The following is a 54,361-nucleotide window of genomic DNA, read 5'->3' on the forward strand; positions in this document are numbered from 1 at the left end:
ATACCGCGCGATCAACTTGTGACCACAGGTTCGGCCAATCCCGAAACGACGACAAAGCGCACTGACATTGCTGCCATCCTGCACCGCAAGACGCACAAACTCCAACTTCCCATCCATCACGCTGGTGTTCCCAAATGGCATCGCGAACCTCCCGGCGCAAAGCACGCCAAACTGTTCGCGATGTCCTCGCACACCTGTTCGCGATGTCTCCGGTCCAAACAGACATCAGGCGAGGCCGAGATCCTTGAGGATCGCGGTGATGCGGGCCGTGTCCTCGGTGAGGAATTTTGCGTAGTCGTCGCCAGTCAAAAGGATGGGCGTCCAGTTGCGGTTTTTGCACTCGGTTGCCCATGCATCGCTCTTGGCCATGGTCTCGATCATTGTGACCATCGCCGCCTTGTCAGCGTCGGAAATGCCCGGCGGTGCGAAGACGCCGCGCCAGTTGAACAGCTCGACATCGATGCCGGCCTCCTTCAGCGTCGGCGCATCGATGCCGTCCTGGCGCTTGTCTGCCGAGATGGCGAGCAGCCGCAGCGCGCCCGCCTTGACCTGCTCGGAGAACTCGCCAAAGCCGGAGATGCCGGCCGCGACCTGGTTGCCGAGCAGCGCCGACAATGCCTCACCGCCGCCGGCGAACGGCACGTAGGACAGGTTTGTAGCCGGCACGCCGACCGTCTTGGCAATCAAGCCGAACAGGATGTGATCCGAACCGCCGGCGGAGCCGCCGGCGACGGGAACTTTTGTCGGATCGGCCTTGAGCGCGGCGACGAAATCAGAGGCCGTCTTGAACGGCGATTCCGCCGGCACGACCAAGGCCTCGAACTCGCCGGTGAGGCGGGCGATCGGGGTGACTTGCGTCAGATTGTTCGCGGCCTTGTTGGCAATGATGGCGCCAACCATGACCATGCCGGCAACCATCAGAGAATTGCCTTTGCCGTTCCACTGGCTGATGAATTGCGGCAGCCCGACAGTGCCGCCGGCGCCGCCGACATTGGTGATCTGCGAACCCGAGATGAGCTTTTCACTGCGCAGCACCTGGTCGATCGTGCGCGCCGTCTGGTCCCAGCCACCACCCGGTGCGGCAGGCACGAAGAGCTGTATCTGGGGCGCGCCTTCGGCGAAAGCGGGAGAAAGATGCGACGTCATCAGCCCGGCACCCACGGCTGCGGTGCTCATCAAAAATCTGCGTCTGTTCAGCATGGGGATTCCTCCAAATCACGACACCTCCTCCGGTGCCCGCCAAAACGCGCCTGCATCCAGACCCGTCATCGATTTCAAGCAGATGTTACGGAGTTCTGTCAACGGAAACGATATTCTACTGGACAGAACGATTTGGCGGCGCGACAGAGTCGCGTGCTCGGCTTTCTTTAAACTGGAACCGCCATGGACTCGCCAAGCAAATCGGCAAATGGGGAAATAGATCGCACCTCGGCGGACGGTGTTGCCGCGCTTGATCGGGCCATTGCCATCCTCGATGCCTTCACCACGGATGACCGGTCGCTCAGCCTGGCCGAAATCGCGGCGCGCACCGGCCTCTACAAGAGCACCATCCTGCGGCTTGCGAATTCCCTTTTGCGCGGACGATTGCTCGAGCGCCTCGACAATGGGCGCTACCGCGTCGGACCCGCGACCTTTCGGCTCGGTGCGCTCTACCAGCGTTCGGTCGTGGCGGTCGATATCCTGCTGCCGATCATGCGCGATCTTTCCGAGCGAAGCTGGGAGAGCGTTGCCTTCTATGTTCGCTCGGGCGATGTCCGCACCTGTCTCTACCGCGTCGAATCCAAGCACCCGATCCGCTACACGATACGCGAAGGCGACGTATTGCCTTTGCTGCTCGGCTCGGGCGGCCGCGTGCTCGCAGCGTTTTCGGGCCAGCAGGGCGAACCCTACGAGACCATCCGCAAGACCTGCAACTGCCTCGCCGTGGGCGACCGGGACCCCGAGACGGGGGGCGTGTCGGCGCCGGTGTTCGGCCCAGGAGGCGTCCTGCTCGGCGCCTTGACCCTGGCTGGGCCCAGCACGCGCGTCGACGCGGCATTTCTGCAGCGCATGAAGCGTCCGCTGCTCGAGGCGGCGGCCCGCGCCACCCGCGCCTTCGGCGAGGACGCCTCCATGCTCGAGCGGGCAAGCCTGGCAGCGGACGCCATGCCGTAGAATGCGTCCCGGTTGGAAGGCTCGCTCAGGTCAATTTGACCAGAACCACAGCGGTTCTTGGCGGGGCCCGCCTCGTCATCATTGCTGGCGACAGGCGCCATCATGCCGGCGCCCGGAGCGGTCAACCGCGCCGCTCAGGTCACCGCGCCAGCAGGATGGTCGGAGCGTCGTGATAGGTGGTCTTCACCACTTCCCGGTAACCGCACTTGGCAGCCACCCTCAGCGAAGCGCCGTTTTCCGGATCGATGATGCAGACGGTCTTCTCGCGCCCGAAAATCACTTCGCCCCACGCCAGGACGCGGGCAACCACCTCGGTGGCGAAGCCCGCCCCGTGCACGGCCGGAACCAGCGCCCACCCGGCCTCGGGAATGCCTTCGATCGATGGTTCCATGTCGCGCTTCAGATCGTGAAACCCGGCCTCGCCGATGAAGCGCCCGGTCGCCTTCTCCTCGATCGCCCAGAAGCCATAGCCGAGCAACGACCACAGGCCGGCGTGACGCAGGAAGCGCATCCAACTCTCTTCGCGCGTGCGCGGCTTGCCCCCGATGAAACGGGTGACCACTGGATCGGTCCACATCGCGGCATAGGCGTCGAAATCGTCCAGCCGGTGTGCCCGCAGGATGGTGCGCTTCGTTTCGATGACAGGGGCGCTGGTCGCTTGTGGATTGTTCATGGGATCTGCCTCGCACGGATCGCCAGCGCTTAGCAAATCGCCGGTGCGGCGCAAGGGGCCAGGGCAACACGGCCCATCATCCAGGCGCCGCTATGGGAATTTTGTGAGACGGTGTTATTTTTCACGGCAGGCTGATTCAACACGTGCCAGCGCGACCTTTTTCAGGCGCGCATTGGCGCCGTCAAACCCGGGGAAAGAGCATGGACACCACCGATCTTGTGCTTGCGATCTTCCATCATCTGCTGGTGTTTTCGCTGGCGGGGATTATCGGCGCCGAATTCGTCCTGATCCGCAGCGATCTGGGTGCTGCGACGCTCAAGAGGCTCGCCGGCATCGACCGCCATTACGGCATCATTGCCACGCTGATCATCGTCGTCGGCATCGGCCGCGTCCTCTATGGCCTCAAGGGCTGGGAATTCTACGTCTACAACTGGGTGTTCTGGGCCAAGATAGCGGCGTTCATCGTGGCCGGCCTGCTGTCGATCATCCCGACCGTCCGCTTCATATCCTGGAACAGGCAGGCGAGCGGCAATGCCTCGTTCCAGGTGCCGGCGACCGAGCTTGCATCCGTGAAGACCTACATCCGAGCCGAAGCTTTCATCTTCCTGCTCATCCCGATCTTCGCGGCGGCGATGGCGCGCGGCTACGGCTACTAGGATAGGGCCGATCAGCAGTTTGCCGTTTGCCTCCGGTTGCAATCTGGTAGCTTGCGCTAGTTGTTGCTTCATCCGCAGGCGGTGCTGAGAGGGACCCCGCAGCGGTTGGAGATTGATACACTGGGAGGAGATCACGATGAGAAGATTTGTCGCCGCTTTGGCTGCTGCCGCGGCCGTCACGCTTTATGGGTTCACTGCCGGCGCGCAGACCTATCCTGAACGCACCATCACCGTTGTGGTGCCGTTTGCGGCCGGCGGCCCGACCGACACGGTCACGCGCCTCGTCGCCGAAGCGATGTCGAAGGATCTCGGCCAGCAGGTCATCGTCGAGAATGTCGGTGGTGCCGGCGGCACGCTGGGTGCCGGCCGCGTCGCCAACGCCGAGCCTGACGGCTATACGCTGCTGCTCCATCATATCGGCATGGCGACAAGTGCGACGCTGTACAGAAAGCTCGCCTACGACACGCTGAGCGCCTTCGAATATGTCGGCCTCGTCACCGAGGTGCCGATGACCATCGTCGGCCGCAAGGACCTGGAGCCGACCGATCTCAAGGGGTTGGTGGAGTACGCCAAGGCCAACAAGGATTCCATAACCGTCGCCAATGCCGGCATCGGTGCGGCCTCGCATCTGTGCGGCATGCTGTTCATGAGCGCCATCAAGACGCCGCTGGTCACCGTACCCTACAAGGGCACCGGCCCGGCCATGACCGATCTCCTCGGCGGCCAGGTCGACATCATGTGCGACCAGACGACCAACACCACCAAACAAATCCAGGGCGGCACCATCAAGGCCTATGCCGTCACCTCGCCGGAGCGCCTCGATGTGCTGAAGGACGTCCCGACGACGGTGGAAGGCGGCCTTCCCGAAGTGCAGGTCGGCATCTGGCACGGTCTCTACGCACCCAAGGGCACGCCGTCCGGGATCACCGAACGCCTGTCGAAATCGCTGCAGGTCGCGCTGAAGGACCAGAACGTCGCGGCCCGCTTCGCCGAACTCGGCACCAAGCCGTCGCCCGAGGCCGATGCGACGCCCGCCGCACTGAAGGCCAAGCTGGAAAGCGAGATCGCGCGCTGGAAGCCGATCATCGAAGCCGCCGGCCAGTACGCCGACTGAGGTTTGAATAGGGGCGCCACCAGCGCCCCTATTCGCTCGGCATCCGCTAGCCACTGCGGGCTTGGGAGAACCATCATGAAACCTTTCGCGATCGACAGGGCCAACGGCCTGTGCGCCACCCTGTTCATCGGTTTCGGCGCATGGTTCGCGCTGCAATCGCTCGGCCTCGAAATCGGCACCGCGTTGCGCATGGGTCCAGGCTATTTTCCGCTGGTCCTGGCGATCGTGCTGATCCTGCTTGGCGCCGTCATTCTCGTCCAGGCCGTACGCGTCGAGGGCGAAGCGATCGGGCATATCGCGTGGCGCGGCATGCTGCTCATCCTGCCTGCTCCGATCTTCTTCGGCCTGACGGTGCGCGGCCTCGGCTTCATCCCGTCGATCTTCCTGACGGCGCTGATCGCGTCGTTTGCCAGCCGCCGCATGAAGCCGTTGACCGCGCTCGTGCTGTCGGCCGGCCTGACATTGTTTGCGTTCCTTGTCTTCAGCTACGCGCTCGGCCTGCCGGTCCGCCGCTTCGGCCCGTGGCTGGCCCCATGGTTGGTATCGTGAGGCGATGAGCATGGATCTGCTCGACAACCTCGCGCTCGGTTTTTCGACGGCGACGTCGCTGACCAACCTCGGTTTCTGCCTGATCGGCGTCCTTCTCGGCACGCTGATCGGCGTCCTGCCCGGCATCGGCGCCACCGCGACCATAGCCATGCTTCTGCCCATCACCTTCCAGATCGGCGACCCGGTCTCCTCCCTCATCATGCTCGCCGGTATCTATTACGGTGCGCAATATGGCGGCTCTACCACCGCCATTCTCATCAACATGCCGGGCGAATCCTCGTCCGCCGTCACCGCGATCGACGGCTACCAGATGGCCAGGAACGGCCGCGCCGGGGCGGCCCTCGCGATCGCGGCCATCGGCTCGTTCTTTGCCGGCACGGTGTCGACGTTCCTCGTCGCCATCTTTGCCCCGCCGCTGACGGCGATCGCGCTGAAATTCGGCGCGGCCGAGTATTTTTCGCTGATGATCGTCGGCTTGGTTTCGTCCGTCGCGCTCGCCCACGGCTCTATCGTCAAGGCGCTGGCCATGGTCGTGCTCGGCCTGCTGCTCGGCATTGTCGGCACCGACATCTACACCGGCACGCCGCGCTTCACGCTTGGAATCCGGGAATATGCCGACGGGTTGAATTTCGTTGCGGTGGCGGTCGGCGTCTTTGGCGTCGCCGAGATCCTGCGCAACCTCGAAAACGAGGATGAGCGTTCCGTGATGATCCGCAAGGTCACCGGCCTTATGCCGACCCGCGAGGACTTTCGGCGCATGGCAGCGCCCATCGTGCGCGGAACGATCATCGGTTCGGCGCTCGGCATCCTGCCGGGAGGCGGCGCGATCCTGGCAGCTTTTGCGTCCTACACGGTCGAAAAACGCGTCTCGAAAAACCCGCAGGAGTTCGGCAAGGGCGCCATCGAAGGCGTCGCCGGACCGGAATCGGCCAACAATGCCGGTGCGCAGACCTCCTTCATCCCGATGCTGACGCTCGGCATTCCAGCCAACCCCGTCATGGCGCTGATGATCGGCGCCATGATCATCCAGGGCATCGTGCCCGGCCCCAATGTCGCGACCGAACAGCCGGCGCTGTTCTGGGGCATCATCGCCTCGATGTGGATCGGCAATCTGATGCTGATCGTCCTCAACCTGCCGCTGATCGGGCTTTGGGTGAAGCTGCTGACGATCCCCTATTACGTGCTTTTCCCGATCATCATGGCGTTCTGCTCGATCGGCGTCTACAGCGTCAACAGCATCGTCTACGACCTCTACGCCGTCGCCTTCTTCGGCTTCCTCGGCTACCTCCTGACCAAGCTGCGCTGCGAACCGGCACCGCTGCTGCTCGGCTTCGTGCTCGGCCCGCTGCTCGAGGAAAACCTGCGCCGCGCCATGATCCTGTCGCGCGGCGACCCAAGCACCTTCTTGACCAGACCGATCAGCGCCGGCCTGCTGCTCATCGCGCTCGCCGTGCTCGTCATCGTCTTCCTGCCGGCGGTCAAGAAAAAGCGCGAACAGGTGTTTGTGGAGGAGAGTTGAACTACGTCGTCGTTCCGCTTCGGTCCTGGATCTCTTCGACAGGATCGAGCGGTGCGATCGGCACCAGCGGTGCCGGCACATCGGTCGTCTTGACCTCGGCCTTGCAGATGTCGGCGATGACGCAGGCCGGGCAATCTGGCTTGCGCGCCTTGCAGACGTAGCGGCCATGCAGGATCAGCCAGTGATGTGCATGGCGCATATATTCGTCCGGAATGATCTTCAACAATCCCTGCTCGACCTGTTCCGGTGTCTTGCCGGGCGCCAGCCCGAGCCGGTTGCCGATGCGCAGAATGTGCGTGTCGACCGCCATCGTGTGCTGGCCGAAGGCCATGTTGAGCACGACATTGGCGGTCTTGCGCCCGACCCCGGGCAGCTTGACCAATTCATCGCGACTGTCGGGTACCTCGCCGCCATGGTCGCGGATCAGCGCCTGCGACAGCGCAATCACATTCTTCGCCTTGTTGCGCCACAGCCCGATGGTGCGGATGTACTCGCCGACCTTGGCTTCGCCCAGCGCCAGCATCGTCTGCGGCGTATCGGCAACTTTGAACAGCGCCCGCGTCGCCTTGTTGACGCCGACATCGGTCGCTTGCGCCGACAGCACCACCGCCACCAGCAGCGTGAAGGCGTTGACATGTTCGAGCTCGCCCTTCGGCTCGGGCCGCTGGACGGAAAAGCGCCGGAATATCTCGTGCACTTCGGCCGGGCTGTAGCGCGACGAGCTCCGCACCGGCCGCGGGCGTGGCTTGACGTTCGACCCATCGCGCCGTCCGGGCAACAGCTCTTTTTTGGACATGGAAGAATCTTTGGACTTGGGGCTCGCCATTTCCCTCCTATAATATCCCCTCATGAGCGACACAAACGCCTCGTTTCAGGCCGACGAGCCATTCTTTCAGGCGCTACTGACCCCGCACCGGTCGCTGGGTCGGACAGGCTTCTTCATCCTGATGGGCGCGCTGCTGTTCGGCTGGCTGGTGACAGGCGCGTTTTTCCTGTCGCGCGGCGCCTGGCCGGTGTTCGGCTTCTTCGGCCTCGACGTGGCCGCCGTCTACATCGCCTTTCGCATCAACTATCGTGCCGCTCGTGCCCGCGAAGAAGTCTCGGTCTCGCGCACCAGCCTCGACATCCGCAAGACAGCCCCCTCGGGGAAATCGGAAGCCCATCGCTTCAATCCGTTCTGGGCGCGGTTTTCGGTGGCCCGTCACGCCGAGATCGGCATCACAGGGATGATGGTGGAAGGCGAAGGCCGGAACGTGCCGATCGGATCGTTCCTGGACCCCGATTCCCGCGAGAGTTTTGCCACCGCCTTTTCGCGGGCGCTGGCGACCGCCAAGGCACGCTGAGCCAGCCACGAGCGACTCCAGGGCTCGAATCCCGTGTCCATCTGGGTATGCGCCGCAAGAAGGCAAGTTTCGGGTGGCGATCGACGCCCCGAGGGGCGATATTCCGGCTCAAGGAGACAGTTCCATGAGCACACACACCGCGGTCCTCAAGAAGGACATCACGCCTGACGGCAGCGACTACGAAATCGTGCGCCGTGCCATCGAGAAGATCAGTCTCGACTATCGTGATCAGCCTTCCCTTGAAGAGCTGGCCGAGGAGGTTGGCGAGACGCCGACCGGCTTGCAAAAACTCTTCACCCGCTGGGCCGGCCTGTCGCCCAAGGCCTTCCTGCAGGCGGTGACGCTGGACCATGCGCGCAGGTTGCTCGATTCCGGCATGCCGCTGCTCGAGACCTCGTTCGAACTGGGCATGTCCGGCCCGGGCCGGCTGCATGACCTGTTCGTCACCCATGAGGCCATGTCGCCGGGCGACTACAAGACACGCGGCGCCGGGCTCACCATCCGCTACGGCTTCCATTCCTCGCCGTTCGGCACCGCCCTGATCATGGCCACCGAGCGCGGACTCGCCGGCCTCGCCTTCAGCGACCCCGGCGAGGAACGCGCCGCCTTCGCCGACATGTCCAGCCGCTGGCCGAACGCCATCTATGTCGAGGACATGACTGCTACCGGCCCCTATGCCGCCCGTATCTTCGACCCGACGCTGTGGCGCCCCGACCAGCCGCTGCATGTCGTCATGATCGGCACCGACTTCCAGGTTCGCGTCTGGGAGGCGCTGCTCGAGATCCCGATGGGTAAGGCCCGCACCTATTCCTCGATTGCGGCCAGCATCGGCGCACCATCCGCCAGCCGTGCAGTCGGTGCGGCCAACGGCGCCAATCCGCTCTCTTTCGTGGTGCCTTGTCACCGCGCCATCGGTAAATCAGGCGACCTCACCGGCTATCACTGGGGCCTGACCCGCAAGCGCGCCATTCTGGGCTGGGAAGCCGGGCAGGTATCGTAATATCGATTTTTCTCGGTATTACGAAGAAAACCATGGGTATGTCGGCGTTATTAAGTATAAGCGCGATTTCCACTGTGGTTTTCGCCTTTGCAACCGAGGGCAACCTCCGGTTCTGTAATAGTTATTTTGAACCTTTATTTTAGGTAACTCTAAATTAACCACGATAAAGTGATGATGCCCTCATATTAATCCGGACGATCCGGCTTGATAGGAGGTCCCGATGACATTGTTTCGCGTCGCCTGCGGCGCAGCTCTGCTGGTTGCCAGCATCGACGAGGCCGCGTTGGCCGCGACGCAGAATGTCATCTTCAATGGCACGATCGCGCCCACCTGCACGCTTGTCGTTGCCACCAACGGTACGATGACGGCCAGTCCCGATCTCCAGTCCCTCAGTTCCCACAACAGCGGCGGCTCGGCTGGAACCGTGACGTTGACGACGACCGGAGGTGTGTCGCTGAGTGTCGACCCGGTCACCACCATGACGGTGCCATCCGCCGACAGCACGTCGACGACTTGGACGCCCACCTACTCCGCCGCCGGCGCGCATTCCATCGTCGAGACCGGCTCGGCAACCAGCATCACCACACCCGGCGCCGATCTCGTCTCGGTTCACCTCGCCGGAACCAAAGGCGGCAGCAATCGCTTCGCCAACGGCAATTATCAGGCAACGGTAACGCTGCGCTGCGAATGACGGGTAGCGAAGGAGAGGGTCGTTGAAACACGTTCGAATCCTGGCGACGGCATTGGCCGTCGGATTGGCGCCCATTGCCGCCAAGGCCCAGTCGATGTCGCCGATGCGTGGCGAGATCAACAGCTTCACCGAAGTCTTCGCGGTTCGCGTCTTCCCGGCCAATCCCTACGACCGGAAGATCCGGGTCGAAATCCATGTCTACGATCAGGATTTTCAGCCCGTAGATGCCAGAATCTCACCAGATGTCTTCCAGCTGGCTTCCCAGGCCTCCCGGTCTGTCCTTGTGGTTGTGCCTTTCGACGGCGCTGCCGAGCGTAAAGTGCGTATCTGCACCGAAAGCATCCCCTTTCCCAATCAACAGACGCAGATAAGGGCACAGATATGCGGAAAGTTTTTTGGGCGCCGCAAGTCCTGACACTGACGCTCGCGGCTGCTTGGGCGGGTGCGTCGCCGGCCGGGGCCGAGGACGTCTACAATCTCAACCAGAATGAGAGCGGCTTCAACCTGCCCGGCGTCACCTTACCCCAGGGCCAGGACGAGGTCCATGCCGCCGACGGTACCACTTGCCGTTCCGCCGTCTCCGGTTCCGGCGCCTATGTCGATCTCGGCGTCATCAGAGGCAACAGCCAGTCCGACAATGATGTCGCCACTTACGGCCGCGTGGTGATCCCGATCGGGCGCACGCCGAAGCGCGTCGATTGCAGCCGTCTCTATGAGCTTGAGGTCGAGCGCCTGCAGTTGGAACTGAAGCTCCTCAAAATGGGCCTCGGCGCCGACGGCCAGACGGCGAGCGTGGCTGCCAGCACTTCCACGGCCGCGTCACCGGGGTGGGCCAACGAAGGCTGGAGCATCAGGACCGGAAGTGGCGATGGCAAGAAAAAGAAGAAGCAGTAGTCGCGCGCTGCTTGCGATGGCAGCACTTGCCGGTTCCTGCCTTCCGGTGCAGGCGGCGATCATCGGCACCTGCACCATCATGGTCGGGGCGTCCGGAACGATGAAGGCCAATCCCGCCATCAGCATACTGGGCTCCAAACAGGCAGGCGGATCGAGCGCCAGCGCCACCGTGGTGGCAAGCTCCCTGTTGTGCTCGATACTTAATTTGCTTGACTGCTATTCGGTTTCGGCGCCGGGGCCTGCCGCATTCTCGTCCGCGCCGAGCGGCGGCGGCACCAACGTGACCTTCGCTTCCGTCTTCCGCCTCGATGGCTCGGGGGCCGATGTCAACGGAAGTGTGCCGCAGAGGGTTGCCAACGGCACCCACACGATGCAGGTCGACCTCACCGCCACCAGGTCGAGCGGTATCTTTCCCGCCGGCAACTATCAGGGCACGGTCACCGTGCGCTGCGAATAAGGCCACGACACCCCAAATTGAACTGGACCATGCGCGTGGTCTGGCAAGCCGCGGCCTTACAGGTTAGCTTCCGCGCAATCGGAACGACCTCGTTCGCCCGGACGCACAAGGATGCTCCGACATTTGAATTTGCGTTGCCAGGAGGCCTTGCTTGATTATCGTCATCGGTTCGATCAACCTCGACCTTATCGCCAAGGTCGACCGCTTGCCTAGCCCCGGCGAGACGGTAGGCGGCTCGGCCTTCACCACCGCGCCTGGGGGCAAGGGCGCCAACCAGGCACTGGCCGCCGCACGCGCCGGCGCCTCGGTGCGCATGGTTGGCGCGGTCGGCAGGGACAGCTTCGCAGCCGAGGCACTGGCATTGCTGCGCGACGGCAAGGTCGACCTGTCCGGCGTTGCCGAGACTCACGCCTCGACCGGCACGGCACTGATCATGGTCGCCGACGACGGCGAGAACATCATCGCCGTGGTGCCGGGCGCCAACGCTTCCGTGGTGCCCGGCGATCTCTCCAAGGCCTTTCTGAAAAAAGGCGACGTCGTGCTGCTGCAAAATGAGATTCCGCTGGCCACCGTCGATGCCGCCCTCGACCAGGCAAGGGCGGCCGGCGCCATCACCGTGCTCAACACCGCCCCTTTCCAGGGCCAGGCAGCCGGCTTTCTCGACAAGGCCGACTATGTCGTCGCCAACGAAACCGAGTTCGACCTCTACGGCGAAGCGCTGTCGCTGCAAGGCCGCGACCGGGCGGCCCGCATGCGCGACTTTGCCGGAAAGACCAGCCGCACCATCGTCGTCACGCTCGGCGGCGACGGCGTGCTGGCGGCGACACCGACCGAGTTCCTGGCCGTTGCTGCGCGCAAGATAATGCCTGTCGACACGGTCGGCGCCGGCGACACGTTCTGCGGCTATTTCGCCGCCAGCCTGTCGTCAGGCCTCACGCTCGAACAGGCGCTGGCGCGCGCCGGCGCGGCCGGCTCGCTGGCCTGCCTGAAGCCTGGCGCCCAACCGGCGATCCCGCTCGCCAAAGACGTCGATCAGGCGCTGCAGGAAACCCGTTAAAATGCTGCGTCCTCAAACGAAGCATGCCGTGCCTCCGGCAAGCGACATCTGCCGCCTGTCCGCGGTCGAACTCGCCGGCGCGATCCGGGAGAGAGAGCTTTCCGTGCGTGAGGTGGTGGCGGCATTCCTCGATCGCATCGAGGCGGTCAATCCGCTGGTCAACGCCATCGTCTCCTTGCGCGATCGCGGCGACATCCTGCGCGAAGCCGATGCGGCCGATGCCAGTCCGGCGCGAGCCGAAGCCGGCCCGCTGTTCGGCCTGCCGATGGCCATCAAGGACCTCGCCTCGACCACCGGCCTCAGGACCTCCTTCGGCTCGCCGATCTTCGCCGATTTCGTGCCGCAGGAAGACGATTTCTTCGTCGAGCGCATCCGCGATGCCGGCGCCATCATCATCGGCAAGACCAACGTCCCGGAATTCGGGCTTGGTTCCAACACCTACAATGCCGTGTTCGGGCCGACGCTGAACGCCTTCGATCCGGCCCTGACCGCCGGCGGCTCGAGCGGCGGCGCGGCGGTGGCCCTGGCGCTCGACATGGTGCCCGTCGCCGATGGCAGCGACTTCGGCGGCTCGCTGCGCAACCCGGCCGCCTGGAACAATGTTTTTGGCTTCCGCCCGTCGCAAGGACTTGTTCCCGGCGGACCCGAGTTTGAAGTCTTCCATGCGCAGATGGGCGTCGACGGGCCGATGGGCCGCAACGTCCGTGACATGGCACTGCTGCTCGATGTGCAGGCCGGTTACCACCCGCACGCGCCATTGTCCTACGAGAAACCCGGCTCGTTCCTCGAAGGGCTTGGAATACCGGCAACTGGTGGCCGCATCGCCTGGCTCGGTGACCTCCGCGGTCATCTGCCGGTTGAAACAGGCATTCTCGGCCTGTGCGAGGCGGCACTTGGCCGCTTTGCGGAAGCGTCCTTCACGACCGAACCCCTGCTGCCGGATTTCGATTTCGAAGCGCTGTGGCAGGCCTTCGTGACGCTGCGCCAGGCCAGCAGCGGCTGTGCGCTCAAAACCCACTATGACGATCCCGCGAAGCGCGGCCTGCTCAAGCCGGAAGCCATCTGGGAAGTGGAGAACGCAATGCGGCTGACGGCGCCGCAGATCCGCGCCGCCTCCGTGACCCGTACATCCTGGCATCGCATGCTGCTGTCGATCTTCGACCGCTATGACCTGATTGCGCTGCCGACGGCGCAGGTCTTCCCCTTCGACATGGGCACACATTGGCCGCGTGAGGTCGCCGGACGCGCAATGGACAGCTACCACCGCTGGATGCAGGTTTCCGCCTTCGCGACCTTGGGCGGCTGCCCGACGGTCAACGTGCCGGTCGGCTTCGACGACAAGGGTAGGCCGATGGGCATGCAACTGATCGGGCGGCCACGCGGCGACCTCGCCGTGCTGAAGGCGGCGGCGGCCTATGAGGCGACGCTGCCCTGGCAGGCCGGCGCCTGAGCCGGCTGGACTGCGTATCGCGGCGCTTCGCGCACCGGCTTGCACCGACTGCGCTGCCATGCATTGATTATCCTCAGCCGCGCCGCATCGGCGGAATGAGCATGATCCCGAAAAGTGGGAACCGGTTTTCTCAGACAAACGGTTTCCGTTTGTCCAGAGATCATGCTCCAACAAAGAGGGAAAAATCATGTCGCTCGAACTCTACGTCGCCTATGTCCTCGCTTGCATCGTCATCATCCTGGTGCCCGGTCCGACGGTCACGCTGATCATCGCCAACAGCATCCGCCATGGCACCCGCGCCGGTCTCGCCAATGTCGCCGGCACGCAGGCCGGGCTTGCCGTGATGATCGCCATCGTCGGCATCGGCCTCAACACGCTGATTTCGGGCATGGGCCATTGGTTCGAATGGGTGCGGCTGATCGGCGCCGCCTATCTGATCTGGATGGGCGTCCAGATGTTCCGCTCAAAGGGCAAGTTGAACGCTGACGGGACCGCCAGGAAGCCGCGCGGGGGCTTCTTCCTGCAGGGCCTGCTGGTGGCGCTCAGCAACCCCAAGACGTTGATCTTCTTTGGCGCCTTCTTTCCGCAGTTCATTTCGCCGCAAGGCAACTACTCGCTGCAGATCGCCATCATGGGCCTGACCGCCATGATCTTCGCCGCCTTCTCGGATTCGACCTATGCGCTGGCCGCCGGCCGCGCCGGGCGCCTGTTGTCGGCCGGCCGCATAAAACTTTTGTCGAGGATCAGCGGCAGCTTCATGGTCGGCGGCGGCCTGTGGTTGGCGTTTTCAAAGGCGAAGTAATGTCCACGAACAGCCGGCCCCGACCGCTGTATGAGCCGGGGACATGAGGGCCGATTGAAAGTCACCCCCCCACGCTACCACATGAATCCGCACTGGGGATTCATATCGATGTCATGGACTTATGCGGATTTGAAAAGGAACGCACCCGGCGTGACCTTGATCGTTGCCGTGTTTGCGGTGATGGTTTCCTCGACCCTTAACAGATGGGCCAATGACGTCAGCCCGATCGGATCGGTCGACACATTCGACGCAAACGTCGAAAGTGTCCAGTTGGACCATGGCCGCGGCATATACCTGGTCTCTATCGAGAACGGTTCGTCTGTCCTTATCGATGACGATCGCCCGCATCTGATCGGCTCGCGCACAAGCATTGAGCGCGTCACGCGCGACAATGGCTTCGTCTTCTACCGATTCGTGAATTGAACGATGGCGACAGCATTTTCTCTCAAAACCGCCTGCTTCTGTTTCAGGCAGAATACCGCGACGCGGTTATTGGTGTCACTTTCTTCTGCACACTGCCTCTGGCGGCGCTGATCCCAATTGCGATGAATCAGGACAATCCGGTGGTGGCAACTCAGCATGTGATGGGCACCGTCGAGTATGTTAGGTTAATGCCCATCAACCCGAAGATGGCTGCCGGGCGTGGGCTGTATTACACATACGACGTCCGCCTTGATGACAACAACGCGGTGACATCCATTGACGACGAAGTGGGGATGCCGCACCTCGTCGGTTCGGTCATCCCCATCGAGCGGCAACATCATAAGCGCGGCGGAGACACCTATCGGTTTCTCAATCGGTGAAGACGCGTGCTCACAAGTTCAGTTCTGTTCTGACGATCAGTTAAGCCGCCCCAACCTCTCCACCAGCAACGCGAAAAAGCCATCATGGTCGATGTCGCGCATCACCATGGCGTTCTTCGGCCGTTTGGTGACGCCCCACCAGTCGATCACGGTCATCCCCATGGTCAGTTCCGAGGCGGTTTCCACGCTGACGTTGCAGTTGCGGCCCTTGAACAGGTCCGGCTTCAACAGATAGGCGATGACGCAAGGGTCGTGCAGCGGGCCGCCGTCGGTGCCGTATTTCTCCTCGTCGAAGCGCTCGAAGAACTCCAGCATCTCGGCGGTGGCGGTGCCGGCCTTGGTGCCGAGCGTGCGGAAGGTTTGCGTGCGCTTGGCAGTGGTCAGCGCCTTATGGGTGACATCGAGGGGCATCATCACGATCGGGATGCCGGATTTGAGCACGACATCGGCGGCCTGCGGATCGACATAGATGTTAAATTCGGCGGTCGGGGTGACGTTGCCGCCTTCGAAGAAGCCGCCGCCCATCAGCACGATTTCCTTGATGCGTGGTGCGATGCGCGGCTCGCGGATCAGCGCCAGCGCAATGTTGGTGAGCGGGCCGAGCGCGCAAAGCGTGATTGTGCCGCTTTCTTCGCTCATCAGCGTCTGGACGATGAAATCGACTGCGTACTGGTCCTGCAGCTTCATCGTCGGTTCGGGCAGTTGCGGTCCGTTGAGACCGGTCTTGCCATGCACTTCCTCGGCGGTGACCAATTCGCGCATCAGGGGCCGGATGGCGCCGGCATAGACCTTGATGTCCGGACGGCCAGCCAACTCGCAGATCTTGCGGGCATTCTTTTCGGTAAGCTTCAGCGGCACGTTTCCGGCAACGGCTGATATGCCGACGATCTCCAGTTCGGAGCTGCCGAGCGCCAGCAATATGGCGACGGCATCATCCTGACCGGGATCCGTGTCGATGATGATCTTGCGTGACTGGGGCATTTCAATTCCTTGTTTGGCGAGGTCGTGGGCTTGAACCGATCCGATCGAAACATCCAAATGACGCCGAAGCGGCCGCGAGCTGCCATGTCGAACCGCTCGACCGGGGAAGACAATCCCGACCTGCGCGCTTCTCCATGCATCTGCTCGCCGTTTCAAGCGCCATGCCGATCATTCCTGTGAGTCCACGGCCTGGTCTTTTTGGGCGGATCTGTTGACGGCTTGAACTTGGTCGCGGGGCGGACCATATCAAGGCCATCGGGAAAAATGCCATCTGGGTTTTTCCACTTTATGTCGCTCTTGAGAGGACAGTGTAACATGAGCCGAATGACGCCTTTTTCCAGCCCGCTTCTGCTTGGCTTCGACGCCATGGAAAAGACCCTGGAACGCTTGGCGAAATCCGGCGACAGCTACCCTCCCTACAACATCGAACGCCTCAGCGGCGCCGACGGCAAGACCGAAAGGTTGCGCATTACATTGGCGGTCGCCGGTTTCGCCGAAAGCGATCTCGATGTCACCACGGAGGAAAACCAGCTGGTCGTGCGCGGCCGTCAGACCGACGACACCGAGCGCGAATTTCTTCATCGCGGCATCGCCGCGCGCCAGTTCCAGCGCTGTTTCGTGCTGGCCGACGGCATGCGGGTGATCGCGGCGGAGTTGAAGAACGGTCTTTTGTCGATCGACCTCGATCGGCCGGAGTCCGAACGGCTGGTACGGAAAATAAACATATCGGTGAAAGACTGATCTTTACCACTGCATCGGCCGGAAAATCGGCACCGATTTTTCGAAAGCACGATGCAGCAAATTGAATGGCTCTCATGCGGGATGGCCTTGAGCGGCGTCCTCGCGCCAAGGAGGCTTTGAAATGACCAGAACTGAAAACATCACCATGACCAATGGCGAATTCGCTCATCTCGGCGAAGGCTCGGTCGCTTATCTCAGAAAGGTCTCGAGCGACGAATTGCTCGGCCGTTTCCCCAATCTCGGCGAAATCGCCCCCGGCATGGAACTGTGGGCCTTGTTTGCCGCCAATGGTCAGCCGATCCTGCTTTCCGATGCGCGTGACCGCGCTCTGGCCGGCGCCATGGAAAACGACCTGACCACCGTCGCCATTCACTGACAGCGATTCCGGCTGAAACGGAAAAGGGCCGCCCATGGCGGCCCTGTGGCGATATCATTCTCGAAATTCAGGCCGCGTGCGAAGCCTGGGTGTCCGACAAAAGCGCGTGGATAGCGGCGGCGTCGCGCGTACCCCTGATCTTGGCCACCGTGTCGGCATCGCGCAGCACCCGCGCGATGCGCGACAGTGCCTTGAGGTGGTCGGCGCCCGCCCCTTCCGGCGCCAATAGCAGAAACACCAGATCGACAGGCTGATCATCCAGCGATTCGAAATCGACAGGCGTCTCCAGCCGGGCGAAAACACCTGCGATGCGCTTCACGCCGGCCAGCTTGCCGTGCGGAATGGCGATGCCGTTGCCGACGCCGGTCGAACCCAGCCGCTCACGCTGCAGGATGGTGTCGAACACCTCCCGCTCCGGAATGCCGGAAATCGCCGCTGCCCGTTCGGACAGCAATTGCAGCAGCTGCTTCTTGGAGTTCGCCTTCAACGCCGGCAATATCGCCGGAACGTTGATAAGATCGCTCAGATCCATGCTTGAAAATCCCTTGTTCGCCTGCCGTCACCAGTCCCACCCCTCGTGTGGCCGGCTCTTATTGCCGTGCGACCTTTGTCATCACCGTGCGACCTTTGTCGTCACGCTTGCGCGACCTTGGTCGTCGACGGGTCGATCCAGCCGATATTTCCATCGGGTCGGCGATAGACGATGTTGAGATGGTCGGTTCCCGCATTGCGGAAGACAAAGACCGGGCTGTCCTTGGTGTCGAGCTCGATGACCGCCGACGCCACCGACATGGTCTTCAGCGTCATGGTTGATTCGGCGACGATGGCGGGCGCGAAATTCTCCGGAATGTCCTCGTCGTCATCGGCAAGCGGCGCCATCACCGTGTAGGCTATGTCGGTCGGCTGGCCGTTGGCGGCGCCCGAATTGTGCGATTTCAGCCTGCGCTTGTAGCGCCTCAGGCGGGTTTCCAGACGGTCCGCCGCCGCCTCGAAGGCCAATGTCGGATCCTGGGCATCGCCGGTGGCCTGCAGCGAAGCGCCGGAATCCAGCCGGATCATGCAGTCCGCCGAATAGCGCGAGCCCGATTTGATGACCGTGACATGTCCGGCAAAGCCGCGATCGAAATATTTGCCGATCGCTTCGCCGACGCGATCGTTGATGCGTGTCCGAAACGCATCGCCGATGTCCATGTGTTTTCCCGATATGCGCAGATTCATCTGAAAACTGACCTTCCTTGCTCAGGCTTCAAACTGGCCCGAGTTTATACTCGTGATCCGTGCGCACAAGCTTTGCGGCGTCACTTGCGCCGATTTTAAATCCAAACTTTCCGGTTGATCACAAGCCGCCCTTTGACCGTCCCGAGGCCAACGTCGTGACGGACCATCCGCATGCGGGCATCTAGCCCGTCTCATGCGGGCGGGCTTCTAGCCACTTCACCGCGGCTTGTCAATGAAGTGCCGGCCTGTGGAAAATCGACCCGCTCAGCGCCCGGCGCTGGCCATCGCCCGTTTCTCGCGTCGGCGCTGCACCGAGGAGGGGATATTCATGCCTTCCCGGTACTTGGCGACCGTACGCCTTGCAATGTCGACGCCACTTTCACGCAACATGTCGACGATTGCGTCGTCGGAAAGCACGTCGACGGGTTTTTCCTCGTCAATCAACTGCTTGATGCGGTCACGCACGGCTTCCGAGGAATGCGCATCGCCGCCGCCCGAGGCGGCGATCGAGGCGGTGAAGAAGTAGCGAAGCTCGAACACGCCGCGCGGCGTCAGCATGTATTTGTTGGCTGTGACCCGGCTGACCGTCGATTCGTGCATGCCGATGGCGTCGGCCACCGTGCGCAGATTGAGCGGCTTCAACTGCCGCACGCCATGGACGAGGAAGGCATCCTGCTGGCGAACGATTTCCGAGGCGACCTTGAGGATGGTCTTTGCCCGCTGGTCGAGACTGCGCGTCAGCCAGTTGGCGTTCTGCAGGCATTCGGCCAGAAAATCCTTTTCCGCCTGGTTCCTGGCCTGCGGCGAAACCTGGGCGAAATAGATATGGTCGACCAACACGCGCGGCAGCGTTTCGGCATTGAGTTCGACGGTCCAGCTGCCGTCATTGGCCGCGCGCACCTCGACATCGGCGACAATCGCGTCGCTGGCGCCGCCCGAAAACGCCATGCCCGGCCGGGGATCGAGCGCCCGGATCTCGGCCAGCATGTCGAGCAGATCCTCCTCGTCGACACCGCAGATCCGTTTCAATGCGTGAAAATCACGCCGTGCCAGGAGTTCGAGATTGGCGACCAGCGCCTTCATCGCCGGATCGAGCCGGTTGCGCACCGCAAGTTGCAGCGACAGGCATTCGGCTAGGTCGCGGGCAAACAGGCCGGCCGGCTCGAAGGTCTGACACACCGCCAGCACCTTCGCCACGGCGGCGGCATCCGCACCGAGACGAGCGGCGATCTCGGCCAGGTCGGCACGCAGATAGCCGCTCTCGTCAAGGCCGTCGGCGAGTTCGGCGGCGATCAGCCGTACAGCCGGGTCGGCGAAGGCTAGCGCCACCTGTTCACCGACATGGTCGCGCAGCGTGATCGTCGCGGCCGCCATATCGCCCGCATCAAACCATTCGGATGAGGAACCTGCGCCATTGCCGGAAGCCGATTTCCATTGCGCCGTCAGGTCGGGACCGAGCCGCTCGCTGGTACCAGGGTCGTCGGGAAACAGGTTTTCCAGCGACGTGTCGAGCTTGTCCGAGATCGCCTCGGCGCTCCACTGCGTCTCGTTTTCGAACCAGTCGCCTTCGGCGGTGGCTTGCGGCTCCGCCTCGATCTTCTGCGCCTGGTCGCTGGCGGCATCGTCCTGCGGCTCGGCGCGTTCCAGCAGCGGATTGCGCTCGATTTCCTCGTCGATGAAATGCTCAAGCTCGACATGGGTGAACTGCAGCAGCCGAATCGACTGCATCAGCTGCGGCGTCATCACCAGCGACTGCGATTGTCGTAGCTGTAGTTTGGCCGCCAACGCCATGGTTCGGTTTCAAACGCCTCGTCTACGCATCCCGACTTCCGGGCAAGAATTTTGCAGCCGGCCATAAAAACTGGCCCGGCTTTTGCTTGTCAAGGCAATTGGTAGCAAAACGCGCTTACCGGAGCGTTATCCCGGAGCAAAATCGAGAAAAAAGCGCCGCGCGAACCGCAAAAATCGTGTCAGGAAACAAATTTCACGCTCAGAGCGTAAAACCCTCGCCGAGGTAAAGTCGCCGTACATCCGGGTTTGCCACCACTTCGTCGGCCCGGCCATGGGTCAGCACCTGGCCGGCATGAATGATGTAGGCGCGGTCGATCAGGCCGAGCGTTTCGCGCACATTGTGATCGGTGATGAGGACGCCGATGCCGCGCGCCGTCAGGTGGCGCACCAATTGCTGGATATCGGCGACAGCGATCGGATCGATGCCTGCGAAAGGCTCGTCAAGCAGCATGTAGGCCGGACGCGTCGCCAGCGCTCGCGCGATTTCCAGGCGTCGCCGCTCGCCGCCCGAAAGCGACATGGATGGCGCCTTGCGCAGATGGCTGATGTGGAATTCCTCCAGCAGTTCGTCGAGATTGCGCTCGCGCACCTTGCGGTCCTTTTCGACCACTTCCAGCACGGCGCGGATATTCTGCTCGACATTGAGCCCACGGAAAATCGATGCTTCCTGCGGCAGATAGCCGATGCCGAGGCGTGCGCGACGGTACATCGGCATCGACGTGACATCGAAGCCGTCGATCTCGATCGTGCCTTCATCCACCGGCACGAGGCCGGTAACCATATAGAAACAGGTCGTCTTGCCGGCGCCGTTGGGGCCGAGCAGCCCAACGGCCTCGCCGGCGCGCACGCCGATGGTGACGCCGCTGACGACCTTGCGGCCCTTGTAGCTCTTGGTCAGCCCCTTGGCGATCAGGGTTCCCTTGAACTTTCCCGCATCGACGGTCACCGTGGCCGGCGCCGAAAGCTTGCCGGCGGCCCGTCCCGGAAGACGCGCCGTCAACGACGACAGGCTGGCCATCAGGGGTTCGTCGCTCCCGATTTCGGCGGCGGCGTGATCGACATCTGGACGCGTTGCCCAGCACATGGATCCACCTGAGCCAGTCCGCTTTTCATCTGCACGGTGAGCTTGCAGCCCACCAGAACATTGTCGTTTTGCGACAGAACGACCTTTTTGCCCGAAAGCACCAGCACCTGGCTCTTCATATCGAAGCTGCCTTGATCGCCGGTCGCGACCTGCGCATCCGACTTGATGTAAACCTTGTCGGAGATCTCCAGGTGATCGATGTTGGCCGAGCCCGTCATCGCCGCACCCGCGGCCTCCGTGCCCTTGGCAGCGGCGTTGGGGTCCTTGACGTAGTAGACCGTCATCTTGCCGGCCTTCATCAATGTCGGCCCCTGGACGACGCTGACATTGCCCGTAAAGATGGCGACACTGTCGGCCTGGCGGACTTCCAGCTTGTCGCTCTCGATCTGGATCGGCTTGTCGCCGGACAGTTTGAGGCCTGATTGACTGGTCGTCTGCGCCCATGACGGCACGAGTCCGAGCAGCAGCAACGCTGAAGTTGCAGCCGCGAGCCGCGTCGAACTACTGAGCCGCATTGGTTTCTCCGCTGTTTCCCTGTGCCGCCTTCAAGGCGGCGGAATCGATGTTGACGCGCACTTTGTTCTCGAAAACCAGAACCTTGCCATTGTCCTGGACCGACATCGTATCCGCCGTGATCCGCGACCCGCCACGGCTGACATCGACGGGATCTCCCGTCTTCATAGTGCCTTTGCCCATGTCGAGGAAGACCGATTTGAACTTGGCCTGCATGCCGTCGGTCGTGGTGATCGTCACGTCGCTGGTCAGGTTCATCGTATTGCCGTCGCGATCGTAGGTGCCGTGCGAGGCCTTGACCGCCGCCACATTGTCGGGCGCGATCGGCACCTTGGCGTCGATGCCTTCCAGCTCGATGATACCTTGCGTGCTGACATCCTGAATGGCACGCAGCGCCGTCATCGAATAAGGCTGCTTCTGCTTGGTGAAACCGTTGAGCTTGGGATTGGCCATCACCAGCTTGCCGTTGGAAAAGGCAGTGCCTTCCGCCTGAACCTTCACGGCGACGGGTGCGGCGAGATAGGAATAGATCGGGAAAGCGACCGCTATCAGTGCCGCGGCCACTGGCACGGCAAATTTGAGAACGCGCACGCGGCGCGAATGACGCTGTGCACGGTCGAAAGCATCGCCGCGCGTCCGGCCGTCCGCCGGGGAAGCCAACACCGCCTCGGCGTTGGTTGGTTCAATAGGTCGCGCTAACATTCACTGCTTTCTTCTAACCCTGCCCGCCCTTGAGCACCGCCTATAGGTGGGATGCCGGCGCTTTCAAGCAAGCACAAGCCCACGAAAACTGCAAAAGTGTGACAGCCGCCTTTGTACAGACGAAAACGAAGTCAGCACAACTGCGTATTCTCCATAGCAGAAACAGACACGCGGCGTAAAATTTATCAGCGCCTGTCTCGCCGCCCGACCTCGCGGTGATTGCCCAAAAACGTGAGGGGAGATGTCGGATGCCCCGCCTGGCCAGCCTGGTCGATCGTGTATGCGGCGTTGCCGATCACGTCGGCGGGACGCTTTTGGCTTTAGATCCGGTCGGCGTCAGGCCGCCTTCCGCTGTATGAGACCAACAAGAACGGTGCGCATTCCCGAATACGATGGGCTGCCAATTTTCACTTCCCAATCAGTGTTGCGTTTCCGAGGGTGCTTCACATTACGCAACGCTTGGCGGAATGTGTTCGGGTCGACGCCTACAGTTCGAGCCATATCTTCGGCGGTTGTGTGTTTGGCGATCATGAAATCTCCTATGCCTTTTGCCGGTATATAGGGCGTTTGCGCAACTCGGCCAAAGGATTAGCCGTTTGCGCAAACTTCAGACTGAGACACTGCCGGAAAGAGAACTGCTTCCCGATGAGAGGATCATGGTCTAAAAGCGTCCCCTTCCGCCGACTGAAAGGCTGACCATGGCACTGAGAGCCGACGACCTGATCGACCGCCGCCGTTTGCGGCGCAAGCTGACATTCTGGCGCGTTGTCGCCATAGGCATCGTAGCCCTTGGGGTGATTGCGCTTTCAACCTGGTTCTATGGCGACGATTTCGGCGGCTCGACGGTCGACCATATTGCCAAGGTCAAGATCGAAGGCACGATCACCGAGGACGAGGAACTGATCAAGCGCCTGGAAACCATCCGTCTTTCATCGAAGGTGAAAGGGGTGATCCTGTCGATCGATTCGCCTGGCGGCACCACCGTTGGCGGTGAATCGATCTTTGAAGAAGTGCGCAAGCTGGCCGCCGACAAGCCGGTGGTGGCGGAAGTCGGCACGCTCGCCGCATCGGCGGGCTATATGATCGCCAGTGCCGCCGATCACATCGTTGCCCGCAAGACCTCGATCGTCGGCTCGATCGGCGTGCTGATCCAGTATCCCGACGTCAGCGGCCTGATGGACAAGCTCGGCGTCAAGCTGGAGGAGGTAAAATCCTCGCCGCTGAAAGCCGCGCCCTCTCCCTTCAAGCCGACCAATGACGACGAGCGCGCCATGGTTCGCAAACTCATCCTCGACAGTTACAACTGGTTCGTCGACATCGTCGCCGAACGCCGCAAGATGACCCGCGAACAAGCGCTGGCGCTTGCCGACGGCTCGATATTCACCGGGCGCCAAGGCGTTGCCAACGGGCTGATCGACGCCGTCGGCGGCGAGGCCGTAGCGGTCGACTGGCTGGCCACCAAGGGCGTCGATGCCAAGCTCAAGGTCGTCGAGTGGAAGGATACCGAACGGCGCGGCGGCTTCCTGTTCTCGAAAGCGATGGCGCAAACCATCGGCAGTGCGCTCGGCCTGCCCGCCTACAGCGGCGACGTCATCCATGAACTCGGAGCCGACCGCTTGTTTCTTGACGGTCTCGTTTCCGTCTGGCACCCTTGAGACGCCGTTTGGGGCAAGTGAAAAAAGCAAATAAAATCATCCTCATAATTTTGACCGCACTGCTTTCTCGGGGACCCGTCTCATGATCAAGTCCGAACTTGTGCAGATTATTGCCACGCGCAATCCGCATCTTTTCCTGCGCGACGTCGAAAACATCGTCGGCGCCATCTTCGATGAAATCACCGATGCCCTTGCCGAAGGCAACCGGGTCGAGTTGCGTGGCTTCGGCGCTTTTTCGGTGAAGAACCGTCCCGCCCGCACCGGCCGCAATCCGCGCACCGGCGAATCCGTCGAGGTCGAGGAGAAATGGGTGCCGTTCTTCAAGACTGGTAAGGAACTGCGTGAAAGGCTGAACGGCGGCAAGTAGGCGCGACGTCAGCGCCTGACGGCCTTTCGGACAGGCCAGCTTCCGACGGAAAACATCATGTTCAATCGCTTCATGCTCATCGCGATCTTCGTGCCCCTGGCGATCATCCTGATCGCACTCGCCGTTGCCAACCGCGAACTGGTCGCCTTCACGCTGGATCCGTTCAACCCCGGCAATCCGAAGCTGACCCTGACTTTGCCGCTGTTCATCTTCCTGTTCCTGGCACTCGCCATCGGCATGATCGTCGGCAGCCTGGCAACCTGGGTCAAGCAGGGCCGCTATCGCAAGCTGGCGCGCCAGCGCGGCGTCGAGGCCGAGAACCTGCGCCAGGCGGTCAGCCGTGCACCGGCGGTACCGCAAAGCCAGGCTCCGGGAACGGCCCCAGGCTCCGCCCACGGGTCAGCCCACGGGTCCGCATTGCCGAAGCCGACCGCTTGAACCGCCCGTCGGCGGTTTTGTCCCCACGGAGTTTTGCATGCTGACCATTTCGGCCGCAGAGGTTGACCATGCGCTGAGCTTTGCCGGGCTGGTCGAGACGCTGCGCATGTCGTTTCGCGACGGTGCGGTGCAGCCGGTCAGGCACCATCATACGATCGAGCGGCCCGACGGTGCGGCCTCCACCCTGCTTTTGATGCCGGCCTGGACCGATCTCAACGCGGCCGGTACGTCGGCCGGCGGTCACGTCGGCGTCAAGATCGTTACCGTGTCCCCCGACAACAATGCCATCGGCAAGCCAGCGGTGATGGGGCTCTATCTCCTGCTCAATGGCGCCACCGGCGAACCCGAGGCCTTGATCGACGGCCAGCGGCTGACACAGTGGCGCACCGCCTGCGCTTCGGCGCTCGCGGCCTCCTATCTCGCCCGCGACGATGCCTCGCGGCTGCTGGTGGTCGGCGCCGGCGCGCTGTCGCCCTTCCTCGCCAAGGCGCACTCCGCCGTGCGGCCGATCAAGACCATCCGCATCTGGAACCGCACCCCGGCCAATGCCGAGAAAGTCGCCGCCGACCTGCGCGCCGAGGGTTTTGCAGCCAGCACGGTGAGCGATCTCGATGCCGAGCTTGGGCGGGCCGACATCGTCTCCTCGGCGACGATCACCACCACGCCGTTGATCAAGGGTGCGCTGTTGCAGCCGGGAACCCATATCGACCTGGTCGGAGGCTTTACGCCGACGATGCGCGAGAGCGATGACGACGCGATCAGGCTTGCCCGCGTCTATGTCGACACCCGCGCCGGCGCCACCAAGGAAGCCGGCGACATCGTCCAGCCGCTGGCCTCCGGCGTGCTGAAGCCGGAAACCATTGTCGCCGATCTGCACGAATTGGCGCGCGGGCAGAAGAAGGGTCGCGAGAGCGCCGGTGAGATCACGCTGTTCAAGTCGGTCGGCGCGGCGCTCGAGGATCTTGCCGCCGGCATTGCCGTCTACAAGGCGATGAAGACTTAATTCGCTGCCGCAGCCGTTTTGGCGCCCATCGCCTCTGCAATCAGAGCAAAATCGGCCGCGCTGACCGAAAACAGGCCAAAGCGAAGCTGATAACCCCAGTTCGACTTGCCGACGGTGAATTCGAGCTTGTCGAGCAGCGGCTTGATCGGCGCTTCCTCGGCCTTGGTCCACGCCACATCGCGGCGGAACGGCGTGAAGCCGGCGCCCATATCGCCCTGATAGGGCTCGCCTTCCCGCACCGTGCCGATCGCCGTGAAGGCCTGCAGGCCATCTTTCTCGCCCAAAACAGTGGTCGGCGAATAGTAGACGATGCCATCGCCAGGCTTGACGCGACGCAGCGGTGCCGCCTTGCCGTGGTTGACTTGCATGAAGCCGGCTGCGCGGCCCCGCCGGACATGTTCGGCCGACGCCACCGCGACCCAATACGCGCTCATTTATGGTTACCATTGGCCTGTTCGCCATCGGACAGCCAGTAGACGCGCAGGCGATGATTGTCGGGATCGAGCGCGACAAAAGTACGGCCGAAATCCATGTCGGTCGGCGTCTGCAGGATTGTCAGCCCGCGCCCGGACCAGTCGGCAGGGGCGGCATCGACCGCATCGGGCGTATCCAGCGCAAACACGATTTCGGCGCCACCGCCTGACGTGGCGGCTGCCGGCTCCACCGTATGGCGCGACCACAGGCCAAACTTGAAGCCGGCATCGAGCACGAACAGCACGAAGGTCGGCGAACTTTCGACCGGCTCACGGCCGAGCAGCGCGCTGTAGAAGGCGCCGCTCTGCTGCGGCTGGTCGACATAGAGGATGACGAAATTCGGGGTGGCCATATCTGCTCTCCAGGGTTCGGTGCTTCGACTTGGCGACCATAAGATGGTCTACTGTCAGATTATGGCAGCAGTCATCTCGAACCACGCGGCGTGTCGAGCGTTGCCCGCCATTCCTTGAGCAGCGCCTGGCGACGACGGGGATAGCGCGTATCTGTTGCATGGAGTTCGGTGATGCGATCGGTGCGAAAATGCCGGAAATCGTGCCGCATCTCGCACCACGCCACCACCACCCGCACCTTGTCGAAGAAGCCCAGCGCAAATGGCCACACGACACGCTCGGACGCAGCGCCGCCAGCGTCGCGGTAAAGAAAGCCGAGCTTGCGCTCGTTGCGGATGGCCTGCCGTACGAGGCCAAGGTCGATGGTCTCGATGGCCGTGGCGGGAGGGCCGACCAGCAGTGTGCTCGCGTCGAGATCCTCGCGCAGATCGTCCGGCAGGACAGCCGCGATCTTGGCCAACGCGTTGGCAGCGGCGGCCGAAAGACGCTGGTCCGGCTGCTTGGCGACCCAGCGCGAGCCGAGCACGATGGCTTCGATCTCCTCGTCGCTGAACATCAGCGGCGGCAGCATGAAGCCGGGCTTGAGCACATAACCGACACCCGCCTCGCCCTCGATTGGCGCGCCCTGGCCCTGCAGCGTGGCGATGTCGCGGTAGAGCGTGCGGATCGAAATCCCGAGTTCATCGGCCAGCGCTTGCCCGCTCACCGGCCGGCGATGCCGGCGCAGGCACTGGATCAGGTCGAGCAGGCGTTCGGAGCGGGACATCCGGTAGATTTGCCTGTTTCTTTGACATTGGTCCATCGCGGCCAACCTGAACCGGAGAGGCCGACCTGTCGGACTTGGTTGCGAAGCCGGTTGCCCTATGTCAAAAGCGGCCACCCCGTTCGGAGTTGCCCCCGCTTGAAGTCTTTTCGCGACAAACGCCGCGACAACCGTCCACATCCATCCGCGAAGGGTGCGGCGGACGTGTCACGTCCGCGTCCCGGCCAGGCTCCCGCCAGACCGGAAGCGCCACCGCGCGAGCGCCATGAGGCGAAGACGGAAAGTCGTTCCGAACCGAACTCGGCGCCGCGCATCCTGGCCCGCCGCGAAGGCGCTCTGCCCGCCGAACATCTTCCCGTGATCCTGGAAGTGGCGCCCAATGCCGATTATGCGCTCCTCGACAGCGGCACCGGCCAAAAGCTCGAACAATATGGCCCCTATCGTATCGTGCGGCCCGAGGGCCAGGCGATCTGGCAAAAGGCCTTGCCGGCAAAGGAATGGGAGCGCGCCGACGCCGTCTTCACCGGCGACACCGACGAGGAGGGCATCGGCCGCTGGCGGTTTCCCAAGCTGCCGCTCGGCGAGACCTGGCCGATGAAGCATGACGGCATCGACTATCTCGGCCGTTTCACCTCGTTTCGTCATGTCGGCGTCTTTCCCGAGCAGGCCTCCCATTGGGATCACATGGCCGGGCTGATCGCGGCGGCGAAGCGGCCGGTCAAGGTGCTGAACCTGTTCGGCTATACCGGTCTCGCCTCATTGGTGGCGGCTCGCGCCGGCGCCGAGGTCACCCATGTCGATGCCTCGAAGAAGGCAATTGGCTGGGCCCGCGAAAACCAGGAGATGGCCGGCCTCGGCAGCAAGCCGATCCGCTGGATCGTCGACGACGCGGTCAAATTCGCCGAGCGCGAGGAGCGCCGCGGCAGCCGCTACGACATCATCCTGTTCGACCCGCCGGCCTATGGCCGTGGCCCCAAGGGCGAGGTTTGGCAATTGTTCGAGGACCTGCCTGATTTGACCGACCTTTGCCGGGCGATCCTGACGCCGAAGCCGCTTGCCGTGGTGCTGACCGCCTATTCGATCCGCGCCTCCTTCTTCGCCATCCACGCCTTGATGCGCGATACGTTTGCCGGCATGGGCGGCAAGATTGAATCGGGTGAGTTGATCATCCGTGAAAAGTCCGCCGGCCGGGCGCTCTCGACCTCATTGTTTTCGCGTTGGGTGGCTGAATGAACGAGCGGCATGCAGGCGCACCTGGCCAGGTGAAGGAGGTCACCAGCCTCGCCAATCCGCTGGTCAAGGACATCAAGGCGCTCGCTCAGAAGAAGTTCCGCGACCAGCAGAACGCCTTCATGGCCGAGGGGCTGAAGCTGGTCATCGATGCGCTCGATCTCGGCTGGCAGATCAGGACATTGGTTTTCGCCAAGGCCGGGCGCGGCAACGCGGCGGTGGAGAAGGTGGCCGCACGCACCGTTGCCGCAGGCGGCATGGTGCTCGAAGTGTCGGAAAAGGTGCTGGTCGCCATCACCCGCCGCGACAATCCGCAAATGGTGGTGGGCGTCTTTTCGCAAAAATTCCTCGCCTTGAAGGATGTGCGCGCCGACAATGGCGACGTCTGGGTGGCGCTCGATCGGGTACGCGATCCCGGCAATCTCGGCACCGTCATCCGCACCGTCGATGCCGTCGGCGCCAAAGGCGTCATCCTGGTCGGCGATACCACTGATCCATTCTCCGTGGAGACGGTGCGCGCCACCATGGGTTCGATCTTTGCCGTGCCGGTGGCCAAGGCGACAACCGAGGCTTTCCTTGCCTGGCGAGGCGGCTTCTCAGGCCTCGTCGCCGGAACCCACCTGAAAGGCGCCGTCGACTACCGCTCGGTCGATTTTTCCCGCGGGCCCGTGCTGCTGATGATGGGCAACGAGCAGCAGGGGCTGCCCGAAAGCTTGGCTGCGAGCTGCGACAGGCTGCTCATGATCCCGCAAGCGGGCCGTGCCGATTCGCTCAATCTGGCCGTTGCCACCGGCATCATGCTGTTCGAGATCCGGCGCGGCGCGCTGAAGATCGAGCCAATCCTGGACCAGCAATGAAGGTTGCCTGCCCGTGAGATCATGGTCTCCCTACGCACTGCTCGTCGTCGCGGCAATCGCGCTCGACCAGTGGCTAAAGTACCTGGTCGAGGCCGATCTGCCTTTTCAGGAAAAGGTTGATCTGTTGCCCTTCCTGGCGCTGTTCCGCACCTACAATACCGGCATCGCCTTCTCGATGTTCTCGTCCTTCGGCGACACCGGGCTGATCGTCATTTCGCTCGCCGTCGTTGCCTTCGTGCTGTTCCTGGCGACGCGGATCGCGCCGACCCAGATCCTTGCCCGCACCGGTTTTGCGCTGATCGTCGGCGGCGCGCTCGGCAATCTGATCGACCGCGCCGTCTACGGCCACGTCATCGACTATATCCTGTTCCACACGCCGGTCTGGTCGTTCGCCGTCTTCAACCTTGCCGACGCCTTCATTTCGGTGGGCGCGGCACTGGTCGTCTTCGACGAGCTGTTCGGCTGGCGGCGCGAACCCGGGCCGTCCAACGCCAAGCCTTCCAAAGCCAGGCCTTCCAAGGCCAAGTCTTCGAAGGATTGACCCCGTGCGGCCATCGCCGCACAGTTCATGTCGTCAAGATCGCGGAGAAAGACATGTCCGAAACCTTCAAAGCCATCCTCGTTTCGCGCGACGCCGAGAAAAAGCAGTCGGTAACCGTGACCGATCTCACCGAAGCCGATCTGATGGAAGGCGATGTCACCGTCGCGGTCGAGGCAACGACGGTGAACTACAAGGATGGTTTGGCGATCACAGGCAAGGCGCCGGTGATCCGCCGCTGGCCGCTGGTGCCGGGCATCGATTTCGCCGGCACCGTCATCTCGTCTTCCCATCCCGACTGGCGTACCGGAGACAAGGTCATTCTGAACGGCTGGGGCGTCGGCGAAACCCATTTCGGCGCCTATGCCGGCCGCGCCCGCGTCAAAGGCGACTGGCTGGTGCCGCTGCCGCAAGGCATCAGCCCGCATGACGCGATGGCCGTCGGCACCGCGGGCTATACCGCCATGCTCTGCGTCATGGCCCTGGAGCGGCACGGCATCCTGCCCGATCGCGGCCCGGTGGTGGTCACGGGGGCGGCCGGCGGCGTCGGCTCGGTCGCGGTCTCGATCCTGTCCAGCCTCGGCTACCATGTCATTGCTTCCACCGGCCGCAATGCCGAAAGCCCCTTTCTGATCGACCTTGGCGCCGCCGAAGTGATATCGCGCGACGAGCTTGCCCAGCCGGCCAAGCCGCTGGCCAAGGAGCGCTGGGCCGGCGGCGTCGACGCCGTCGGCAGCCACACGCTGGCCAATGTGCTCTCGATGACCTCCTATGGCGGCGCGGTCGCCGCCTGCGGCCTGGCCGGCGGCATGGACCTGCCGGCCAGCGTCGCGCCCTTCATCCTGCGCGGCGTCTCATTGCTCGGCATCGATTCAGTGATGGCGCCGAAAGCAGTCCGCCTTGAGGCATGGCGCCGCATCGGCACCGACCTCGATCCGCAGAAGCTCGCCAGCCTGTCCAGCACCATCGGGTTCGACGGCATCGTCGATGCCGCACGCGACATCGTCGACGGCAAGATCCGCGGCCGCGTCGTCGTGGATATGTGACTCAGCCCAACTCTGGAAGGGTGGATGGAATCGCCAGGTCTGGTGGCAAAACCGCCGCGCCTCGGCAAAAAGCGCTCATCCGCTAAAATTCGAACGATCCGCCGCAATTTTCCATAATCTCTGTCTGGCAAGGATTTCGCATGATCGCGGAATCCGGCAGCCAACAGGCGGACACTGGCGACGACGTCGATGCGGTGCTCCCGCCGGCGGCGGCGCGGCGCTTCGTCGCCGCGCCGCCGCTGGTGCCCGAGCCGGAATTCTCCAGGCGCGAAAGCCTGCCCTTTCTGACATTCGTCGCCATCGTGGTGGTGGCCGGGCTGGCGCATCTGACCGGGGCACCAATCTTCATCAGCGTCGCATTGCTGGCAACCGGTCTTGCCGGTCTTGCCTTGCATCTGCGCGCCAGGCGGAGCGAACATCGCACCTCCGCCCTTCTTGACGAAACCACTGCCCGCAGCCGCGCCGAGATCGAGACGCTGGCCGACCGCATGTGGGAGATGCAGGAGAGCGATGAGCGCTTTCGCGGCCTGATCGACGCGCTTGGCGATCTCGTCATCCATCGCGACCGCGACGGCTACATCGTCTATGCCAACAAGGTCTTCGCCGATCTCGTCGAGATCGACCAGCGCGACCTCGCCGGCAAGACCCTGGCAGAACTCGGCATCGAGGTCGGCATGGTTCCCGATGCCGCCTTTTCCGACCATGAGTGCCTGAGTTCCACCGATGTCTCCATCAGCACGCCGAGCGGGCAGCGCTGGTTCTCCTGGATCGAACTGTCGGTGCGCGACAAGGACAGCGGCGCGGTTTCGCACCGCGCCATCGCCCGCGACATCACCGCCCGCAAACGCGCCGAATCCTCGCTGATCACCGCACGCGAACGGGCCGAATATGCCAGCCAGGCCAAATCGCGCTTCCTCGCCACCGTCAGCCATGAAATCCGCACCCCGATGAACGGCATCATGGGGATGGCCAGGTTGCTCGCCGACACCAGCCTGTCGCCGGAGCAGCAGACCTATGTCGGCGCCGTCTCGACCTCGGCCAGCGCATTGCTTGCCCTGATCGAGGATCTTCTCGACTATTCCAAGATCGAAGCCGGGCGTTTCGACCCCGAGCCGCAGCCGATGTCGGTGCGCGAGATCGCCGACAACATCATCGAATTGCTGGCAGCGCGCGCCTTCGCCAAGGATATCGGGCTGGGTTGCCATGTCGAACCCGACGTGCCGCAATTGATCACCGCCGATCCGGGCAAGGTCAGGCAGGTGCTTCTCAACCTCATCGGCAACGCCATCAAGTTCACCGACAGCGGCGGCGTGCTGGTGAGCATAGCACGCGCACGCACCGAAACCAGCGACCGCATATGCTTCACCATCGCCGATACCGGTCCGGGCCTGCGTGATGCCGACCTGGAGCGCATTTTCGAGGAGTTCGAGCAGGCCGACGGCACGTCGACACGCACCCATGGCGGGGCCGGCCTCGGCCTTGCCATCTCCAGACGCCTGGTGGCCGCCATGGGCGGCACGATCTCGGTATCCAGCCGGCTCGGCCAGGGATCCGAGTTCGTCTTCGAAATCCCTGCGATAGCGGCCACCGAAGCGCCACAGGGCCACCAGAATGCTCTCTCGGGCAGACGCGCGGTGATCCTGTCGAAGAACGCCGTCGAGGCCGACGCCATCGCTCGCACCATCCGCGCCAATGGCGGCGCGGTCGACATCGCCACCACTGCCGCACAGGCCGCGCCTTTCGCCGTTGGCTGCGATGCGATCCTGGTCGATGCAGCGATGGAAGAAGGCGACGGAAGGCTGCTCAAGCGCCTGCGCCAGAGCGGTTTCTCCGACTGTGAGGCGATCACGCTGATCGCGCCGACCGATCGCGGCATGCTTGGCGAGTTCCGCGCCAGCGGCTACGCAACCTTCCTGGCCAGACCGGTGCGTGGCGGAACACTTCTGCGTGTGCTGTTGAGCAGCCATGCTCCGAGCCTCGGCCCGCCGCAGCCGGAAAGGCGCGGCGCGCCGACGCTGCGCACCGTCGGCAACCGCCAGCGCGGCCTGTCGGTGCTGATCGCCGAGGACAATGACATCAACGCCATGCTGGCCCGCGCCACGCTGCTGAAGGCCGGGCATCGCGTCAAGGTGGTCGGCAACGGCAAGGCCGCCGTCGAAGCTGTCACCGGCGCCGCGCACAAGGACCGCTTCGACGTGGTCTTGATGGATCTGCACATGCCGGTGATGGACGGGCTGGACGCGATCGCCGCCATCCGCCGCCATGAGGAAGAAAGTGCCGTGCGGCCGGTGCCGATCATGGTGCTGTCGGCCGACAGCCAGGAAAAGACCCGCCATGCGGTGTTGGCCCATGGCGCCAGCGGCTTTGTCACCAAACCGCTCGACCCCGAGGCGCTGGTCAATGCTGTCGAGGGGCAGGTCGTCGCGGCCTGAGCTTTCCACCGCCATTCGGCACGGGCGATCACTTAAACGTAGCCGGTTGATCGTATTCGCCAGCCGACGAAGTATTGCCCATGACGTCGTATCACGGTACTGTCACAATCCTGTTGCACCTACACCGTATCCCCGTGCCAAGAGGGATGGCTCGAAGGAGAATCACTCGTGCATACAGTTATGCCGGAATGTGACACTCGGCCGAACGCCAGCAGCGCCTTGCTTGCCGGACGTAACGTCGATTCCGTCATAAAGGGCGCTGCGCTGGGCCGTATAGGCAATCTTGAAGTGCGGCTCGCTCGCAACGAGGCCGAGATCGCGGCCGCGCAGGAAGTGCGCTACCGGGTGTTCTACGACGAACTTGGCGCCAGGAAGGACCTGTTCCAGGCCCATGACCGCCGTGACGCCGACCGGTTCGATCCGCTCTGCGACCATTTGCTGGTTTTGGACACCACGCTTTCCGGTCCCGAACATCGCCGCATCGTCGGCACATATCGGCTGCTGCGGCAAGAAATCGCGGCCACGGCCGGTGGCTTCTATTCCGAAGGTGAATTCGAGCTGACCAAGCTCATTGCCCGTCACCCCGGCCAGCGTTTCCTTGAACTCGGCCGCTCCTGCGTGTTGCCGGAATACCGCTCGAAGCGCACCATCGAGGCGTTGTGGCAAGGCATCTGGGCTTACATCAATCATTACGAAATCGGTGTGATGACCGGCTGCGCGTCCTTTCACGGCACCGTGCCGGCGGCGCATGCCGAGGCGCTCACCTACCTAGCCCACCACTGCCGGACGAACTCGGCCTGGGACGTGCGCGCGGTGTCCGGGCGCTATTGCTCGATGGATCTGATGCCGATCGAGGCCGTCAATGCCAAGGCGGCGATCGCCGCGATGCCGCCTTTGGTCAAGGGCTATCTGCGCGTCGGTGCCCGCATCGGCGATGGTTGCGTCATCGATCGCGAATTCTCGACGGTCGATGTGTTCGTCGTGATGCCGGTCAAGGAGATCGGCGCACGCTACGTCAACTATTATGGCGGCGAAGCCCAGCGCTTCGCGGCGTGAGTGAGTAGGCAGTAGGCAGTAGGCAGTAGGCAGTAGGCAGTAGGCAGTAGTGATGACGCCACGATTAAGCTCCTGTGACTACTGATTATTCCCTATTCCCTATTCCCTATTCCCCATTCCCTCTCTTCACGGAATATCTTCCGGCCGCCTGCCGGGTCGGCTCTTGTAGGACGGAAACGACCAGCCGAATTTGAGCGCACCACCGCGCACGAGGAACGCCGCCGCAAAGCCGGCAAGGTCCGAGGCGAGCGGCGGCAGGCCGGCAAGATCGCCAAGCGTGTAAAGGCCGGCACCCGCAAGGGCCGCCGTGACGTAGATCTCGGGCCTGAGCAGCACAGATGGCTCGCCGGCAAGGAGATCACGCAAAATGCCGCCGAAAGTGGCGGTGAGCACGCCGGTGATGACGGACACGACCGGCGAACCGGTAATCGCAAGGCCCTTGGCCGCGCCCATCACCGAAAAAGCGGCGAGCCCGACGGCGTCGAGCCAGAGCAGCCATTTCCAGCGCGATTCGACACGATGCGCGCTGAAGAAGACCAGCACCGCAACCGCGGCGCAGACCAGCACATAGCCGGAGTTGGCGACCCAGAAAACCGGCAGGTTGAGGATAACGTCGCGAAGCGTGCCACCGCCTATCCCGGTGACGCTGGCCAGGAACAGGAAGCCGATAATGTCGAGTTGCTTACGCGAAGCCGCCAGCGCCCCGGTCGCCGCGAAGACGGCGACACCGGCATAGTCAAGAAGCGCGATAGGGTTCATGAGGCCAAGGCAGTAGGGATTAGGGATTAGGCAGTATGAATAGCACGAAGCCGCGCGATTGATACGACTGCCCTAGTTTCCTACTGCCTACTGCCTACTGCCTATCCCCTGCCTCACGCATCTTTCTCAGCCTGTTCGTTCACCGGCCCCGGCTCAACCGGTGCTTCAGCGGCGACGAACTTTGGCCCGCCCTTGGCGACGCCCACCATGGCCGGGCGCAGCACGCGGTCGCCGATCGAATAGCCCGGCTGCACGACCTGGACCACGGTGTTGGCCGGGACATCCGGATTGGGCACTTCGAACATCGCCTGGTGGAAATTGGGATCGAACTTCTCGCCTTCAGGCGCGAGCTTCTTGACCCCATGCCGTTCCAGCGCCGACAGCATGGCGCGCTCGGTGAGGTCGACGCCTTCGATCAGCGCCTTGAAGCCGGCGTCACCCGATGCCTTGGCTTCGGCGGGAATCGCATCCAGCGCGCGGCGCAGATTATCCGACACCGACAACATATCGCGGGCGAAATTCGCGACCGCGTAGGTGCGCGCATCGTGCACATCGCGCGCCGTGCGGCGACGCAGGTTTTCCATCTCGGCCGCCACGCGCAGCGCGCGGTCCTTCAGCTCTTCATTTTCCTTCAGCAGCCGCACAAGGGCTTCATAATCACCGTCGGTGCTGCCTTCCGTGCGCTCGGCTGTGGGCTCGGTCGCCTCGACTTCATCGGGCGCGCGTTCGTCTTTTGCCTGGTCGCTCATCGCCGTTTCCCGTCAATCTCGAATGATGTGGATTTTGTGCCCGATATCGATGTTTGGCGGTCAAAAATCAAGGGGTAAGCGACTATGGAAGCCGCCGGCCAAGGCCGGACAATGACAGGCAAGATATTTCGACTTTAATTCAAATTTTACCTTAACCGCCGGCTTTGCTTGCCACACAGGCATGATGGGGGAACCATTCTCTTGCTGCAGGAGTTTCGAAGCCGAGACAGGATTTTGAGATGATGACCCGCAACATAGGCGAAAAGGCAGAGGGGCTGGCCATCGAGATCAGGCGCCAGTTCGGCGCCGAGGCGGTGACCCGCTTCCTGCGCACCTTGCCGGCCTTCCGCACCGAGGCCGACATCCCCGACCGGCTCAGAGAACTGCTCGACCGCCTCGATGGGGCGGAGCGCGGTGACATCGGCTGGCGCCGGCCGTAACGCAGCAATCGATCCTGGCAGCAAACCTCCTATCGGCAATAGCCGGGGAGAGCCGAACCATCTAAGATAGATGGGTTGGTTCAAATGGAGGACGTAATGCGCAAGGTTTCGATCACCTCATCGCTGATGGCGCTTGTCGGCCTCGGCGCCATCACCTTGGCGGCCTTTCCGGCACAAGCAGACAATCTGCAGCTGCAATTGGGCAAACATGGCCCGCGGCTGAAGCTCATGGAAGATTGCGACCCCGCTTACGACGATTGCGAAGGCCCCCGTCGCGACGATCGGCGCGACCGGCGTCAACGGGGCTGCACGGAAGACCGGGCTCTCGACAAGGCAGAGCGAATGGGCATCCGCCGCGCAAGAATTGAGTCCGTCGGCCGCCGGGAGATCACGGTCCGCGGCAGACAGGGTGGCGACCGCGTGCGCGTGACTTTTGGCACCGAGCGCGGCTGTCCTATCCTCGATCGCGAATAGCGATCGACGTCAACGGAAAACCGGCGGTCGGCTGGCTCGGCCGCCGAGCCACGCGACAATTACGCACAGTAATTTTGCGTGATGTTGCCTTGCGGCGGCGAGGCACCGCGCCTATGCTTCCTGATGAACATGATTTCCCCTGAGGCGGTCGCCAACAGCAAGCGCGCCTGGCTGAAGATTCTCGCCCGCTACAAGAAGCCCGACAGGCGGCGCAGCGCCGTCGAACTCGCCATCACCCTCATTCCATTCGCCATACTCTGGGGACTGTCCTCGGCGGCCTATGCCTATGGCCATTGGTGGGGACTGGTCCTCATCCTTCCCGCGGCCGGGTTTCTGGTGCGCATCTTCATGATCCAGCACGACTGCGGCCACGGCTCCTTCTTCGCCAATCGCTACGCCGACGACTGGATTGGCCGCGTGCTCGGCATCCTGACGCTGACGCCCTACGATTGCTGGCGGCGTGCCCACGCGACGCACCACGCCAGCGCCGGCAATCTTGACGAACGCGGCATGGGCGACATCCGGACGCTGACCGTTGCAGAATACCGGCAGATGTCGTGGCGAGGCCGCCTTGCCTACCGTCTCTATCGCCACCCGCTGGTGATGTTCGGGCTCGGTCCGATCTGGCTGTTCATCTTCGAGCAAAGGCTCCCCGTCGGCATGATGCGCGGCGGCCTGACCCCTTGGGTGTCGTCGATGACCACCAATCTTGGCATCGCGGTCGCAGCAGCCATCCTCATCTGGTTCGTCGGGCCAGGCGCTTTCCTGGTGGTCCACTTGCCGATCGTCATCCTCGCCGGTTCGGCCGGCATCTGGCTGTTCTACGTCCAGCACCAGTTCGAGGAAACGGAATGGGCGAAGGATGCCGACTGGGAATTCCAGCACGCTGCCCTGCACGGATCGTCCTATTACGATCTACCGCCGGTGCTGAACTGGCTCACCGGGAACATCGGTGTCCATCACGTCCATCATCTCTCCGCCAAGGTGCCGTGCTACCGGTTGCAGGAAGTGCTGCGGGATTATCCCGAGTTGCGCGACATCGGCCGTGTCACACTGCTCGAAAGCTTGCGCTGCGTCAAACTGGCATTGTGGGACGAAAACCGCCGCAAGCTGGTGTCGTTCCGCGAGGCACGGGCGGCGGCTTAAGCAATTCCAGGAGAAGTTTGAACGGTTTCCCAGGGAAAGCGCGTAACGTTTTCCCTGGGCAATGGCGTCATAACAAAAGGACCGCCGCGCTATGGGCGCCGCGGCCTGGAGCTCCGATCAGGCAGCCCTGATCATGTCGGCGGCCTTTTCGGCGATCATGATGGTTGGGGCATTGGTGTTGCCACCAATCAGTGTCGGCATCACCGAGGCGTCGACGACACGCAAGGCTTCAAGCCCGCGCACCTTGAGTTGCGGATCGACCACCGCCATCTCGTCGACTCCCATCCGACAGGAGCCGACAGGGTGATAGACCGTGTCGGCGCAGGTACGGATATGGGTCATCAGATCGGCATCGCTCGGCTCGCCGGCGATGTGCATTTCCTTGTGCCGGTAGCGCGTCAGCGCCGGCGAAGCCAGCACCTGCCGGGTGATCCTCACACCTTTCAGCAGCAGTTCCGCATCGCGCTGGTCGCCGAGAAAGCGCGGATCGATGCGTGGCGCGGCAAGTGGATCGGCGCTGGCCAGCCCAACCTCGCCACGTGAGTGCGGCCGCAATATGCAGACATGACAGGAAAAACCGAAGCCGTAGTGCAGCGTGCGCGCATGGTTTTCGACAAGGCCGATGACGAATTGCAGCTGCAGGTCAGGGCGTTCAAGCGCCTGGTCGGATTTGACGAAAGCGCCGCTCTCGGCCGCCGGCGAGGCGATCAGCCCGGTTCCATCCCGGCGCCACTGCGCGACGTGCCTGAGGAAACCCAACGCGCCGCGCGGGCTCATGCCAAGCATATCGGTGTCCTTCGATCTCCAGCCGACGATGAAATCGAGGTGATCCTGCAGGTTCTTGCCGACGCCCTGCAATTCGTGGACGACGGGAATGCCATGCACGGCAAGTTCGGCCGCCGGGCCGATACCCGACAGCAACAGAAGCTGCGGCGAACCGAAGGCACCGCCACAGAGGATCACCTCGCGCGACGCCTGTGCCACTGTCTCGCCTTTGCGTGTCCGGTAGCGGATGCCGGTGGCGCGCTTGCCGTCAAGGACGATGCCTGTGGCGTGCGCCCGCGTGACCACGGTCAGATTGGTCCGCTGCATCACCGGATGGAGATAGGCGGCGGCAGTCGAACAGCGCTCGCCATTACGGGCGCCACCGGCAAACTGGGTCACCTGGAAATAGCCGGCGCCCTCTTGTTCCGGTCCGTTGAAATCGTCCGAGGCGCGAATCTGGTTTTCGGCACAAGCCTCTATGAAGGCCTTGGCGATCGGCCTCGGCGAGCGCTGGTTCGACACTTTCAGCGGGCCGTCCCCGCCATGCAACGCATCAGTGCCGCGCTCATTGCCCTCGGCGCGCCGGAAATAGGGCAGCACCTCATCCCACGACCAGCCCTCGCAGCCTAGATTTGCCCATTCGTCATAGTCGCTGCGATGGCCTCTGACATAGAGCATTGCATTGATGGCGCTGGAGCCGCCCAGCGCCTTGCCGCGCGGCTGGTAGCCCTTACGGCCGCCAAGACCTTGCTGCGGCACGGTCTCGAAGGCCCAGTTGTTGATCCTGGGCCGGCCGGAAAGCATGCCGATAATGCCAGCAGGAGCGCGGATCAGCATATCCCTGCCCTCGCCGCCAGCTTCGATCAGGCAGACCGTTTTCGATGGATCTTCCGAAAGCCGCGCGGCAAGCGCACAGCCGGCGGACCCACCGCCGGCTATGACATAGTCGTAACGCATGAAGACCCCTCCCCGATCGTCCACGGATTTTCCATCCGGATGATCAAGAGAAGGCCTGAACACGACTGATGTAAAGACGCGCGGAATTACCGCGACGTCAGCTGCTGCGAACGCGCCGCCAGGAGTATTTCGGGCCTTTTGGTTCCGGCACGGCGGATGGCTGGTAGTAGAGCCCCAATCCGCCGGTACGGCCCTCCTCCAGGCGCTTCAACAGCACCGGATTGGAAATCTCGAACTCGTCGAAGCCCAGCCGCAGCATATGCGGCAGCTGGTCCACCAGCACCTGGCCCGTGGCGCGAACGGCACCTTCGAAATGGTAGCGGCCGCGCAGCAGTTCTCCCTTGGAGAACGAGCGGCCGTCGCTGAAGGCCGGGAAGGCCAATGCCACCAGCGACAGCTGGTCGAGCAGGCCGGCAATCTTCTCGAGCTGATCACCCGGCTGCAGCACGACGCCGAGCCGTTCCTTGGCCGAGCGGCGCACCTCCGGATCTAGATCGAGGAAGACTTGCAACGGCAGGATGAAGCGGCCGTTGCCGGACAGCGCATCGGCGCTTTCGGCATGCGTCCACTCATCCTCGTGAAAACCCGCAGGGGTCCAGAGTCGGGTCTCCGGTGTCGTCGGTCCAGTCATAAAGATTCCTAAAGCCCCAAGATCCAGGTCCGCTGAAAGTCCATCCCACGCAAAGCCGGCGGCCTCCGGATGATGGTCGCCGTTCGCAGGCCGGCTGAATTTCAGCATACCCTATAGTGATGCGTCGGTCAGCGACTTCTCCAGCCCCGACAGGTGAATGCCGCACTCGGTCTTGGCGTGACCGGCCCAGCGGCCGCTGCGCGCGTCCTCGCCCGGCTGCACCGGCTGCGTGCACGGGAAGCAGCCGATCGACAGATAGCCATAGGCGACCAACGGATTTTCGCGCAGCGCATGCGCGCGCATATAGTCGGCCTGGTCCGATGTCGTCCAATGCGCCAGCGGATTGATGCGGATGCGCGGACCGACCGCCTCGAACACCGGCAGCGCTGCCCGCGTCGCTGCCTGAAAACGCTTGCGGCCGGTGAGCCAGGCACGAAATGGCGCGACACCGCGCGCCAGCGGCTCCACCTTGCGCACATCGCAGCAGGCGTCGGTGTTGCTCTGATGCAGATTGCCCGTCGGATCGATCCGTTCGAGCGCCGCTTCCTCGGGTTTGATCACCCTAATATTGGTCAGCCCGAAATCGGCGGCGAGCGCGTCGCGATAGCCGAGCGTCTCCTCGAAATGCTTGCCGGTGTCGAGGAAGATGACCGGCAGCGTCCGATCGATCTTGGCGATCATGTGCAGCAGCACAGCCGAATCCGCGCCGAACGACGACACCGCGGCGATCTCGTCGAGGAACAGTTCGCGGACCGAGCGTTCGATGATCTCGAGCGGCTTCAGATGACCGTAGAGCGCATCGAGCCCCGCCGCTTTGGCGGCGATGCCGTCATCGACGTCTCCGATACGGTCAAGCGGCCTTGGCTTCGCCAGCATAGAGCGCCTCCTTGAACGGCGCGGGACCGACTCGGCGGTAGGCGTCGATGAATTTCTCTTTTGGGTCGAGCCGGAGGCCGAGATAGGTCTCGACGATCTGCTCGATGGCGTCGGTGATCTCTTCCGACGAGAAGCCGCGGCCGATGATCTCGCCGACCGAGGTGTTTTCGTCGGCCGAGCCGCCCAGCGTCACCTGATAGAGTTCGGAGCCCTTCTTCTCGACACCGAGGATGCCGATGTGGCCGACATGGTGATGGCCGCAGGCGTTGATGCAGCCGGAGATCTTCAGCTTCAGTTCGCCGATCTCGCGCTGCCGTTCCAGCGAGGCGAAGCGTTGCGAGATTTCCTGCGCGATCGGGATCGAGCGCGCCGTGGCCAGCGCGCAATAATCGAGGCCCGGGCAAGCGATGATGTCCGATATCAAATTGGAGTTGGCTGTCGCCAGACCGATGCCGACCAGCGCATCATAGACCGCCTTGAGGTCGGCGCGGGCCACATGCGGCAGGATCAGGTTCTGTTCATGGCTGACACGCAGCTCGTCAAAGCCATATTTCTCGGCGATGTCGGCGATCGCTTCCATCTGGCTGTCCGAAGCGTCGCCGGGCACCTCGCCGATGCCCTTCAGCGAGATCGTCACCGCCGCATAGTCGGGATGGCGGTGCGTCACGACATTCTGGTCGAGCCACTCCGAAAACCCCTTGGAATCGAGCCGCGCCAGCTTGACCGCCTGGTCGGCTTCCGGCCGCCCAGCGAGCACCGGTGGCGCGAAATAGGCCTCGATCGCGCGGATGTCGGCTTCCGGCAGCTTCAGCTCGGCGTCCTTCAACTCCTGCCACTCGGCCTCGACCTGACGGGTGATCTCCTCGACCCCGGTCTCGTGCACGAGGATCTTGATGCGCGCCTTGTACTTGTTGTCGCGGCGGCCATAGAGGTTGTAAACGCGCAGGATCGCCGTGCAGTAGGACAGAAGCTCGGCCTCCGGCAGGAAGTCGCGGATCTTGCGGGCAACCATCGGCGTGCGGCCCTGGCCGCCGCCGATATAGACGGCGAAACCGAGTTCGCCGGCGGCGTTCTTCTTCAGGTGCAGGCCGATGTCGTGGGTCTGGATGGCGGCGCGGTCGCGCTCGGCGCCCGTCACCGCGATCTTGAACTTGCGCGGCAGGAACGAGAATTCCGGATGCACCGACGACCACTGGCGCAGGATTTCCGCGTAGGGACGCGGATCGGCGACTTCGTCGGCGGCAGCGCCGGCGAAGTGGTCTGCGGTGACGTTGCGGATGCAATTGCCGCTGGTCTGGATGGCATGCATCTCGACGCTCGCGAGATCCGCCAGGATCGCCGGAATGTCAGACAGCGCCGGCCAGTTGAACTGGATGTTCTGGCGCGTGGTGAAATGGCCGTAGCCCTTGTCGTATTTGCGGGCGATGTGGCCAAGCATGCGCAACTGCTTGCCGTTCAGCGTGCCGTAAGGCACCGCGATGCGCAGCATGTAGGCGTGCAGTTGGAGATAGACGCCGTTCATCAGCCTCAATGGCCGGAACTGGTCCTCGGTGATCTCGCCGGCAAGACGACGCTGCACCTGGTCGCTGAACTCCGCGACGCGGGCCTGGACAAAATCGTGGTCGAACTCATCGTAACGGTACATGCTTGGTCTTTCAGGGCGCGTCCGCCCATGCCTGGTGTCTTGGTTATGCTGCCCGCGCAGCCTGCTTGCCGAGATCGTTGCGAATGGTCGGGCCGGCGGCGCGGATCTTCTCGCGCAGCCGCACCGGCTGGACGACACCATTGACGACTTCAGCGTCGATCAAATTGACGTCGACCACTTCGTTGGCGGCATAGGCCTTGGCGCCGATCGCCTCGAGCCTATCCTCGGCTGCCTTGTCATGGGCGAGGTCGGCATGGTCCACCGTCTCGGCCCAGCCGCCATCGGCGTACCAGACGGCAATGCCGTCGGTGAGGCGGTTGGCGGTCAGTATCTTCATTGCTGAACTCCTTCGGCGATCGAACTGGACGCGCCTTCATGCCTGTGTGCCGCCAGCGGCTCGGATCGCTCAAAGTTGGCGCCGGCGACCGCATCGCCGATGATGGTCATGACCGGGCCGGAAAGATCGGCGCGCGCTTCCAGCGACGGCAGGTCGGCAAGCGTGCCGTGGAAGCGACGCCGGTTGGCGAGGCTGGCATTCTCGACCACGGCCACCGCGGTGTCCGGCGACAGACCGGCCTCGATCAGCCGTCCGGCAACCTCGGCGGCCACCGAGCGGCCCATATAAACGGCGACGGTGGCGCCGGAAATGGCGAGCTTGGCCCAGTCGGGCAGCGAATTGCCCTTGAGGTCGTGGCCGGTGGTGAACACCATCGACGAGGAGACACCGCGCAAGGTCAGCGGCAGTTCGAAATCGGCGGCGGCGGCAAAGGCCGCGGTGACACCCGGAACCACCTCATAGGCAATGCCGGCATCACGAAGTGCCGCCATCTCTTCGCCCGCCCGGCCGAACACCAGCGGATCGCCCGACTTCAGCCGCACGACACGCTTGCCTTCACGGCCAAGCTCGACCAGCAGCGCATTGATCTCAGCCTGGCTTTTGGTGTGACAGCCCTTGCGCTTTCCGACCGGCAGACGCTCGGCATCGCGGCGACCCATGGCAACCACCGCCTCCGGCACCAGCGCGTCATGGACGATGACATCGGCTTCCATCAGCAGGCGGTGTGCCCGCAAGGTCAGTAGATCCTCGGCGCCCGGACCGGCGCCAACCAGCGCGATGTGACCGCAAGCGGGCGTGTTCGACAGCAGGAGATCGACGGCAGCATCATGCGCCTGCGAAAGCTGACCGATTTCAGCCGCGCGCGCAGGAGCACCAGTGAAGAAATCATTCCAGAAGCGGCGCCGGGCATTGCCTCTCGGCAGCAGCTTCTCGGCAGCCCCGCGAAACGAAGCGGCAAGCGTTGCCAGCGGCCCGAGCGACGGCGACAGCATGCGGTCGATGCGGCCGCGCAGCATCTGCGCAAGCACCGGGCCTGCACCTTCGGTGCCGATGGCGATGGCGACCGGCGCGCGGTTGACCAACGCCGGAGTGAAGAAATCGCAAAGCTCGGGCCGATCGACGGCATTGACCGGAATGCCTAGGCGGCGCGCATCCGCGGCCACCCGGCGGTCGAGTTCCTCGTCGCCGCTGGCGGCAAACACCATGACCGCGCCTTCGAGCTGCGACGCGTCGTAAGCCGCGGCAAAATGGCTCGCGCCGACCTGGGCGACGAAGGCGAGCAGGTCGGGCTCGGCGTGTTCCGCGATGATCCGCAGGACCGCACTCGACTGTCCGATCAGCCGCGCCTTGGCCAGCGCCTCTTCGCCACCGCCAACGATGGCCACGGCTTCGCCCTCGACCCGCATGAACACGGGGAAGGCGTTGAGCTTGGGAGCAGTGTGCGACATGGACGCGAGCGGAATCCTGAATGAGCTTGCAGTTCTACGCGCGGGCGCGAGAAACCAGAAGGAACGCACTCGCGCATCCCTTATCGGGATGCAATTGCTTTTCTGAAAGCATCCCGGCCAAGAGAAAAATATTTCTCGTTTACAGATGGAGCGGATTGAAGCTGCTGTCGCAGGCCTTGTTTTCCGGGTCTTTTAGCGCCCGGCGAGAAAAGCCGCAAAACCGTTTTTTCTAAATTCTACCAAATTAGTAGATTAAAGCCGCGAACTCTGGATAGCCAGAATGTCCAACGCCGACGCGGCTGCCGACTGGAACATTAGTGGCTCCGGGCGCGTTCTCAAAAGGCCTGTCATATCGGATCGAAACCCCGGCTGCGGAACGCCACGAAAGGCCACCACGCGGCTGAAAAGGAGCCTGTCATCATGAACACAATCATACTCAAGCACGGTATCTGGGTCATGGTGGCCGATGGCGAGAAGGCGCTTTTCCTCAGGAACGCTGGCGACAATAAATATCCGAATCTCGAGGTGGTGCAGGAAATGCAGCAGGACAACCCGCCCACCCGCGAGCAAGGCAGTGACAGCCCGGGCCGATACAATGATGGTCCCTCCGTACACCGCAGCGCAGTCGAGGATACGGATTGGCACCGCATCGGCAAGGAGCGTTTCGCCGATGAAATCGCCGCCCGGCTCTACAAGCTCGCGCATGACGGCGAATTCAGCGAGATCGTGCTGGTCGCACCGCCGGTGGTGCTTGGGACAATGCGCAAAAAGCTGCACAAGGAGGTCGGGGACAAGGTGACCGCCGAAATTCCCAAGACATTGACCAACCATGCCATACCGGAAATCGAGGCCCTGCTGCAGGCAGCCTGATCATTGTCGATCGGCCCTGACCGATCGAGACGAATAGCACCGCACAAATTCCGATTTGACCGGCAGCTTTCTCAGCTGCCGGTCAAATATTTGCGGCAGCGCCGTCGATTTCATGGCTTTGCGGGTTGCATCGCCAACATACCATCCACCATATTGCAAACAGGCGGCGGCTTTGGGCGGCGCTCATCCAACATCGCTGTTTTTGAAAGGCGCTCCATAGACAATGCCGCATGACACGCCCCTTATCGCCACCATCGTCGCCGGTCTGGGGCTGGCTTTCGTCTTCGGGGCTCTCGCCAACCGCTTCCGCATTCCGCCGCTGGTCGGCTATCTCGTAGCCGGCGTGCTGGTCGGGCCGAACACGCCTGGCTTCGTCGCCGATGCCGGCCTTGCCAACGAACTGGCCGAAATCGGCGTCATCCTCCTGATGTTCGGCGTCGGGCTGCACTTCTCGCTCAAGGATTTGCTGTCGGTGCGTGCCATCGCCGTGCCGGGCGCCATCGTCCAGATCGGCTTTGCCACCGCACTTGGCGCCGGTCTTGCCTGGATGCTTGGCTGGTCGATGGGCGCGGGGCTGGTGTTCGGCCTGGCGCTGTCGGTGGCCTCGACCGTGGTGCTGCTGCGTGCCCTGCAGGAACGGCGGATGATCGAGACCGAGCGCGGCCGCATCGCCGTCGGCTGGCTGATCGTCGAGGATCTGGCCATGGTGCTGGCGCTGGTGCTGCTGCCGGCGCTCGCCGGCGTGCTCGGCGGTCAGGAGCAGGCTGACGCCCATGCCAGCGGCCTGCTGTCGCTGCCGGCCAGCTACGGCATCTGGGGCGTCGTCGGCATCACGCTGGCCAAGGTCGCCGCTTTTGTGATCGTCATGCTGGTGGTCGGCCGCCGGGTCATTCCCTGGATCCTGCATTACGTCGCCCATACCGGCTCGCGCGAACTGTTCCGGCTGGCGGTTTTGGCCATCGCGCTCGGCGTCGCCTTCGGTGCGGCAAAACTATTCGGTGTCTCGCTGGCGCTGGGCGCCTTCTTCGCCGGCATGATCATGAGCGAGTCCGAGCTCAGCCACCGCGCCGCCGAGGAATCGCTGCCGCTGCGCGATGCCTTTTCCGTGCTGTTCTTCGTCTCGGTCGGCATGCTGTTCGACCCGTTCAGCCTGATCAGCAATGGCTGGCCGATCCTGGCGACGCTCGCCATCATCGTCATCGGCAAATCACTGGCCGCATTCGCCATCGTTGTCGCCTTCGGCTATCCCATCGCCACGGCGCTGATAATTTCGGCAAGCCTTGCCCAGATCGGCGAATTCTCCTTCATTCTGGCTGAACTCGGCGTCGGGCTGAAGCTGCTGCCGGAACAGGGCCGCGACCTCATTCTGGCCGGTGCGATCCTGTCGATTGTCCTCAACCCGCTGATGTTCCTGGCCATCGACTGGATGAAGCCGTGGCTGGAACGGCGCGCCGCCAGGACGGCACCACCGGTCGAGGCAAAACCGGTTGGTCCGGCGACGGAGCCGGGCCAGGTAGCCTCTGTCGCGGCAACGACGAAAAAGGAGGACGGCCCGCCAAAGACGGCACTCACCGGCCATGCCATCCTCATCGGCTACGGCCGTGTCGGTGGCCTGGTCGGCTCGGCGCTGAAAGACGCGGCAATGCCCTTCCTGGTCATCGAGGACGCCGACAAGACGCTGGCGAAATTGAAAGCGGACAGCATCGAGACCGTCGCCGGCAATGCGGCCAATGCCGAAGTGTTCGCCGCCGCCAATCCCGAAGGCGCCAGCCGGCTGATCCTTGCCATCCCCAATGCCTTCGAAGCCGGCCAGATCGTGCTCCGAGCCCGCACCGCCAACCCTGGCATCAACGTCATCGCCCGTGCCCATTCCGATGCCGAGGTCGAACATCTCAAGGGTTTGGGCGCCGATACGGTGATCATGGGTGAACGCGAGATTGCGCGCGGGATTGTGGAAGAAGTTCTCGGTTCCAAACCGGAGTTGAGGCGCGAAACCGCCGAGCCGTCGGTGGCCTGAGTTCCAAAGCCCAGGCTGCACTCTCGCACGCTGGCACCGTGATCGGCTCGACCAGCCTTTCAAGCGAGCATCACGCCACGAATGCAGAGCCGCCATTTTGCGCGATACCACTGAGGTATTTGGCCGGCGGCTTCCCAAGCGCCTTCTTGAACATGGTGATGAAGGCCGTAACGGAACCATAGCCGAGATCGCCCGAGACCTGCTGGACACTCTTGCCGGAAGCCAGTTCCCGAATTGCAACGATCAAGTGCAATTGCTGGCGCCAGCGCCCGAAACTCAGCCCTGTCTCCTTTGCCACAAGGCGGGCGAGGCTGCTTTCGCTGAGCGCCACGCGATTGGCCCAGTCCGCCAGTGTGCTGCGGTCGGCGGGATCCTGCGCCAACGCCTCGGCGATCCTGTTCAAGCGCGGCTCGGACGAGATCGGCAGGTGTAGCTGCTGGACAGCCATGCGTGGCAATTCGGTGAGCAGTATCTTGATCAAGAGTTCGCCCCTCGCCCCGTCATCCTCCACCCGATCGGAAAGCTCGATGATCAATTCGCGCAGCAGTGGCGAGATCGAAAGCGTGCAGCACCGCTCCGGCAGATCGGCGGCTCCCGGCTCTATGTAGACGAAAAAAATCCGGGCGTTGGCGGTTGCGACATTGCTGTGCTCCATCCCGCCTGGGATCCACACCCCGCAATGCGGCGGCACCATCCATAGACCGCTTGGGACGCGGCATGTGACGCCGCCTGCAAGCGCGAAGACGAGCTGGCCCTTGCGGTGCCGATGGGCGGGGACTTCCGCTCGGGTGTCGGGGATGTCGACGCGCACGGCAATCGCCAGCGCGGCTGGGTCATCCACATCGAGATCGAGCCAGGGGTAGCTGAGGGGCTGTCTCATGATTGACTGTTATTAGCGATGAAATGCTTTCATATCTAAATTATTCAAAGGCAAAAGTCGATAAGGTACACTTGCGAATGAGCGGTGCGACCGCCGCGCAGCCAGGAGGTATCAACCATGCTCGCCCTCGTCATCTCCTCCGACAGCGCGACCGGACTGAGGATCTCAGAGCTTGCCGAGCCTCAACCGGCCTCGAACGAGGCGCTTGTCTCGGTCCACGCGACCTCGTTGAATCGCGGCGAACTGCGCCTGCTCAGCATACGTCCGAACGGCTGGATACCCGGCCAGGACATCGCTGGGATCGTCGAACGGGCAGCAGCCGATGGCTCAGGACCGGCCGTTGGCGCCCGCGTCGCGGCTTTGGTCGATGAAGCCGGATGGGCGCAACGTGTCGCCGTTCCGACCGACCGTCTCGCCGTCCTGCCCGATGACGTCAGCTTTGCCGCCGCCGCCACGTTGCCAGTCGCGGGCACGACGGCGCTGAGGACTCTACGCCATGGCGGCGACCTGACCGGCCAGCAGGTGCTGATTACCGGTGCAAGCGGCGCGGTCGGCCGTTTCCAGGTCCAGCTTGCCCGCGAGCAGGGCGCCTCGGTGACGGCAATCGCCGCCGCCCGGCACGCCGAGGATCTCCGCGGCCTTGGAGCCGAGCAGGTTGTCGAAGCGATCGATCTGGCCGAGGGACCGTTCTCGCTGATTACCGAGTCGGTGGGCGGCAAAAGCCTCGCTCACGCGATCGAGCGCGTCGCCCCTGGCGGGACCATCGTCATGTTCGGTTCGAGCAGCGGCGAACTGACGCCCATTGGATTTCGCCAGTTCGTTCCGGATCACGAAGGGGCGAGGCTTCAGACTTTCGCGTACTACACGTCTGGTCCTGGCATTGGCGAGGACATCGCCTCGCTGCTCGCTCTGGTCGCAGCCGGCCGGCTCGAAACGCGCGTGGCCTTGACCGTGCCGTGGACAGACATCGCCCAAGCGCTGGACGCACTGCGACAGCGCAGCTTCAGCGGCAAGGCCGTTCTCACCATAACCGGATGAGCTCCCTGATTTGTCACACGTGCTGGCCGCCATTGATGTGAATTTCCGAGCCCGTCACATAGGACGCTTGCTGCGAACACAGGAAGAAGATGATGTCGGCGACTTCCGCCGTGGTGCCAAGGCGCCTGAGAGGAATGGTCTCGACGATCTTGTCAGTGCCCGGCGACAGGATCGCGGTGTCGATCTCGCCGGGCGCAATGGCATTGACGCGGATGCCGTGCGGGCCGAAATCATGTGCCATCTCGCGCGTCAGCGAGCCGAGTGCCGCCTTCGATGTCGCGTAGGCCGTGCCGGCGAAGGGATGCACGCGGGTTCCGGCGATCGAGGTTACGTTGACGATCGAGCCCTTGGCCGCCGCCAGTTCCTTGAACAGGCCGCGCGCCAGCATGATCGGCGCGAAGAAATTGACCTGGAACACGTCGCGCCAGACATGCATCGGCGTGTCGATCGAATCCATGCGGCTGTTGCCGTCCTTGAGCTTCGGCGAAATGCCGGCATTGTTGACCAGTGCATGCAACTGGCCGCCATGCGCTTCCAGCCGGTGGCGGATTTCGGAGACGGCGATGCCGACATCCTCCTGATCGGCGAGATCGACCTTGATGTGGTCTTCCGGCCCGGCCGGCCACGGGCAATCCTCGGCGAAAGCCTGCCTGGAGCAGGTGATGACGCGCCAGCCCTCGCGCGAAAAACGCTTGACGGTGGCGTGGCCAATGCCGCGGCTGGCGCCGGTCAGCACGATGGTCTTTCGGGTGTCGAGTTCAGTCATCTCAGGGTCTCCAGCCGGCAGATGTAGCCGAACGCCGCCGAGGTGGCGAGAGGCCGAAATGTCACCATTCGCCTCGATGGGGGAACTGGCAGGCCCGCTCGCCGTTGGTCCGTGAATGCGGAAAGGGCGCGGGGTTCGGGATCAATCCATCGGGACAAGCCATGACACAGACATCCCCGCTCGACATCGCCACCGCCTTCACCAGGGCCTGGACAGGCCACGACCTCGAAAAGGCAGCATCCTATGTCGCCGACGACGTCGTTTTTGATAGGCCGATGCAGCAATCGACCGGCAAGGCCCCTACCTGAAGGGCCTGACCAAACTTTCACAGGATGTGACCGGTGTGCGCATGATCGCTGCTTTCGGTGACGATCACCAGGCGCTGCTGATGTATGACTTGATGACAAAGTCGTCCGGCGCGCTTTCCTGCGCCAAGCACCTCACCATCAGCGAAGGCAAGATTCACAGCGACAAACTGACCTTTGACAGCAAGAAATTGGGCAGCGCCAAGCCACGGAATTAGCGGATCGGATCAGCCGCCAAGGAGGTCGAGGATCGAGGTCTGCCGTTTCTTGCGCGGGCCGCCGACGTCGCCTGGCGGCACCGGGTGCTTGATCGATGCGGTGGCGCCGTCATCCTCCGGCATGGAAAGGCCATCGGCATCGACGGTTTGGGCGGGACGGGCCGCGCGGGACGGCGCTTGGGCAACCGGCGCTGCTGGCCGCGCCGGAGCCTGCTGGCCGACCGACGTTGACGGAACCGGCGCCGTGTTGTTCGCCGAGGGTATCTCGTCGGGGACGAATGTGTCGGCCGGCGTCGATTTCCAGGTGCCGGGCAGTGGCCGCACCGGCACACCCTCGTGGGCCGCAACCATGAACTCGTGCCAGGCCTGCGCCGGCAGTGCGCCGCCGGTGACCTTCTTCATCGGGCTGCCATCGTCATTGCCGAACCACACACCGGTGGTGAGGTTGGCGGTGTAGCCGACGAACCAGGCGTCGCGCGAATTCTGACTGGTGCCGGTCTTGCCGGCCGATGGCCAGGCGAAAGCCGCTTTCCGGGCAGTGCCGATCTCAACCGTGCCCGTCATCATCGAGTTCATCATGCCCACGATCTCAGGCTTGACGACGCGCGGCGCGCTGCCGCCGCCGCTGTCGTAAAGCACCTTGCCCTCGGTGGTCGTCACGCGCCGGATGAAATGGATGTCGGGCTTGTAGCCGCCATTGGCAAAGGGGACATAGGCCGAGGTCAGCTCCAGCGGCGTCACTTCCGAAGTGCCGAGCGCGATCGAGGTGTTGGACTGCAGATCGGACTGGATGCCCATGCGGTGCGCCGCCTCGACGACCGCGTTCGGCCCGACCTCCATGGTCAGTTGCGCCGCCACCGAGTTCAGCGACTTGGCCAGCGCGGTGGCCAGCGTCACCTTGCCGAAATACTTGCCGCCATAATTGTCGGGCGTCCAATTGCCGATTTTGATCGGCGCATCGTTGCGGATGCTGTCGGGCGTGCGACCGGCCTCGAGCGCAGCCATATAGACGAACGGCTTGAACGCCGAGCCCGGCTGCCGGCGTGCCTCCGAAGCACGGTCGAACTGGCTGGTCGAATAGTCGTAGCCGCCAACCATGGCGCGCACCGCGCCGGAATCGTCGATCGACACCAGGGCGCCCTGGCTGACGTTGAGCTTCTTGCCGCTGTCGTCGATCAGCCTGCGGATCGATTGTTCGGCGAGCTTCTGCAGGTTCAGGTCGACGGTGCTGTCGATGACGATGTCGCCGCGTACGTCGCCGATCAGGTCGGGCAGTTCCTCCATGATGGTATCGGCGACGTAATTCTCCGAGCCGGTCCAATAGGACGGCGCACGCGTTGCCGGCGCGCTCATCGCCGAGGTCAGTTCCTTGGCGCTGATCTTGCCCTCGTCGCGCATGGCGGCAAGCACCAGTTGCGAGCGTTCCTCGGCGGCCTTCGGATCGCGTGCCGGCGACAGCCGCGACGGCGCCTTCAACAGGCCGGCAAGCAATGCGGCTTCCGACAGGGTGACGTCACGCGCGCTCTTGCCGAAATAGCGGCGCGAGGCGGCCTCGACGCCATAGGCGCCGGAACCGAAATAGACCCGGTTGAGGTACATTTCGAGGATCTGGTCCTTGGTGTGCTTGTGCTCCAGCCACAGCGCCAGCAGCACTTCCTGCACCTTGCGCTCCAGCGTGCGGTCGGGTGTCAGGAACAGGTTCTTCGCCAATTGCTGGGTCAGCGTCGAACCGCCCTGCGAGAAATGCCCGCCAAGCACATTGGTGACCATGGCGCGCGACAGCCCGATCGGGTCGATGCCGAAATGCGAGTAGAAGCGCCGATCTTCAATGGCGATGACGGCTTCCGGGATATAGGGCGACATTTCATGCAGGCCGACGGCCTCGCCGCCGCTCATGCCGCGATTGGCGAGCAATTGGCCGTCGGCAGAGACGATCTTGATGTTGGGGGCGCGGTCGGGAATCGACCAGGTCGTCGCCGCCGGCATCTTGGCGCCATAGTAGACGACGATGCCGGCCACGCCGATGCCGCCCCAGATGGCCAGCACGAAGCACCAGTAGAACAGCCGGCCGAGCACGCCGAACAGGCCGCGCCGGCTTCTGCCGCGCTTGGCCCGCGACGATTTCCCTTTGGCCGGCTTGCGTTTTGCGGAGGCTTTGCGATTGCTCGGCACGACGCGATCCTCCTCGTTCACCGAAAGACCCGCCGAGGACCGCGCCTGCGGCGGCCCCTCGAAACTGGGTTCGATGCGACTGTCCCTGCGGTTCGCCATGCGCTGTGCTTGATATCCCCGATGCCTATGGCGTTCGGGTTGAAGAGTAGATGCGGCGGTTTAAAGGCGGGTTAAGTCGTGTTCGAATGCCGGCCTTGGCGTTGGTCAACGATGTTGATGCGAAAAAGCCGCTACGCCTTGATATCTCGCTAGAGACCCGCCGCCTTCGCCAGATAGGGCGCCAGCGCCAGCGCATAGGTGGCCGTCATATGGTGATGGTCGCGCCAGACGATGATGTTGCCGACCACGGCCGAACAGCTGTCCTTGCCACATAAGGCATCGTTCATGTCAACGACGCGAACCCCCGGCAATGTCCCCGCGGCGAGGGCGAAGACGTCGCTCGTCTCCACCTCCTGTCGCGCGTTGACGCATTTGTCGGGATCGGCGGCCAGGCAATCACCGGGATCGAACTTGACGAAAGGCGTGTTCCGGATGGCGATAATGCGCACGCCGGCTCTGTTCAAGTCGCTCCAAATGCTGCGCAAACCGTCGATCATTGCCGGCTCCGGTGTGTCGGAATAGCGAGACTGGCTGGTGAACATCAGGTCTGGCCGCAATTTCCTGATCTCGGCGAGAACGTTGTCGCGCCAGGTTGCGCAGGCCTCATACGGCTTACCGTCATCCGTCACCGCGGCAAGGGTGAAAGGGCATGCAGCCTTGGTGAAGGTGACCAGTTTCCACTTGCGGTCCCTGGCAATCTCGTCGATGGCCGGGATCCATTGTGCTGCGTGTGAATCGCCTGCGACGACAATGGTCCTGGTTCCCTGAGGATCGCCGAGCTGGCAGCCCACAGCTTGCGTGCTGTCCTGCTCCTGATGGCATTTCAGTCGATAGACGATCGGTACGTCACGCCTGAGTTTGCCGAGGGATGGCAGCAGTTCGACGTCGCGCGGAACCGAAGCGTTGGCAAGCAGCGCTGCCGGCCCTGGATAATTCGGTGTCCCGATCAGGCTGATATCGACGTCTTGCCTGTCGAGCGCATAGCCGAGCCC

Annotated in this window: 62 protein-coding genes (1 of these 62 cut by a window edge); 36 read left to right on the top strand and 26 right to left on the bottom strand. The window is 63.2% G+C overall.

The annotated features are described in order from the left end of the window. Positions 1-225 precede the first annotated feature (225 nt). Positions 226-1,200 carry a tripartite tricarboxylate transporter substrate-binding protein gene (locus tag EOA13_RS25360; RefSeq protein WP_127296363.1) on the bottom strand — a complete coding sequence of 325 codons (975 nt, stop codon included), beginning with the start codon at positions 1,198-1,200 and terminating at the stop codon, positions 226-228. Positions 1,201-1,383: 183 nt separating this feature from the next. Here EOA13_RS25360 and EOA13_RS25365 point away from each other — a divergent pair, with 183 nt between their 5' ends. Further along, positions 1,384-2,154, top strand: a complete 771-nt coding sequence (locus EOA13_RS25365; protein WP_023812555.1) for an IclR family transcriptional regulator — start codon at positions 1,384-1,386, stop codon at positions 2,152-2,154. A gap of 139 nt (positions 2,155-2,293) precedes the next feature. Here the strand turns inward: EOA13_RS25365 and EOA13_RS25370 are convergent, their stop codons facing one another. Beyond that, positions 2,294-2,827 carry a GNAT family N-acetyltransferase gene (locus EOA13_RS25370; RefSeq protein ID WP_127296364.1) on the bottom strand — a complete coding sequence of 178 codons (534 nt, stop codon included), beginning with the start codon at positions 2,825-2,827 and terminating at the stop codon, positions 2,294-2,296. 200 nt (positions 2,828-3,027) lie between these two features. Here EOA13_RS25370 and EOA13_RS25375 point away from each other — a divergent pair, with 200 nt between their 5' ends. From EOA13_RS25375 to EOA13_RS25390, 4 genes are all read left to right on the top strand, one after another. Then, positions 3,028-3,483: a DUF2214 family protein gene (locus EOA13_RS25375; RefSeq protein WP_127296365.1), complete on the top strand. Its 456-nt coding sequence runs from the start codon at positions 3,028-3,030 to the stop codon at positions 3,481-3,483. Positions 3,484-3,619: 136 nt separating this feature from the next. Beyond that, complete coding sequence (locus EOA13_RS25380; RefSeq protein ID WP_127296366.1) at positions 3,620-4,597, top strand: tripartite tricarboxylate transporter substrate-binding protein; 978 nt, start codon at positions 3,620-3,622, stop codon at positions 4,595-4,597. Between the two features lie 75 nt (positions 4,598-4,672). Beyond that, entirely contained in the window at positions 4,673-5,146 is a 474-nt protein-coding gene (locus EOA13_RS25385) for a tripartite tricarboxylate transporter TctB family protein (protein WP_127296367.1), read from the top strand. A 10-nt stretch (positions 5,147-5,156) separates the two neighbouring features. After that, complete coding sequence (locus tag EOA13_RS25390) at positions 5,157-6,665, top strand: tripartite tricarboxylate transporter permease (protein ID WP_127296368.1); 1,509 nt, start codon at positions 5,157-5,159, stop codon at positions 6,663-6,665. A gap of 1 nt (position 6,666) precedes the next feature. Here EOA13_RS25390 and nth read toward each other — a convergent pair whose 3' ends face one another. Further along, positions 6,667-7,491: an endonuclease III gene (gene nth / locus EOA13_RS25395; protein ID WP_127296369.1), complete on the bottom strand. Its 825-nt coding sequence runs from the start codon at positions 7,489-7,491 to the stop codon at positions 6,667-6,669. A gap of 22 nt (positions 7,492-7,513) precedes the next feature. Between nth and EOA13_RS25400 the strand changes: the two genes are divergently transcribed. From EOA13_RS25400 to EOA13_RS25450, 11 genes are all read left to right on the top strand, one after another. Beyond that, positions 7,514-8,008 carry a DUF2244 domain-containing protein gene (locus EOA13_RS25400; protein ID WP_127296370.1) on the top strand — a complete coding sequence of 165 codons (495 nt, stop codon included), beginning with the start codon at positions 7,514-7,516 and terminating at the stop codon, positions 8,006-8,008. 124 nt (positions 8,009-8,132) lie between these two features. After that, positions 8,133-9,008, top strand: coding sequence for a bifunctional helix-turn-helix domain-containing protein/methylated-DNA--[protein]-cysteine S-methyltransferase (locus tag EOA13_RS25405; protein ID WP_127296371.1), 876 nt, complete (start codon positions 8,133-8,135; stop codon positions 9,006-9,008). A gap of 220 nt (positions 9,009-9,228) precedes the next feature. Then, entirely contained in the window at positions 9,229-9,699 is a 471-nt protein-coding gene (locus EOA13_RS25410) for a hypothetical protein (RefSeq protein WP_127296372.1), read from the top strand. Between the two features lie 22 nt (positions 9,700-9,721). After that, entirely contained in the window at positions 9,722-10,114 is a 393-nt protein-coding gene (locus tag EOA13_RS25415; protein ID WP_127296373.1) for a hypothetical protein, read from the top strand. Further along, complete coding sequence (locus EOA13_RS25420; protein WP_127296374.1) at positions 10,081-10,593, top strand: hypothetical protein; 513 nt, start codon at positions 10,081-10,083, stop codon at positions 10,591-10,593. Before EOA13_RS25415 ends, EOA13_RS25420 begins: the two co-directional genes overlap by 34 nt. Continuing rightward, positions 10,568-11,050 (top strand): hypothetical protein, encoded by a 483-nt coding sequence (locus EOA13_RS25425; RefSeq protein WP_164780321.1) that lies wholly within the window; start codon positions 10,568-10,570, stop codon positions 11,048-11,050. Before EOA13_RS25420 ends, EOA13_RS25425 begins: the two co-directional genes overlap by 26 nt. 151 nt (positions 11,051-11,201) lie before the next feature. Continuing rightward, on the top strand, positions 11,202-12,107 hold the full coding sequence (locus tag EOA13_RS25430) for a ribokinase (RefSeq protein ID WP_127296376.1): 906 nt from the start codon (positions 11,202-11,204) through the stop codon (positions 12,105-12,107). 1 nt (position 12,108) lies between these two features. Then, entirely contained in the window at positions 12,109-13,557 is a 1,449-nt protein-coding gene (locus tag EOA13_RS25435; RefSeq protein WP_127296377.1) for an amidase, read from the top strand. A 187-nt stretch (positions 13,558-13,744) separates the two neighbouring features. Next, positions 13,745-14,359 carry a LysE family translocator gene (locus EOA13_RS25440; protein WP_127296378.1) on the top strand — a complete coding sequence of 205 codons (615 nt, stop codon included), beginning with the start codon at positions 13,745-13,747 and terminating at the stop codon, positions 14,357-14,359. 150 nt (positions 14,360-14,509) lie between these two features. Beyond that, entirely contained in the window at positions 14,510-14,782 is a 273-nt protein-coding gene (locus EOA13_RS25445) for a hypothetical protein (RefSeq protein WP_245490475.1), read from the top strand. Continuing rightward, on the top strand, positions 14,779-15,162 hold the full coding sequence (locus tag EOA13_RS25450) for a hypothetical protein (protein WP_127296379.1): 384 nt from the start codon (positions 14,779-14,781) through the stop codon (positions 15,160-15,162). The genes EOA13_RS25445 and EOA13_RS25450 overlap by 4 nt, the downstream gene beginning before the upstream one ends. Before the next feature lie 36 nt (positions 15,163-15,198). On the opposite strand, the gene EOA13_RS25455 is transcribed toward EOA13_RS25450, so the two are convergent. After that, entirely contained in the window at positions 15,199-16,143 is a 945-nt protein-coding gene (locus tag EOA13_RS25455) for a nucleoside hydrolase (RefSeq protein WP_127296380.1), read from the bottom strand. A gap of 315 nt (positions 16,144-16,458) precedes the next feature. On the opposite strand from EOA13_RS25455, the gene EOA13_RS25460 reads away from it, so the two are divergent. Together EOA13_RS25460 and EOA13_RS25465 are read left to right on the top strand one after the other, a co-directional pair. Then, positions 16,459-16,884, top strand: coding sequence for an Hsp20 family protein (locus EOA13_RS25460; protein ID WP_023760739.1), 426 nt, complete (start codon positions 16,459-16,461; stop codon positions 16,882-16,884). 121 nt (positions 16,885-17,005) lie between these two features. After that, the gene (locus tag EOA13_RS25465; RefSeq protein ID WP_023760740.1) at positions 17,006-17,260 is read left to right on the top strand and encodes a DUF1150 family protein; all 255 of its coding nucleotides are present in this window, start codon (positions 17,006-17,008) and stop codon (positions 17,258-17,260) included. A gap of 67 nt (positions 17,261-17,327) precedes the next feature. Here the strand turns inward: EOA13_RS25465 and ptsN are convergent, their stop codons facing one another. The 7 genes from ptsN to EOA13_RS25500 form a co-directional block, all read right to left on the bottom strand. Continuing rightward, positions 17,328-17,792 carry a PTS IIA-like nitrogen regulatory protein PtsN gene (gene ptsN, locus EOA13_RS25470; protein WP_013529589.1) on the bottom strand — a complete coding sequence of 155 codons (465 nt, stop codon included), beginning with the start codon at positions 17,790-17,792 and terminating at the stop codon, positions 17,328-17,330. A gap of 101 nt (positions 17,793-17,893) precedes the next feature. Continuing rightward, a complete protein-coding gene (raiA, locus tag EOA13_RS25475) occupies positions 17,894-18,478 on the bottom strand; it encodes a ribosome-associated translation inhibitor RaiA (protein WP_013529588.1) in 585 nt (194 codons plus the stop codon). A 264-nt stretch (positions 18,479-18,742) separates the two neighbouring features. Further along, positions 18,743-20,269, bottom strand: a complete 1,527-nt coding sequence (rpoN, locus tag EOA13_RS25480; RefSeq protein ID WP_127296381.1) for an RNA polymerase factor sigma-54 — start codon at positions 20,267-20,269, stop codon at positions 18,743-18,745. A gap of 199 nt (positions 20,270-20,468) precedes the next feature. Beyond that, a complete protein-coding gene (gene lptB, locus EOA13_RS25485) occupies positions 20,469-21,287 on the bottom strand; it encodes an LPS export ABC transporter ATP-binding protein (protein ID WP_013529586.1) in 819 nt (272 codons plus the stop codon). Further along, complete coding sequence (locus EOA13_RS25490) at positions 21,287-21,868, bottom strand: LptA/OstA family protein (protein ID WP_023812537.1); 582 nt, start codon at positions 21,866-21,868, stop codon at positions 21,287-21,289. The genes lptB and EOA13_RS25490 overlap by 1 nt, the downstream gene beginning before the upstream one ends. Continuing rightward, positions 21,855-22,568 (bottom strand): LPS export ABC transporter periplasmic protein LptC, encoded by a 714-nt coding sequence (gene lptC, locus EOA13_RS25495; protein WP_127296382.1) that lies wholly within the window; start codon positions 22,566-22,568, stop codon positions 21,855-21,857. The genes EOA13_RS25490 and lptC overlap by 14 nt, the downstream gene beginning before the upstream one ends. Positions 22,569-22,904: 336 nt before the next feature. Next, positions 22,905-23,099: a hypothetical protein gene (locus EOA13_RS25500; RefSeq protein ID WP_127296383.1), complete on the bottom strand. Its 195-nt coding sequence runs from the start codon at positions 23,097-23,099 to the stop codon at positions 22,905-22,907. A gap of 167 nt (positions 23,100-23,266) precedes the next feature. On the opposite strand from EOA13_RS25500, the gene sppA reads away from it, so the two are divergent. From sppA to EOA13_RS25520, 4 genes are all read left to right on the top strand, one after another. After that, positions 23,267-24,223: a signal peptide peptidase SppA gene (gene sppA / locus EOA13_RS25505; protein WP_127296384.1), complete on the top strand. Its 957-nt coding sequence runs from the start codon at positions 23,267-23,269 to the stop codon at positions 24,221-24,223. Positions 24,224-24,305: 82 nt separating this feature from the next. Beyond that, complete coding sequence (locus EOA13_RS25510; protein ID WP_006200394.1) at positions 24,306-24,590, top strand: integration host factor subunit beta; 285 nt, start codon at positions 24,306-24,308, stop codon at positions 24,588-24,590. A 57-nt stretch (positions 24,591-24,647) separates the two neighbouring features. Further along, positions 24,648-25,028, top strand: coding sequence for a LapA family protein (locus EOA13_RS25515; RefSeq protein WP_127296385.1), 381 nt, complete (start codon positions 24,648-24,650; stop codon positions 25,026-25,028). 37 nt (positions 25,029-25,065) lie between these two features. Next, positions 25,066-26,031, top strand: coding sequence for an ornithine cyclodeaminase family protein (locus EOA13_RS25520; RefSeq protein WP_127296386.1), 966 nt, complete (start codon positions 25,066-25,068; stop codon positions 26,029-26,031). On the opposite strand, the gene EOA13_RS25525 is transcribed toward EOA13_RS25520, so the two are convergent. The 3 genes from EOA13_RS25525 to EOA13_RS25535 form a co-directional block, all read right to left on the bottom strand. Beyond that, entirely contained in the window at positions 26,028-26,465 is a 438-nt protein-coding gene (locus EOA13_RS25525) for an EVE domain-containing protein (RefSeq protein ID WP_127296387.1), read from the bottom strand. The two genes, EOA13_RS25520 and EOA13_RS25525, sit on opposite strands and share 4 nt — an antisense overlap. Beyond that, on the bottom strand, positions 26,462-26,857 hold the full coding sequence (locus tag EOA13_RS25530; protein ID WP_127296388.1) for a VOC family protein: 396 nt from the start codon (positions 26,855-26,857) through the stop codon (positions 26,462-26,464). Before EOA13_RS25530 ends, EOA13_RS25525 begins: the two co-directional genes overlap by 4 nt. Positions 26,858-26,928: 71 nt before the next feature. Beyond that, positions 26,929-27,621 carry a YafY family protein gene (locus tag EOA13_RS25535; RefSeq protein ID WP_127296389.1) on the bottom strand — a complete coding sequence of 231 codons (693 nt, stop codon included), beginning with the start codon at positions 27,619-27,621 and terminating at the stop codon, positions 26,929-26,931. A 135-nt stretch (positions 27,622-27,756) separates the two neighbouring features. Here EOA13_RS25535 and EOA13_RS25540 point away from each other — a divergent pair, with 135 nt between their 5' ends. From EOA13_RS25540 to EOA13_RS25565, 6 genes are all read left to right on the top strand, one after another. After that, positions 27,757-28,851, top strand: coding sequence for a class I SAM-dependent rRNA methyltransferase (locus EOA13_RS25540; protein ID WP_023812530.1), 1,095 nt, complete (start codon positions 27,757-27,759; stop codon positions 28,849-28,851). Then, positions 28,848-29,705 (top strand): RNA methyltransferase, encoded by an 858-nt coding sequence (locus tag EOA13_RS25545; protein ID WP_127296390.1) that lies wholly within the window; start codon positions 28,848-28,850, stop codon positions 29,703-29,705. Before EOA13_RS25540 ends, EOA13_RS25545 begins: the two co-directional genes overlap by 4 nt. 13 nt (positions 29,706-29,718) lie before the next feature. Next, positions 29,719-30,246, top strand: a complete 528-nt coding sequence (gene lspA, locus EOA13_RS25550) for a signal peptidase II (RefSeq protein WP_127296391.1) — start codon at positions 29,719-29,721, stop codon at positions 30,244-30,246. Between the two features lie 53 nt (positions 30,247-30,299). Continuing rightward, the gene (locus EOA13_RS25555) at positions 30,300-31,289 is read left to right on the top strand and encodes an MDR family oxidoreductase (RefSeq protein WP_127296392.1); all 990 of its coding nucleotides are present in this window, start codon (positions 30,300-30,302) and stop codon (positions 31,287-31,289) included. 140 nt (positions 31,290-31,429) lie between these two features. Continuing rightward, positions 31,430-33,721 (top strand): PAS domain-containing hybrid sensor histidine kinase/response regulator, encoded by a 2,292-nt coding sequence (locus EOA13_RS25560; protein ID WP_127296393.1) that lies wholly within the window; start codon positions 31,430-31,432, stop codon positions 33,719-33,721. Between the two features lie 180 nt (positions 33,722-33,901). Further along, positions 33,902-34,777 carry a GNAT family N-acetyltransferase gene (locus tag EOA13_RS25565; RefSeq protein WP_023812526.1) on the top strand — a complete coding sequence of 292 codons (876 nt, stop codon included), beginning with the start codon at positions 33,902-33,904 and terminating at the stop codon, positions 34,775-34,777. Between the two features lie 126 nt (positions 34,778-34,903). Here the strand turns inward: EOA13_RS25565 and EOA13_RS25570 are convergent, their stop codons facing one another. Together EOA13_RS25570 and grpE are read right to left on the bottom strand one after the other, a co-directional pair. Further along, positions 34,904-35,536, bottom strand: coding sequence for a trimeric intracellular cation channel family protein (locus EOA13_RS25570; protein ID WP_127296394.1), 633 nt, complete (start codon positions 35,534-35,536; stop codon positions 34,904-34,906). 113 nt (positions 35,537-35,649) lie between these two features. Beyond that, the gene (gene grpE / locus EOA13_RS25575; protein ID WP_127296395.1) at positions 35,650-36,285 is read right to left on the bottom strand and encodes a nucleotide exchange factor GrpE; all 636 of its coding nucleotides are present in this window, start codon (positions 36,283-36,285) and stop codon (positions 35,650-35,652) included. A gap of 239 nt (positions 36,286-36,524) precedes the next feature. Here grpE and EOA13_RS25580 point away from each other — a divergent pair, with 239 nt between their 5' ends. From EOA13_RS25580 to EOA13_RS25590, 3 genes are all read left to right on the top strand, one after another. Then, the gene (locus EOA13_RS25580) at positions 36,525-36,725 is read left to right on the top strand and encodes a hypothetical protein (protein ID WP_127296396.1); all 201 of its coding nucleotides are present in this window, start codon (positions 36,525-36,527) and stop codon (positions 36,723-36,725) included. Positions 36,726-36,821: 96 nt separating this feature from the next. Further along, entirely contained in the window at positions 36,822-37,199 is a 378-nt protein-coding gene (locus tag EOA13_RS25585; protein WP_164780323.1) for a hypothetical protein, read from the top strand. Positions 37,200-37,322: 123 nt separating this feature from the next. Then, the gene (locus tag EOA13_RS25590; RefSeq protein WP_127296398.1) at positions 37,323-38,345 is read left to right on the top strand and encodes a fatty acid desaturase; all 1,023 of its coding nucleotides are present in this window, start codon (positions 37,323-37,325) and stop codon (positions 38,343-38,345) included. Between the two features lie 117 nt (positions 38,346-38,462). On the opposite strand, the gene EOA13_RS25595 is transcribed toward EOA13_RS25590, so the two are convergent. From EOA13_RS25595 to cysG, 6 genes are all read right to left on the bottom strand, one after another. Then, positions 38,463-40,067 (bottom strand): GMC family oxidoreductase N-terminal domain-containing protein, encoded by a 1,605-nt coding sequence (locus EOA13_RS25595; RefSeq protein WP_127296399.1) that lies wholly within the window; start codon positions 40,065-40,067, stop codon positions 38,463-38,465. Between the two features lie 97 nt (positions 40,068-40,164). After that, positions 40,165-40,698, bottom strand: coding sequence for a DUF934 domain-containing protein (locus EOA13_RS25600; RefSeq protein WP_127296400.1), 534 nt, complete (start codon positions 40,696-40,698; stop codon positions 40,165-40,167). A 111-nt stretch (positions 40,699-40,809) separates the two neighbouring features. After that, on the bottom strand, positions 40,810-41,574 hold the full coding sequence (locus EOA13_RS25605; protein ID WP_127296401.1) for a phosphoadenylyl-sulfate reductase: 765 nt from the start codon (positions 41,572-41,574) through the stop codon (positions 40,810-40,812). Then, a complete protein-coding gene (locus EOA13_RS25610; RefSeq protein WP_127296402.1) occupies positions 41,549-43,219 on the bottom strand; it encodes a nitrite/sulfite reductase in 1,671 nt (556 codons plus the stop codon). The genes EOA13_RS25605 and EOA13_RS25610 overlap by 26 nt, the downstream gene beginning before the upstream one ends. 43 nt (positions 43,220-43,262) lie before the next feature. Beyond that, positions 43,263-43,556, bottom strand: a complete 294-nt coding sequence (locus tag EOA13_RS25615) for a DUF2849 domain-containing protein (RefSeq protein ID WP_027037731.1) — start codon at positions 43,554-43,556, stop codon at positions 43,263-43,265. After that, positions 43,553-45,004 carry a siroheme synthase CysG gene (gene cysG / locus EOA13_RS25620; RefSeq protein WP_127296403.1) on the bottom strand — a complete coding sequence of 484 codons (1,452 nt, stop codon included), beginning with the start codon at positions 45,002-45,004 and terminating at the stop codon, positions 43,553-43,555. Before cysG ends, EOA13_RS25615 begins: the two co-directional genes overlap by 4 nt. Positions 45,005-45,424: 420 nt before the next feature. On the opposite strand from cysG, the gene EOA13_RS25625 reads away from it, so the two are divergent. Together EOA13_RS25625 and ybaL are read left to right on the top strand one after the other, a co-directional pair. Then, positions 45,425-45,874 carry a host attachment family protein gene (locus EOA13_RS25625; protein ID WP_023812513.1) on the top strand — a complete coding sequence of 150 codons (450 nt, stop codon included), beginning with the start codon at positions 45,425-45,427 and terminating at the stop codon, positions 45,872-45,874. A 223-nt stretch (positions 45,875-46,097) separates the two neighbouring features. After that, entirely contained in the window at positions 46,098-47,891 is a 1,794-nt protein-coding gene (ybaL, locus tag EOA13_RS25630; RefSeq protein ID WP_127296404.1) for a YbaL family putative K(+) efflux transporter, read from the top strand. A 70-nt stretch (positions 47,892-47,961) separates the two neighbouring features. On the opposite strand, the gene EOA13_RS25635 is transcribed toward ybaL, so the two are convergent. Next, complete coding sequence (locus EOA13_RS25635) at positions 47,962-48,771, bottom strand: helix-turn-helix transcriptional regulator (protein ID WP_127296405.1); 810 nt, start codon at positions 48,769-48,771, stop codon at positions 47,962-47,964. Positions 48,772-48,888: 117 nt separating this feature from the next. Here EOA13_RS25635 and EOA13_RS25640 point away from each other — a divergent pair, with 117 nt between their 5' ends. Next, positions 48,889-49,809, top strand: a complete 921-nt coding sequence (locus tag EOA13_RS25640) for a zinc-binding dehydrogenase (protein ID WP_127296406.1) — start codon at positions 48,889-48,891, stop codon at positions 49,807-49,809. Positions 49,810-49,822: 13 nt separating this feature from the next. Here EOA13_RS25640 and EOA13_RS25645 read toward each other — a convergent pair whose 3' ends face one another. Beyond that, positions 49,823-50,575 carry an SDR family oxidoreductase gene (locus EOA13_RS25645; protein ID WP_023812510.1) on the bottom strand — a complete coding sequence of 251 codons (753 nt, stop codon included), beginning with the start codon at positions 50,573-50,575 and terminating at the stop codon, positions 49,823-49,825. A 161-nt stretch (positions 50,576-50,736) separates the two neighbouring features. Here EOA13_RS25645 and EOA13_RS38890 point away from each other — a divergent pair, with 161 nt between their 5' ends. Together EOA13_RS38890 and EOA13_RS38895 are read left to right on the top strand one after the other, a co-directional pair. Further along, on the top strand, positions 50,737-50,883 hold the full coding sequence (locus tag EOA13_RS38890) for a nuclear transport factor 2 family protein (protein ID WP_245490476.1): 147 nt from the start codon (positions 50,737-50,739) through the stop codon (positions 50,881-50,883). Positions 50,884-50,918: 35 nt separating this feature from the next. Continuing rightward, positions 50,919-51,098: a hypothetical protein gene (locus tag EOA13_RS38895; RefSeq protein ID WP_245490477.1), complete on the top strand. Its 180-nt coding sequence runs from the start codon at positions 50,919-50,921 to the stop codon at positions 51,096-51,098. Between the two features lie 9 nt (positions 51,099-51,107). Here EOA13_RS38895 and EOA13_RS25655 read toward each other — a convergent pair whose 3' ends face one another. Continuing rightward, positions 51,108-53,369 carry a transglycosylase domain-containing protein gene (locus EOA13_RS25655; RefSeq protein WP_127296407.1) on the bottom strand — a complete coding sequence of 754 codons (2,262 nt, stop codon included), beginning with the start codon at positions 53,367-53,369 and terminating at the stop codon, positions 51,108-51,110. Between the two features lie 149 nt (positions 53,370-53,518). Beyond that, a protein-coding gene (locus tag EOA13_RS25660) for an acyltransferase family protein (RefSeq protein WP_164780324.1) crosses the window boundary here: on the bottom strand, positions 53,519-54,361 show its final stretch. It continues 1,128 nt past the right edge of the window; the window shows 843 of its 1,971 coding nt (coding positions 1,129-1,971); its start codon lies beyond the right edge, outside the window — the gene reads right to left on this strand; it ends in the stop codon at positions 53,519-53,521.

The sequence above is a fragment of the Mesorhizobium sp. M7A.F.Ca.US.011.01.1.1 genome (assembly GCF_003998295.1).
Lineage (GTDB): Bacteria > Pseudomonadota > Alphaproteobacteria > Rhizobiales > Rhizobiaceae > Mesorhizobium.

Coding starts and splice junctions, on each gene's coding strand:
- EOA13_RS25390 (WP_127296368.1), top strand. CDS start 5,157: ATGGATCTGCTCGACAACCTCGCGCTCGGTTTTTCGACGGCGACGTCG.
- EOA13_RS25510 (WP_006200394.1), top strand. CDS start 24,306: ATGATCAAGTCCGAACTTGTGCAGATTATTGCCACGCGCAATCCGCAT.
- EOA13_RS25610 (WP_127296402.1), bottom strand. CDS start 43,219: ATGTACCGTTACGATGAGTTCGACCACGATTTTGTCCAGGCCCGCGTC.
- EOA13_RS25625 (WP_023812513.1), top strand. CDS start 45,425: ATGAACACAATCATACTCAAGCACGGTATCTGGGTCATGGTGGCCGAT.
- EOA13_RS25600 (WP_127296400.1), bottom strand. CDS start 40,698: ATGACTGGACCGACGACACCGGAGACCCGACTCTGGACCCCTGCGGGT.
- EOA13_RS25465 (WP_023760740.1), top strand. CDS start 17,006: ATGACCAGAACTGAAAACATCACCATGACCAATGGCGAATTCGCTCAT.
- EOA13_RS25645 (WP_023812510.1), bottom strand. CDS start 50,575: ATGACTGAACTCGACACCCGAAAGACCATCGTGCTGACCGGCGCCAGC.
- EOA13_RS25635 (WP_127296405.1), bottom strand. CDS start 48,771: ATGAGACAGCCCCTCAGCTACCCCTGGCTCGATCTCGATGTGGATGAC.
- EOA13_RS25490 (WP_023812537.1), bottom strand. CDS start 21,868: ATGCGGCTCAGTAGTTCGACGCGGCTCGCGGCTGCAACTTCAGCGTTG.
- EOA13_RS25435 (WP_127296377.1), top strand. CDS start 12,109: ATGCTGCGTCCTCAAACGAAGCATGCCGTGCCTCCGGCAAGCGACATC.
- EOA13_RS25400 (WP_127296370.1), top strand. CDS start 7,514: ATGAGCGACACAAACGCCTCGTTTCAGGCCGACGAGCCATTCTTTCAG.
- sppA (WP_127296384.1), top strand. CDS start 23,267: ATGGCACTGAGAGCCGACGACCTGATCGACCGCCGCCGTTTGCGGCGC.
- ybaL (WP_127296404.1), top strand. CDS start 46,098: ATGCCGCATGACACGCCCCTTATCGCCACCATCGTCGCCGGTCTGGGG.
- EOA13_RS25420 (WP_127296374.1), top strand. CDS start 10,081: ATGCGGAAAGTTTTTTGGGCGCCGCAAGTCCTGACACTGACGCTCGCG.
- EOA13_RS25375 (WP_127296365.1), top strand. CDS start 3,028: ATGGACACCACCGATCTTGTGCTTGCGATCTTCCATCATCTGCTGGTG.
- EOA13_RS25455 (WP_127296380.1), bottom strand. CDS start 16,143: ATGCCCCAGTCACGCAAGATCATCATCGACACGGATCCCGGTCAGGAT.
- EOA13_RS25405 (WP_127296371.1), top strand. CDS start 8,133: ATGAGCACACACACCGCGGTCCTCAAGAAGGACATCACGCCTGACGGC.
- EOA13_RS25460 (WP_023760739.1), top strand. CDS start 16,459: ATGAGCCGAATGACGCCTTTTTCCAGCCCGCTTCTGCTTGGCTTCGAC.
- raiA (WP_013529588.1), bottom strand. CDS start 18,478: ATGAATCTGCGCATATCGGGAAAACACATGGACATCGGCGATGCGTTT.
- EOA13_RS25615 (WP_027037731.1), bottom strand. CDS start 43,556: ATGAAGATACTGACCGCCAACCGCCTCACCGACGGCATTGCCGTCTGG.
- EOA13_RS25570 (WP_127296394.1), bottom strand. CDS start 35,536: ATGAACCCTATCGCGCTTCTTGACTATGCCGGTGTCGCCGTCTTCGCG.
- EOA13_RS25585 (WP_164780323.1), top strand. CDS start 36,822: ATGCGCAAGGTTTCGATCACCTCATCGCTGATGGCGCTTGTCGGCCTC.
- EOA13_RS25380 (WP_127296366.1), top strand. CDS start 3,620: ATGAGAAGATTTGTCGCCGCTTTGGCTGCTGCCGCGGCCGTCACGCTT.
- EOA13_RS25605 (WP_127296401.1), bottom strand. CDS start 41,574: ATGCTGGCGAAGCCAAGGCCGCTTGACCGTATCGGAGACGTCGATGAC.
- EOA13_RS25565 (WP_023812526.1), top strand. CDS start 33,902: ATGCCGGAATGTGACACTCGGCCGAACGCCAGCAGCGCCTTGCTTGCC.
- rpoN (WP_127296381.1), bottom strand. CDS start 20,269: ATGGCGTTGGCGGCCAAACTACAGCTACGACAATCGCAGTCGCTGGTG.
- EOA13_RS25560 (WP_127296393.1), top strand. CDS start 31,430: ATGATCGCGGAATCCGGCAGCCAACAGGCGGACACTGGCGACGACGTC.
- EOA13_RS25545 (WP_127296390.1), top strand. CDS start 28,848: ATGAACGAGCGGCATGCAGGCGCACCTGGCCAGGTGAAGGAGGTCACC.
- nth (WP_127296369.1), bottom strand. CDS start 7,491: ATGGCGAGCCCCAAGTCCAAAGATTCTTCCATGTCCAAAAAAGAGCTG.
- EOA13_RS25370 (WP_127296364.1), bottom strand. CDS start 2,827: ATGAACAATCCACAAGCGACCAGCGCCCCTGTCATCGAAACGAAGCGC.
- EOA13_RS25410 (WP_127296372.1), top strand. CDS start 9,229: ATGACATTGTTTCGCGTCGCCTGCGGCGCAGCTCTGCTGGTTGCCAGC.
- lptC (WP_127296382.1), bottom strand. CDS start 22,568: ATGTTAGCGCGACCTATTGAACCAACCAACGCCGAGGCGGTGTTGGCT.
- EOA13_RS25385 (WP_127296367.1), top strand. CDS start 4,673: ATGAAACCTTTCGCGATCGACAGGGCCAACGGCCTGTGCGCCACCCTG.
- EOA13_RS25535 (WP_127296389.1), bottom strand. CDS start 27,621: ATGTCCCGCTCCGAACGCCTGCTCGACCTGATCCAGTGCCTGCGCCGG.
- lptB (WP_013529586.1), bottom strand. CDS start 21,287: ATGGCCAGCCTGTCGTCGTTGACGGCGCGTCTTCCGGGACGGGCCGCC.
- EOA13_RS25640 (WP_127296406.1), top strand. CDS start 48,889: ATGCTCGCCCTCGTCATCTCCTCCGACAGCGCGACCGGACTGAGGATC.
- EOA13_RS25425 (WP_164780321.1), top strand. CDS start 10,568: ATGGCAAGAAAAAGAAGAAGCAGTAGTCGCGCGCTGCTTGCGATGGCA.
- EOA13_RS25360 (WP_127296363.1), bottom strand. CDS start 1,200: ATGCTGAACAGACGCAGATTTTTGATGAGCACCGCAGCCGTGGGTGCC.
- EOA13_RS25580 (WP_127296396.1), top strand. CDS start 36,525: ATGATGACCCGCAACATAGGCGAAAAGGCAGAGGGGCTGGCCATCGAG.
- EOA13_RS25530 (WP_127296388.1), bottom strand. CDS start 26,857: ATGGCCACCCCGAATTTCGTCATCCTCTATGTCGACCAGCCGCAGCAG.
- EOA13_RS38890 (WP_245490476.1), top strand. CDS start 50,737: ATGACACAGACATCCCCGCTCGACATCGCCACCGCCTTCACCAGGGCC.
- grpE (WP_127296395.1), bottom strand. CDS start 36,285: ATGAGCGACCAGGCAAAAGACGAACGCGCGCCCGATGAAGTCGAGGCG.
- EOA13_RS25520 (WP_127296386.1), top strand. CDS start 25,066: ATGCTGACCATTTCGGCCGCAGAGGTTGACCATGCGCTGAGCTTTGCC.
- EOA13_RS25590 (WP_127296398.1), top strand. CDS start 37,323: ATGAACATGATTTCCCCTGAGGCGGTCGCCAACAGCAAGCGCGCCTGG.
- EOA13_RS25655 (WP_127296407.1), bottom strand. CDS start 53,369: ATGGCGAACCGCAGGGACAGTCGCATCGAACCCAGTTTCGAGGGGCCG.
- EOA13_RS25500 (WP_127296383.1), bottom strand. CDS start 23,099: ATGATCGCCAAACACACAACCGCCGAAGATATGGCTCGAACTGTAGGC.
- EOA13_RS25525 (WP_127296387.1), bottom strand. CDS start 26,465: ATGAGCGCGTATTGGGTCGCGGTGGCGTCGGCCGAACATGTCCGGCGG.
- EOA13_RS25515 (WP_127296385.1), top strand. CDS start 24,648: ATGTTCAATCGCTTCATGCTCATCGCGATCTTCGTGCCCCTGGCGATC.
- EOA13_RS25440 (WP_127296378.1), top strand. CDS start 13,745: ATGTCGCTCGAACTCTACGTCGCCTATGTCCTCGCTTGCATCGTCATC.
- EOA13_RS25365 (WP_023812555.1), top strand. CDS start 1,384: ATGGACTCGCCAAGCAAATCGGCAAATGGGGAAATAGATCGCACCTCG.
- cysG (WP_127296403.1), bottom strand. CDS start 45,004: ATGTCGCACACTGCTCCCAAGCTCAACGCCTTCCCCGTGTTCATGCGG.
- EOA13_RS25595 (WP_127296399.1), bottom strand. CDS start 40,067: ATGCGTTACGACTATGTCATAGCCGGCGGTGGGTCCGCCGGCTGTGCG.
- ptsN (WP_013529589.1), bottom strand. CDS start 17,792: ATGGATCTGAGCGATCTTATCAACGTTCCGGCGATATTGCCGGCGTTG.
- EOA13_RS25555 (WP_127296392.1), top strand. CDS start 30,300: ATGTCCGAAACCTTCAAAGCCATCCTCGTTTCGCGCGACGCCGAGAAA.